53 protein-coding genes (1 of these 53 only partly in view) are annotated in these 57671 nt (G+C 57.3%); 8 read left to right on the forward strand and 45 right to left on the reverse strand.

From position 1 onward, the window contains the following. A protein-coding gene (locus tag PuT2_RS12320) for a branched-chain amino acid ABC transporter permease (protein WP_093971283.1) crosses the window boundary here: on the reverse strand, positions 1-191 show its 5' end (the start). It extends 679 nt beyond the left edge of the window; 191 of the gene's 870 nt are visible here — the first part of the coding sequence; its start codon is at positions 189-191; its stop codon lies off the left edge, out of view. A 91-nt stretch (positions 192-282) separates the two neighbouring features. Then, the gene (locus PuT2_RS12325; RefSeq protein WP_093971284.1) at positions 283-1503 is read right to left on the reverse strand and encodes an ABC transporter substrate-binding protein; all 1221 of its coding nucleotides are present in this window, start codon (positions 1501-1503) and stop codon (positions 283-285) included. Between the two features lie 149 nt (positions 1504-1652). Here PuT2_RS12325 and PuT2_RS12330 point away from each other — a divergent pair, with 149 nt between their 5' ends. Next, positions 1653-3185: an MDR family MFS transporter gene (locus PuT2_RS12330; RefSeq protein WP_093971285.1), complete on the forward strand. Its 1533-nt coding sequence runs from the start codon at positions 1653-1655 to the stop codon at positions 3183-3185. Between the two features lie 61 nt (positions 3186-3246). Here PuT2_RS12330 and rpoD read toward each other — a convergent pair whose 3' ends face one another. From rpoD to ndk, 19 genes are all read right to left on the reverse strand, one after another. Further along, entirely contained in the window at positions 3247-5478 is a 2232-nt protein-coding gene (rpoD, locus tag PuT2_RS12335) for an RNA polymerase sigma factor RpoD (RefSeq protein ID WP_093971286.1), read from the reverse strand. 387 nt (positions 5479-5865) lie between these two features. Then, positions 5866-7908: a DNA primase gene (gene dnaG / locus PuT2_RS12340; protein WP_093971287.1), complete on the reverse strand. Its 2043-nt coding sequence runs from the start codon at positions 7906-7908 to the stop codon at positions 5866-5868. Next, positions 7905-8117 carry a 30S ribosomal protein S21 gene (gene rpsU / locus PuT2_RS12345; protein ID WP_093971288.1) on the reverse strand — a complete coding sequence of 71 codons (213 nt, stop codon included), beginning with the start codon at positions 8115-8117 and terminating at the stop codon, positions 7905-7907. The genes dnaG and rpsU overlap by 4 nt, the downstream gene beginning before the upstream one ends. 120 nt (positions 8118-8237) lie before the next feature. Next, positions 8238-8783, reverse strand: a complete 546-nt coding sequence (locus tag PuT2_RS12350; RefSeq protein WP_093971289.1) for a phosphoribosyltransferase — start codon at positions 8781-8783, stop codon at positions 8238-8240. 93 nt (positions 8784-8876) lie between these two features. Beyond that, the gene (locus tag PuT2_RS12355) at positions 8877-10172 is read right to left on the reverse strand and encodes an adenylosuccinate synthase (protein WP_093971290.1); all 1296 of its coding nucleotides are present in this window, start codon (positions 10170-10172) and stop codon (positions 8877-8879) included. A gap of 64 nt (positions 10173-10236) precedes the next feature. Continuing rightward, positions 10237-11409, reverse strand: coding sequence for an ATP phosphoribosyltransferase regulatory subunit (locus PuT2_RS12360; RefSeq protein WP_093971291.1), 1173 nt, complete (start codon positions 11407-11409; stop codon positions 10237-10239). Positions 11410-11498: 89 nt separating this feature from the next. Then, on the reverse strand, positions 11499-12389 hold the full coding sequence (gene hflC / locus PuT2_RS12365; protein WP_093971292.1) for a protease modulator HflC: 891 nt from the start codon (positions 12387-12389) through the stop codon (positions 11499-11501). Between the two features lie 15 nt (positions 12390-12404). Further along, on the reverse strand, positions 12405-13724 hold the full coding sequence (gene hflK, locus PuT2_RS12370; RefSeq protein ID WP_093971293.1) for an FtsH protease activity modulator HflK: 1320 nt from the start codon (positions 13722-13724) through the stop codon (positions 12405-12407). Then, positions 13699-14796, reverse strand: coding sequence for a GTPase HflX (hflX, locus tag PuT2_RS12375; protein WP_093971294.1), 1098 nt, complete (start codon positions 14794-14796; stop codon positions 13699-13701). The genes hflK and hflX overlap by 26 nt, the downstream gene beginning before the upstream one ends. A gap of 75 nt (positions 14797-14871) precedes the next feature. Beyond that, on the reverse strand, positions 14872-15111 hold the full coding sequence (hfq, locus tag PuT2_RS12380) for an RNA chaperone Hfq (protein WP_093971295.1): 240 nt from the start codon (positions 15109-15111) through the stop codon (positions 14872-14874). Positions 15112-15202: 91 nt separating this feature from the next. After that, positions 15203-16291: a histidinol-phosphate transaminase gene (gene hisC / locus PuT2_RS12385; protein ID WP_093971296.1), complete on the reverse strand. Its 1089-nt coding sequence runs from the start codon at positions 16289-16291 to the stop codon at positions 15203-15205. Next, positions 16292-17758 carry a ribosome biogenesis GTPase Der gene (der, locus tag PuT2_RS12390; protein ID WP_093971297.1) on the reverse strand — a complete coding sequence of 489 codons (1467 nt, stop codon included), beginning with the start codon at positions 17756-17758 and terminating at the stop codon, positions 16292-16294. Beyond that, positions 17755-18909 carry an outer membrane protein assembly factor BamB gene (gene bamB / locus PuT2_RS12395; protein ID WP_093971298.1) on the reverse strand — a complete coding sequence of 385 codons (1155 nt, stop codon included), beginning with the start codon at positions 18907-18909 and terminating at the stop codon, positions 17755-17757. Before bamB ends, der begins: the two co-directional genes overlap by 4 nt. Before the next feature lie 4 nt (positions 18910-18913). Beyond that, complete coding sequence (locus PuT2_RS12400) at positions 18914-19546, reverse strand: tetratricopeptide repeat protein (RefSeq protein ID WP_093971299.1); 633 nt, start codon at positions 19544-19546, stop codon at positions 18914-18916. A 7-nt stretch (positions 19547-19553) separates the two neighbouring features. Then, complete coding sequence (gene hisS / locus PuT2_RS12405; protein WP_093971300.1) at positions 19554-20843, reverse strand: histidine--tRNA ligase; 1290 nt, start codon at positions 20841-20843, stop codon at positions 19554-19556. 23 nt (positions 20844-20866) lie between these two features. Beyond that, positions 20867-22159 carry a flavodoxin-dependent (E)-4-hydroxy-3-methylbut-2-enyl-diphosphate synthase gene (gene ispG, locus PuT2_RS12410; protein ID WP_093971301.1) on the reverse strand — a complete coding sequence of 431 codons (1293 nt, stop codon included), beginning with the start codon at positions 22157-22159 and terminating at the stop codon, positions 20867-20869. A 26-nt stretch (positions 22160-22185) separates the two neighbouring features. Then, entirely contained in the window at positions 22186-22689 is a 504-nt protein-coding gene (locus PuT2_RS12415; RefSeq protein WP_093971302.1) for a RodZ family helix-turn-helix domain-containing protein, read from the reverse strand. After that, the gene (gene rlmN, locus PuT2_RS12420; RefSeq protein ID WP_093971303.1) at positions 22686-23843 is read right to left on the reverse strand and encodes a 23S rRNA (adenine(2503)-C(2))-methyltransferase RlmN; all 1158 of its coding nucleotides are present in this window, start codon (positions 23841-23843) and stop codon (positions 22686-22688) included. Before rlmN ends, PuT2_RS12415 begins: the two co-directional genes overlap by 4 nt. 27 nt (positions 23844-23870) lie before the next feature. Beyond that, positions 23871-24296, reverse strand: a complete 426-nt coding sequence (gene ndk / locus PuT2_RS12425; protein WP_093971304.1) for a nucleoside-diphosphate kinase — start codon at positions 24294-24296, stop codon at positions 23871-23873. A gap of 193 nt (positions 24297-24489) precedes the next feature. On the opposite strand from ndk, the gene PuT2_RS12430 reads away from it, so the two are divergent. After that, the gene (locus PuT2_RS12430; protein WP_093971305.1) at positions 24490-27339 is read left to right on the forward strand and encodes a valine--tRNA ligase; all 2850 of its coding nucleotides are present in this window, start codon (positions 24490-24492) and stop codon (positions 27337-27339) included. Between the two features lie 73 nt (positions 27340-27412). On the opposite strand, the gene trmD is transcribed toward PuT2_RS12430, so the two are convergent. From trmD to PuT2_RS12495, 13 genes are all read right to left on the reverse strand, one after another. After that, the gene (gene trmD / locus PuT2_RS12435; protein ID WP_093971306.1) at positions 27413-28165 is read right to left on the reverse strand and encodes a tRNA (guanosine(37)-N1)-methyltransferase TrmD; all 753 of its coding nucleotides are present in this window, start codon (positions 28163-28165) and stop codon (positions 27413-27415) included. A 9-nt stretch (positions 28166-28174) separates the two neighbouring features. Beyond that, the gene (rimM, locus tag PuT2_RS12440; protein ID WP_093971307.1) at positions 28175-28810 is read right to left on the reverse strand and encodes a ribosome maturation factor RimM; all 636 of its coding nucleotides are present in this window, start codon (positions 28808-28810) and stop codon (positions 28175-28177) included. 32 nt (positions 28811-28842) lie between these two features. Further along, the gene (gene rpsP / locus PuT2_RS12445) at positions 28843-29097 is read right to left on the reverse strand and encodes a 30S ribosomal protein S16 (protein ID WP_093971308.1); all 255 of its coding nucleotides are present in this window, start codon (positions 29095-29097) and stop codon (positions 28843-28845) included. A 181-nt stretch (positions 29098-29278) separates the two neighbouring features. Then, a complete protein-coding gene (locus PuT2_RS12450) occupies positions 29279-29530 on the reverse strand; it encodes a sulfurtransferase TusA family protein (RefSeq protein WP_093971365.1) in 252 nt (83 codons plus the stop codon). 18 nt (positions 29531-29548) lie between these two features. Continuing rightward, a complete protein-coding gene (alaS, locus tag PuT2_RS12455; RefSeq protein ID WP_093971309.1) occupies positions 29549-32173 on the reverse strand; it encodes an alanine--tRNA ligase in 2625 nt (874 codons plus the stop codon). Positions 32174-32237: 64 nt separating this feature from the next. After that, a complete protein-coding gene (xdhC, locus tag PuT2_RS12460) occupies positions 32238-33191 on the reverse strand; it encodes a xanthine dehydrogenase accessory protein XdhC (RefSeq protein ID WP_093971310.1) in 954 nt (317 codons plus the stop codon). Beyond that, a complete protein-coding gene (gene xdhB / locus PuT2_RS12465; protein ID WP_093971311.1) occupies positions 33184-35523 on the reverse strand; it encodes a xanthine dehydrogenase molybdopterin binding subunit in 2340 nt (779 codons plus the stop codon). The genes xdhC and xdhB overlap by 8 nt, the downstream gene beginning before the upstream one ends. Positions 35524-35534: 11 nt before the next feature. Continuing rightward, complete coding sequence (xdhA, locus tag PuT2_RS12470) at positions 35535-36980, reverse strand: xanthine dehydrogenase small subunit (protein ID WP_093971312.1); 1446 nt, start codon at positions 36978-36980, stop codon at positions 35535-35537. 63 nt (positions 36981-37043) lie between these two features. Next, positions 37044-37562, reverse strand: a complete 519-nt coding sequence (locus tag PuT2_RS12475; protein WP_093971313.1) for an ureidoglycolate lyase — start codon at positions 37560-37562, stop codon at positions 37044-37046. A gap of 12 nt (positions 37563-37574) precedes the next feature. Next, positions 37575-38579 carry an allantoicase gene (gene alc / locus PuT2_RS12480; protein ID WP_093971366.1) on the reverse strand — a complete coding sequence of 335 codons (1005 nt, stop codon included), beginning with the start codon at positions 38577-38579 and terminating at the stop codon, positions 37575-37577. A 93-nt stretch (positions 38580-38672) separates the two neighbouring features. Next, a complete protein-coding gene (gene uraD, locus PuT2_RS12485; protein WP_093971314.1) occupies positions 38673-39194 on the reverse strand; it encodes a 2-oxo-4-hydroxy-4-carboxy-5-ureidoimidazoline decarboxylase in 522 nt (173 codons plus the stop codon). Positions 39195-39247: 53 nt separating this feature from the next. Then, a complete protein-coding gene (gene puuE, locus PuT2_RS12490; protein ID WP_093971315.1) occupies positions 39248-40174 on the reverse strand; it encodes an allantoinase PuuE in 927 nt (308 codons plus the stop codon). 16 nt (positions 40175-40190) lie between these two features. After that, positions 40191-40943, reverse strand: coding sequence for a GntR family transcriptional regulator (locus PuT2_RS12495; RefSeq protein ID WP_093971316.1), 753 nt, complete (start codon positions 40941-40943; stop codon positions 40191-40193). A 108-nt stretch (positions 40944-41051) separates the two neighbouring features. On the opposite strand from PuT2_RS12495, the gene uraH reads away from it, so the two are divergent. Then, a complete protein-coding gene (gene uraH, locus PuT2_RS12500) occupies positions 41052-41405 on the forward strand; it encodes a hydroxyisourate hydrolase (protein WP_093971317.1) in 354 nt (117 codons plus the stop codon). Between the two features lie 65 nt (positions 41406-41470). Beyond that, complete coding sequence (locus PuT2_RS12505; RefSeq protein WP_093971318.1) at positions 41471-42715, forward strand: urate hydroxylase PuuD; 1245 nt, start codon at positions 41471-41473, stop codon at positions 42713-42715. 13 nt (positions 42716-42728) lie between these two features. On the opposite strand, the gene PuT2_RS12510 is transcribed toward PuT2_RS12505, so the two are convergent. The 8 genes from PuT2_RS12510 to PuT2_RS15855 are packed head-to-tail and all read right to left on the reverse strand — an operon-like array spanning position 42729 to position 51588. After that, entirely contained in the window at positions 42729-43748 is a 1020-nt protein-coding gene (locus PuT2_RS12510) for a hypothetical protein (protein WP_093971319.1), read from the reverse strand. Positions 43749-43753: 5 nt separating this feature from the next. Further along, positions 43754-44326, reverse strand: a complete 573-nt coding sequence (locus tag PuT2_RS12515; protein ID WP_093971320.1) for a type 4 pilus major pilin — start codon at positions 44324-44326, stop codon at positions 43754-43756. Between the two features lie 26 nt (positions 44327-44352). Further along, positions 44353-45480, reverse strand: a complete 1128-nt coding sequence (locus PuT2_RS12520; RefSeq protein ID WP_093971321.1) for a hypothetical protein — start codon at positions 45478-45480, stop codon at positions 44353-44355. Continuing rightward, a complete protein-coding gene (locus PuT2_RS12525; protein WP_093971322.1) occupies positions 45477-47222 on the reverse strand; it encodes a GspE/PulE family protein in 1746 nt (581 codons plus the stop codon). The genes PuT2_RS12520 and PuT2_RS12525 overlap by 4 nt, the downstream gene beginning before the upstream one ends. Further along, positions 47222-47788, reverse strand: a complete 567-nt coding sequence (locus PuT2_RS12530) for a hypothetical protein (protein ID WP_093971323.1) — start codon at positions 47786-47788, stop codon at positions 47222-47224. The genes PuT2_RS12525 and PuT2_RS12530 overlap by 1 nt, the downstream gene beginning before the upstream one ends. Continuing rightward, the gene (locus PuT2_RS12535; RefSeq protein ID WP_093971324.1) at positions 47772-49085 is read right to left on the reverse strand and encodes a type 4b pilus protein PilO2; all 1314 of its coding nucleotides are present in this window, start codon (positions 49083-49085) and stop codon (positions 47772-47774) included. The genes PuT2_RS12530 and PuT2_RS12535 overlap by 17 nt, the downstream gene beginning before the upstream one ends. Before the next feature lie 2 nt (positions 49086-49087). Continuing rightward, complete coding sequence (locus PuT2_RS12540) at positions 49088-50683, reverse strand: hypothetical protein (protein ID WP_093971325.1); 1596 nt, start codon at positions 50681-50683, stop codon at positions 49088-49090. Continuing rightward, on the reverse strand, positions 50680-51588 hold the full coding sequence (locus PuT2_RS15855) for a TcpQ domain-containing protein (protein ID WP_093971326.1): 909 nt from the start codon (positions 51586-51588) through the stop codon (positions 50680-50682). Before PuT2_RS15855 ends, PuT2_RS12540 begins: the two co-directional genes overlap by 4 nt. A gap of 439 nt (positions 51589-52027) precedes the next feature. On the opposite strand from PuT2_RS15855, the gene PuT2_RS12550 reads away from it, so the two are divergent. From PuT2_RS12550 to PuT2_RS12560, 3 genes are all read left to right on the forward strand, one after another. Beyond that, the gene (locus PuT2_RS12550) at positions 52028-52309 is read left to right on the forward strand and encodes a hypothetical protein (protein WP_093971327.1); all 282 of its coding nucleotides are present in this window, start codon (positions 52028-52030) and stop codon (positions 52307-52309) included. 76 nt (positions 52310-52385) lie between these two features. Then, entirely contained in the window at positions 52386-52583 is a 198-nt protein-coding gene (locus tag PuT2_RS12555) for a hypothetical protein (RefSeq protein ID WP_093971328.1), read from the forward strand. A 66-nt stretch (positions 52584-52649) separates the two neighbouring features. Beyond that, positions 52650-53015: a hypothetical protein gene (locus tag PuT2_RS12560; protein WP_093971367.1), complete on the forward strand. Its 366-nt coding sequence runs from the start codon at positions 52650-52652 to the stop codon at positions 53013-53015. A gap of 49 nt (positions 53016-53064) precedes the next feature. Here the strand turns inward: PuT2_RS12560 and purB are convergent, their stop codons facing one another. Beyond that, positions 53065-54441 (reverse strand): adenylosuccinate lyase, encoded by a 1377-nt coding sequence (gene purB / locus PuT2_RS12565; protein ID WP_093971329.1) that lies wholly within the window; start codon positions 54439-54441, stop codon positions 53065-53067. Positions 54442-54615: 174 nt separating this feature from the next. On the opposite strand from purB, the gene PuT2_RS12570 reads away from it, so the two are divergent. Beyond that, positions 54616-55230: a glutathione S-transferase gene (locus tag PuT2_RS12570; RefSeq protein ID WP_093971330.1), complete on the forward strand. Its 615-nt coding sequence runs from the start codon at positions 54616-54618 to the stop codon at positions 55228-55230. A gap of 132 nt (positions 55231-55362) precedes the next feature. Here PuT2_RS12570 and mnmA read toward each other — a convergent pair whose 3' ends face one another. Further along, the gene (gene mnmA / locus PuT2_RS12575) at positions 55363-56481 is read right to left on the reverse strand and encodes a tRNA 2-thiouridine(34) synthase MnmA (RefSeq protein ID WP_093971331.1); all 1119 of its coding nucleotides are present in this window, start codon (positions 56479-56481) and stop codon (positions 55363-55365) included. Between the two features lie 16 nt (positions 56482-56497). Further along, a complete protein-coding gene (aroG, locus tag PuT2_RS12580) occupies positions 56498-57574 on the reverse strand; it encodes a 3-deoxy-7-phosphoheptulonate synthase AroG (protein WP_093971332.1) in 1077 nt (358 codons plus the stop codon). Between the last annotated feature and the right edge of the window lie 97 nt (positions 57575-57671).

The following is a 57671-nucleotide window of genomic DNA, read 5'->3' on the forward strand; positions in this document are numbered from 1 at the left end:
ATCACCGGCGTAATATCCAGCACCGACCAAATCAGGTAGCCCAGATACATGCCCAGCACCACCAGTTCCCCGTGAGCAAAATTCACGACACGCATCACGCCGAACATGATCGTCAGCCCTAATGCGATGAGCGCATAGATAATGCCGATGAGAACGCCGCCTGCAACCACATTGGCGTATAAAGAAAGCATAAAAAAACCTTAAGGATTGATCATCAAACCCATAGTCACGACGGGCCCGGGGTATTAGGCCGGGCCCGCCATGCGAACCGTACCGACCCGATCAACGATCGTCGAAGGGGCGCATCGGGTAAATCGGCTCGGCAACCGCCAGGTCTTTAGGCCCGACCACTGTTGGTGTGCCCCGCTTGTTTTGCAACAGGGCCACACCAATATTCGGGTTCTGACCCTTTTCGTTGAACTGGATGGGGCCGCCGAACATGACGTGATCGGTGATATTGGTGGCTTTTAGCGCCGCATGAATGGCCGCGGGATCGCTTGACTTGGCGCGGCTTAACGCATTGGCCACGATTTCAACCGCCTCGTACGAGAACCCGACATTCAGCTCGAACCGACTGCCCTTGACCTGACGCTCAAACCGCTCGGCCAGCGCGACAGCACGAGGATTCTTGACGTTCAACCAAGGCACACACACCATGTAATCGTCACCATACTTGCCCAGCGCGTCGGTAAACGATTTCTCGTAAGGCCCTGGGCTGCCCGGACCAATAATGGCCATGGGGTTGTAATCTTGCTTGACCATTTCGCGCACAATCATGATGGCGTCGTTGACACGGGTGATAGGCAACAACAGCTCAGCGCCAGTGGCCTTGGCCTTGGCCACCTCGACCGACAGGTCTTTGGCCCGAACGTCGTAGCCGATGGTGTCCAGAATTTCAATCGGCATGTTCGTACGTGCCCATTCGGCCTGCATGGCTTTAAGTGCCGACTGGCCAAAGGTGTCGTTGACGTACAAAACCACCGCATTCTTGGGCGGCTTGCCGGTCGACGCGGTCAGCTCGCGGATACGCTCGACCGCATTGGAAACCAGCTGTGTAGCCGGGGTGAAATTACGGAAAATCTGGGTGAAGCCTTGCTCGGTAATTTGAGGAGCAGAGGCCACATTGATGACCAGCGGCACTTTAGCTGCTTCAACAGCCTGCGCGGCCGAAATCGTGGCGGCCGCATCCCAGGCTCCAATCAGCACGGTGCATCCGTCACGAATCAGCTTCTCGGCCGCCACACGGCCGTTTTCAGGCTTTGACTCGGTGTCGGCATAAATAAACTCCATCGGCGGGCCGTTACGCTCTTTATTAATTTGGTCGCCGAATTCAACGCCACGACGCGATGCCTGCCCCGGAAACGCATATACGCCGCTGGTAGGCAAAATGACCCCAACTTTGGTCGGGGCGTTTGCCCAACTGAACCGCATGGGCATAGCACCCAAACCAACCGCAACACCGGCCGACTTGATCAAGGACCGGCGTGAAATTTTCATGTTCATACATTGCTCCCGTGGTGGATAAATTTGAACCGCTAAAATTTTGTTGATAGATCAACTTGTTTTATAAGTGAAACGGCAATTTAATTATGGAATTGTGGGATGATATTATCCGAGTTGCCTGATCAACTCTACCGGGGGAAACCCTAGAAATGTCCGTAACACCCAGCTCAACGCCTGCCGCAAGCCAACCCACAACCCTGACCGACCGCGAAATACGTAAGGTCGTGGCCGGACTCATGGTCGCCATCATTCTGGGGGGGCTGGAGCAAACCATTGTCGCCGTCGCCCTGCCCCGCATGGCGGCCGACTTGCAAGGTGTTCAGTGGCTGGCCTGGGTCGTCTCGGCATACCTGATCGCCGTCGCTGTCTCGACCCCTATCTATGGCAAACTGGGTGACCTTTACGGCCGACGTGCCATGCTTTCCAGCGCCATCATTATCTTTCTGGGCGCATCGGTTCTATGCGCAATGGCCAGCTCCATGCCCATGATGATAGGCGCTCGCATCCTCCAAGGCATCGGCGGCGGCGGACTGCTGTCGGTCTCGCAAGCCATCATCGCCGACATTGTCTCGCCGCGCGAGCGCGGCCGGTATCAGGGCTACATCAGTGTCAGCTTTGCCATTGCCAGCGTGGCCGGGCCGATTGCGGGCGGACTGCTCACCGAGTACCTGTCATGGCACTGGATTTTCTGGGTCAACCTGCCTATTGGCCTGGCGGCCTACATGATTTCTCAACGCACCCTGGTGCGCCTGTCTCGACCCAGCATCAAGCGCTCCGTCGATGTGGGTGGTGCGTTATTGCTGACGGCTGGGCTGACCACACTCCTGATCGCTATCAGTCGGGTCGGCCACGGCACTCACATACTCGACAGCTACAACGTAACGCTGGCTGCGATAGCCGTCGTATTCATGGCAGCGTTTGTCTGGCAAGAAAAGCGCGCTGCCGAGCCGATCATCCCCCTCGTACTATTGGCTAACCCCATCGTCGCGGCGTCATGCGTCTTGCTGTTTATTGCGTTTATCGAACTCATTGCGCTGACCATCCTGATACCCCTGCGTTTGCAGATGCTCACTGCCGCAGGCGCAGACCGTGCCGCCCTGCAACTTGTCCCTTTGTCTGTCGCGATTCCGGCGGGCGCCTATATTGGCGGCACTTTGATGGCGCGGTTGGGACAATACCGAAATATCCAGCTTGTCGGCGCCTCGATGGTGCCTGTTAGCATGGCGCTTACTGCGTACACTGACCCCACCGCAACCGGCTGGGTGATTCTGTTCACTACCTTGGCCGGCATCGGCATCGGTCTGCAATTGCCCACTTCGACGGTTGCTGCGCAAAATGCCGTAGCCCAGCGTCATATCGGCGTGACCACCGGTCTTGCCTCTTTCAGTCGCTCGGTGGGTGCTGCGGTAGGTATCGCCATTCTGACCGCCGCCTTGTTCGCTCTGCTTCAGTCTTATATGCCCGCTACCCTGACCGAACTCTCGAGTGCGGAAACCGTACGACAAATGATTGAAGGGCAACTCCCCCCACTCAGCGATGCCGCACGCGCCGTATTGATGAGCTCGGGCGAAAAGGCTTTTCGTCACACCTTTCTGATCAGCGCCCTGATTGCCGCGATCTCAGTCATCCTCTGTTTGCGCATCCCTGAACGCGCACTCAGCGAAAAGCGCCCCTCGGCCTGACCCAGGTTACCGTCGCCTTCGCGCATAAAAAAAGCCCCGCTGCTTGGCGGGGCTTTTTTACTTACTGGCTTTCGAGGAAACTTTTCAGCTTGTCAGCACGGCTGGGGTGACGCAACTTGCGCAGGGCCTTGGCTTCAATCTGACGAATACGCTCACGCGTGACATCGAACTGTTTGCCCACCTCTTCAAGGGTTTGATCGGTGCTCATTTCGATACCGAAACGCATGCGCAGGACCTTGGCTTCGCGCGGTGTCAGGGAATCGAGGACCTCTTTGACCACGTCGCGCATCGAACCCTGCAACGCCGACTCGGATGGTGACAAGTTAGCCAAGTCTTCGATGAAATCACCCAAGTGAGAATCGTCATCGTCACCGATAGGCGTTTCCATGGAAATCGGCTCTTTGGCGATTTTCAGGATCTTGCGCACCTTATCTTCAGGCATATCCATTTTTTGCGCTAACGTTGCCGGATCGGGCTCGGCACCCGTTTCCTGAAGAATTTGGCGGTTGATCCGGTTCATTTTGTTGATGGTTTCAATCATGTGAACCGGAATACGAATGGTGCGGGCCTGGTCGGCAATAGAACGCGTAATGGCCTGACGAATCCACCACGTGGCATACGTTGAAAACTTGTAGCCACGACGGTACTCGAACTTATCGACGGCCTTCATCAGGCCAATATTGCCTTCCTGGATAAGATCAAGGAACTGCAAACCGCGGTTGGTGTATTTTTTGGCGATAGAAATAACCAGACGCAGGTTGGCCTCGGTCATTTCGCGCTTGGCCTTGCGTGCCTTAGCTTCGCCCGTTGCCATGCGCTTGTTGACATCTTTAAGGTCTTTAAGCGGCAAAACAACGCTGGACTGCAAATCGATGAGCTTTTGCTGAGTTTCTTGCACCGCAGGCACGTGACGCTCGAGCGTTTCGGAATACTCGTGCCCAGCGGCGACTTCACCCAGTACCCATTCGAGGTTGGTTTCGTTACCTGGGAACACTTTAATGAAATAGGCGCGCGGCATACCGGCGCGCTCGACGCAGATCGACAGGATTTCGCGTTCGAGCTTACGCACCTGAGCAACCTGATCGCGCAGAGTGTCGGCCAGTTTTTCGACCATTTTTGCCGTAAAGCGAATGCCCATCAGCTCAGTCAGAATAGCTTCTTGCGCTTCTTTGTAGCTTTCGGCGTGGTAGCCCTCGGATTCGAAGGCGCGGCGCATTTTTTCGAACCATTGTGCGACCGCATCGAATTTCTTCATTGACTTGGTGCGAAGGTGCTCGAGCTGTTTGCTGCTCATGCCGCCGGCCGGACCGTCGTCTTCATCGGAGTCAACCGATACACCGGCGCCAGCATACTCCTCGCCCTCTTCATCGATCAGACCGTCGACAACTTCGTCGATTTGAGCCTGGCCGTCGCGCACGCGCTGCACGTGGTTGAGGATTTCGTTGACGGTGGTGGGACACGCCGCAATGGCCATGACCATGTGTTTGAGGCCATCTTCGATACGCTTGGCGATCTCGATTTCGCCTTCACGTGTCAGGAGCTCGACGGTTCCCATTTCGCGCATGTACATACGCACCGGGTCGGTGGTACGACCAAAATCGGAATCAACCGTCGTCAGGGCAGCTTCGGCTTCGTCTTCGACATCGTCATCGCTGGAAGCGACCGGTGCGTTGTCGTTGAGCAGCAGTGATTCGGCGTCAGGCGCCTGGTCGTAGACCGAAATGCCCATGTCGCTGAACGTGCTGATGATACCGTCAATGGCTTCGGCATCGACCAGGTCGTCAGGCAAGTGATCGTTGATCTCGCCGTACGTAAGGTAACCACGCTCTTTACCGAGCTTGATAAGGACCTTGAGGCGATTACGACGGGCTTCCTGTTCTTCGGGGGTCAGCTGGCTGCGTGCAGGCACATCTTTGTCGCCCTTGCCGCGCTTGCCACCGCGCTTGGCAATGGGCTTGAGCTCAGGGATGACCTCGGCTTCGATATCGATGTCGCCATCGTCGAACGGCGAGCTGTCGTTGTTGGCAGCTTTGGCCGGACGACCAGGACGACGCCCGGTAGGGGTACGCGCCTTGCGCTTTTTAGGCTCGGCCGACACTTCGAAATCGTCGTCAATGTCGATGTCTGCCGCTTTGGCCGCTGTTTTGCGGGCTGCGGTTTTTTTGGCCGCCTTCTTGACAGCCCCTGGCGTTACGGCTGTTTTGCTTGCGCTTTTGGTGGCCGCCAACGTTTTGGTTTTGCCGGCAGTTTCCAGCTCTGCCGCTTTAGGGGTCGTATCAGTCGCTTTGGTCATGGTCGCTTCCGTAAGTGCAAAAACCCGCGGGCAAAGGCCGGCGAGTAATGCAAGGGCAAACTAGTGTCTTTACTGCCGTGATGCAGCGTTGTTGACTGCGGGTTGCAGACGCCGGTGCCTTAAGATAAATGCCCTGACCAGCTTATGGGTTACAGGGTGCAATGGCCACCAGCCGCCAACCAGCCTGACAACAAACCGCCCCGCATTTTGCGTGGGCCGCAAGGCTTAGGTTAAAGGACGAACTTTGCTGCTTTGCCGGCGTAAAAACACTCGGCACGCAAAAAACCGCCCCACCCTTTGCCTTGTCTGTATCAAACCAATAAAGACGATATAAAACCTTTTATTTTACAGCAGTTAAGTCTTTTTACACAGTAAATTTTCTGCCTATCAAGCTTGGGTCAACTGCGCCAAGCGGCGCGCCAACAACTGGTAGCGCTCGCGGGCTGAATCATCTTTCAGCCCTGCCGCCACCAGCTGCAATTGCTCGGTCTTGATAACATCGAGTTCAACTTTGTGCATGGCGTCGTGCCACTCCGCTACCGGGTCGGGCAAATCGTCGTGCCCCAACACATCGGTAGTCAAATCTGACAAAACCGCTGCCAGATCAGAATCGGGGTCGGCCGCCTCAAGCAGCGCACCCACATGCCGGGCACCGGTCGCACTGATTAAAGCAATCAGGTCTCTTACAAGACTTAGATGAGGGCCGCGCGCCAAAGTTTCAAGCTGCTGGTCGCCCAGCGTGTCGGCAAGCTCGGGGTGAGCAAGCAACAAGCGCAACAGACGCTTGGCCATCGAGGTAACGCTACGGTTACCCCCTCCGGCAATGCCAGGCCGCTGACGCTTGAGCGGCGAACGGCCCTGCTGCCCGAATGACTGACGCTTTGAGCCGGCAAACGGAGCGCGTTGCGACGGCTTGCCTGCATCGGTCTGCCTTGCGCTACCCGACTGCGCTACCGTAAAGGCCGGTGCGTCATCAAACGCCCAACCCGGCGGCTCGCCGTAGCCGGCAGGCTCGAAATCGGGAACCCAGCCATCCTCGGACAATGGCACAGACCCAAAATCATTGTCACCACCCTGCCTGACGACACCAGAGGGCGCAACGGCAGCCTGAACCCCCGGCTCGACGACATCTGGACGCGCGGCATCAAGCAAGGCCGTTAATTCTTCCGGCGTCATTAATACGCGACGCGCAAACTCACGCTCGATCTGCAAGCGCACAGTAGTACCTGCAGGCAGTTGCCCAAGCAAAGGCTTGGCCTCGTGCACACACGCGGCCCGGCCTTCGGGCTCGGTCATGTTGTGTCGAGACGCCAGCTCGTCGAGCATGAAGCTGGACAAGGCCGGCGCGCTTGCCATCAACTCGCGAAACGCTTCAGCGCCATTGGCACGCACGAACGAGTCGGGGTCGTGATCATCGGGTAAGAACAAGAAACGAATGGAGATGTCGTCGCGCAGCAGCGGCAAACAGTTCTGCAGGGCACGCCATGCAGCACGACGCCCGGCCTTGTCGCCATCAAAGCTGAAAATGACGCGATCACTGGCACGCAACAGCTTTTGCACATGCTGAGGCGTAGTGGATGTACCCAGTGTAGCCACGGCATTTTCGAGCCCCAACTGCGCCAGACCCACGACATCCATATACCCCTCGACCACGAGCACGCAACCCTCTGCCCGAATGCCTGTACGCCCCTCCCACAACCCATAGAGCTCTTGCCCCTTGGAAAAAATGGGCGTGTCGGGCGAGTTGAGGTACTTGGGCTCGCCCTTACCGATGACGCGACCGCCAAAACCGATAAGATTGCCCCGCGCATTACGAATGGGGAACATGACCCTTTCGCGAAAACGATCGTAACGACGGCCGTCTTCGGCCTCGATAACCAAGCCGGCTTCAACCAGCAACGGGTCCTCATAATGGGAAAAGACCTGGGCCAAACCACGCCGATCGGTACCTGACCAGCCCAACCCGAAGCGCGCGGCAATTTCGCCGGTAAGCCCCCGCTTTTTCAGGTAATCGGTGGCTGCAGGCGTGGCTTTAAGCAGCTTCAGATAATGCTGTTGTGCCGTATCAAGCAACTGCTGATGTCGTGAAACCTCTTCTTTGCGACGACGCGACGCGGCTTGCGCCTGAGGTGAGCGCTGGGCTTCAGGCACCACCAGCCCGACGTTTGCCGCCAACGAACGCACGGCTTCAGGGAAGCTGGCCCCGGTATGCTCGATAAGAAAGGAAATGGCTGTGCCGTGCGCGCCGCACCCAAAGCAATGATAAAACTGCTTGGTGGGGCTGACGGTAAAAGATGGGGATTTTTCGTTGTGAAAAGGACAGAGGCCAAGCAAGTTGGCCCCACCTTTACGCAACTGCACATACCGCCCGACAACGTCGACTATATCAACCCGGGCGAGTAAGTCTTGTACAAAAGACTCGGGGATCAATACAGACGGGGAGGCAGTTGCTGGCTGCGAATACGCTTGTAGTGGCGCTTGACAGCGGCGGCGTGCTTACGCTTGCGCTCGGCTGTAGGCTTTTCATAGAATTCGCGCGAACGCAGTTCGGTCAAAAGACCGTTTTTTTCAATAGTGCGCTTGAAGCGACGCAGAGCGGCTTCAAAGGGCTCGTTTTCTTTAAGACGAACGGTAGGCATGTATTTCGGTAGCCTTCTGGTTGGTTAGGTTAAATAAAGTGGGCTAAATCAGCCAAAAAACTGTAATTTTAAGCTGCAACTAATTAAAGCCGTATGGTTAGCCTAAGATTCTAGCATGAATCAGATATTTCTGACACCCTTTCGTACCCAGGCCTCGAGTTGGTGGGGACGCAGGCTGTCGTAGTCTTCGAAAGGTTGGTGAATCCAGGGGTTGGTAGGCAATTTTTCGACGAAGTAGTCGGGGGTTGCCTGGGCGTGGCCCTTCCACCACAACACGGCGCTACGCAATTCGGTAATGGCAGGAAACTGCTGACGAAGATGCTCGCCCACACGAATAAAAGTCATGCCGGTATCGACCATGTCGTCTACCAGCAACACCTTACCATCGAGAGTACCACGCGTAATGGTAATGAACTGGGCGATATCGAGGGAGCCTTGCTGGGTACCTGCGGCTTCGCGATAACTGCTGGTGGCCAGAATACCCAAGGGCACATCGAAAATACGCGACAGAACGTCGCCCACCCGCATGCCCCCACGAGCCAGACAGATGATTTTCTCGAATTCCCAGCCAGACTCGTGGATGCTCAGGGCAAGACGCTCGATAAGCGAATGATACTGATCCCAGGAGATCCAGAGGTCGCGGTCGGTGCTTGGGGGCAAGTTCATGAAGAGTCCTTGGAACAAAGAACGTAATAATAAACCGATCGCGCCGCAACGGAAAGCTGCGGCGCGATGGTAAAAGGTTGAAGAGGTTTGGCGTTAACCTTTGAAGGGATGGCGCAAAACGATAGTTTCGAGGCGATCGGGGCCCGTTGACACCATGTCGATACCGACGTCACAAACCTGAGCGATGCGCTCGAGGTAACGGCGGGCATTGACAGGCAGCTTGTCGTATTCGGTGATGCCCACTGTGGACTCCGTCCAGCCGGGCATTTCCTCGAGGACGGGCTCGGCTTCGGCTGCAGCGTGTGCACCGTAGGGCAGCGCATCGAGGAATTGACCCTTATAACGATACCCTACGCCAATACGAATGGTCTCGATGCCATCGAGCACGTCGAGCTTGGTAATACACAGACCCGAAATGCCGTTAATCATGACCGAGCGCTTCATTGCCGCACCGTCGAACCAGCCGCAACGACGCGGACGGCCAGTGACCGAACCGAACTCTTTACCTACTTTGGCCAGATGCGCACCGGTTTCGTCATGAAGCTCGGTCGGGAACGGGCCAGAACCCACACGTGTGGTGTAGGCTTTGGCAATACCCAAAACATACTGCAAGGCTTGCGGGCCAACGCCCGCACCTGCCGCAGCTGCACCTGAAACGCAATTGCTGCTGGTGACGAACGGATACGTGCCGTGGTCGATATCAAGCAATGCGCCTTGTGCGCCTTCAAACAAAAGACTTTGACCAGCCTTTTGCGCCAAATGCAAATTGTTGGATACGTCGGCAACCATGGGTTCGATCTGGCCGGCCAAAGACATGGCTTGTTCGCGCACCTCGTCGGCGGAGACCGCTTCAGCGCCCAGATACTGGGTAAGCACAAAATTGTGGTAGTCGAGCGCCTCGGCGAGCTTTTCGTCGAACACAGCGGGGTTGTACAGATCTTGGACACGAATGGCGCGACGGGCGACCTTGTCTTCGTAGGCCGGACCAATACCACGACCGGTGGTGCCGATTTTGCCATCACCCTTGCGACGTTCGCGCGCTTGATCGACCGCAATGTGGTACGGCAAGATAAGCGGACATGCCGGCGAAATCTGCAGGCGCGAACGGACGTCGAGACCGGCTTGTTCGAGTTCGACGATTTCTTTCAGCAAGGCTTCGGGAGAAAGCACCACCCCGTTACCGATATAGCAAGTGACGCCCGGGTGCATGATGCCCGATGGAATGAGACGCAAAATAGTCTTGGTGCCATTAATCCAGAGGGTATGGCCTGCATTATGGCCACCCTGGAAACGAACGACGCCCTGGGCCGACTCTGCCAGCCAGTCGACGATTTTGCCCTTGCCTTCGTCACCCCACTGGGTGCCGATAACCACGATATTCTTGCTCATGTTGCGATATAGAAAAAGCTAGTCTTTACAACAACTAATTGATTGAACCCTGCGACCCGACGCACTATTGCGCGCCCGGAATCGCCCGTATGACCCATTGCCCATCTTCCTGCACCAGCTCGCGATCGACCTGGAACTCGTCAAGGGAATGGGGTTGCCCTGGTAATACCTGAACCACAATTTCGCCCGCTTCACGCAGACTGCGAATAGCTTGCACCAAGGCCGATTGAGTACCCCAGGGGGCCTGAATGGCGCGCGCCAGCGGCGGCGCACCCAAACCTGCCGACAGCTTGCGCAAGTCGAGGCTGAACCCTGTCGCCGGACGTGACCGGCCAAAAACTTTGCCCACACCATCGTAGCGCCCACCACGCACCAGGGCGTCGTGCCAGCCTTGCGCGTAGATAGAAAACACGACGCCAGAGTGGTAAGCGTAACCTGCACCCGCGTCAGCCAGATCGATGCTGAATTCGTAGTCGGGCAAGGCGGCAACCAACGCTTTGAGGTCGTTGACCGCTTTTAGTACGGCCGGCAAGCGCGGCAAAACCTGTAAAGCCTGATCGAGCATGGCGACACCGCCATAAAGTCGCGGCAGGGCCACCAGCGCCTGGACAGTATCGGGACGTACGTCACTGAGTGTGGCACACAGGCGACTGATTCCCGACACATCTTTTGAGGCCAGCATCTCGGAGAGCTCGGCATCAACTTCGGCCAGGGCCGGGTCGGCATTGACCAGCGCACGGAACACACCCGGATGATTCAGGTCGATACGGGCATTTCGGACCCCGGCGCGCTGTACGCTTTCGAGGGCCAGCTGAATGATTTGAATGTCGGCTTCGACGCCGTCGTGACCAAAGACTTCGGCACCGATTTGCAACAGCTCGCGATCAGAGAGTAAGTCGGCCGGACGTGCGTGCAACACGGTGCCGCAATAACACAACCGCGTCACCCCAGGGCGATTAAGCAGGTGGGCATCGATACGAGACACCTGAGGCGTGATGTCGGCTCGAACGCCTAGCGTGCGGCCCGAGAGCTGATCGACAAGCTTGCAGGTACGCAAGTTGAGATCGCTGCCGGTACCCGACAACAAAGAGTCGAGGTACTCGACCAACGGCGGCGCCACGAGTTCGAACCCGTGGGTGCGGTACAGATCAAGCAGGTCGCGCCGGAGTTCTTCGATGCGACGCGCTTCTGCGGGCAGGATATCGGCCAGATGCTCTGGCAATAACCACTTGGACATTCAAGAAACCTGAAAACGCTTGAGAAGCAACCAAACAAAAAGCGACTTGGGGCGTAAGCCCGCCAAGTCGCTTGCGGAAGTATTTCAACTTACGGCGTATTGTAGCGCGTTTTGCCCGAAGCATCAGACCAGAACTTGAAGAAGTCTGACTTTGGACTTAACACCAGCGTGTCGTCTGAACCCGAGAAAGCCGACTGATAGCTTTCTAGGCTTTTGTAGAAGCTGTAGAAATCGGGATTCCGGCCATAAGCACGTGCGTAGATATCGGCAGCCTGGGCATCGCCCTGACCTTTGATTTCTTGCGCGTCGGCATACGCTTTGGAGAGGATTTCTTGACGTTCGCGGTCGGCCTGAGCACGAATACGTTCGCCGTCGGCTGCGCCGGTAGCCCGTAAACGGTTGGCCTCTTCCTTGCGCTCGGCTTCCATGCGGCGATAGACCGACTCGGAAATTTCGGGGGCAAAGTCGATGCGAATAAGACGAACGTCTACAACCTCGACACCCAAAGGTTTGGCCCGACGATCGACGTTAGCCAACACTTCGCGCATGATGTCGCCGCGCTCGCTGGACACCACCTGCTTCACGGTACGCACGTTGACGGCGGCATTAAGCGCATCGCGAATTTGCGCGCTGAGGCGCTCTTCGGCGGCACGCCGATTCAAACCGAAAGTCACGTAGTACAAACGCGGATCGACAATGCGCCATTTAACGTAGGAGTCGATCAGAAGGTTTTTCTTCTCGGCGGTTTGAATACGCTCGGGGTCGCGCGACTCGATGGTCTGCAGACGACGATCGAGGGTGACGATATTCTCGAAGGGAGGCGGCAGCTTGAAGTACAGCCCGGGTTCGGTGATGGTTTCGCGCACTTCACCCAAGGCAAATACCAAGGCAGCATCACGCTCGCGCACAACAAACACACAAGAAGAGGCTACGGCCAGCAAAATGACCAGACCAACTAGATAGGGAAAGAAACGTTGCATAGTGTGAGGCCTCCGTTAGCGCGAATAAGGGCTCGTCATGAGCGAGCTTGACGACCCGCCGCTATACGGATTGCTACTGCCCGACCGGGCAGCACCCGGTGCATTGGTGGCAGACTTGTCGGCTGCGGCCGGCGTGGACGCAGAGGAAGCACTGGCAGACTGGGTCGCGGCATCGGGGTTGCGCGCGGCTTGCTGCATGATTTTATCGAGTGGCAAATACAGCATGTTGTTGCTCGATTCGCTGTCAATGAACACCTTGGACGATTTCTCGAGGATGGACTGCATCGTCGAGAGATACATACGTTCGCGGGTGACCTCGGGTGCCTTGGCGTACTCGGCTTCGATGCTGCTAAAACGCGCCCCGTCACCTTCAGCACGACTGACCACAGAAACGCGGTAACCTTCGGCCTCTTGAACAAGTCGGGCGGCCTGCCCCTGCGCTTCGGGGATGACGCGGCTGGCGTAGGCGTTACCCTCGTTGATCTGACGTTCGCGGTCTTGACCTGCCTTGACGGCATCATCAAACGCGGCCTGAACCTGCTCGGGCGGCTGCACGTTCTGGATAGCTACCGTGCTGACCTGAATGCCGGTCTGGTAACGATCAAGGATTTCCTGGGCAAGGCGCTGCACATCAGCGGCAATTTGCGTACGGGCCGAATACAACACGGAGTCCATGGGCTGACGGCCGACCACATCGCGCATGGCGGTTTCGGCTGCCTGGCGGACGGATTCGTCTGGATCGACGGTTTTGAAAAGATAATCGGGCGCACCGTTGGGCATCAGACGATATTGCACCACGTACTGCACATCGACGATGTTCTCGTCAGTAGTCAGCATGAGGGATTCGGGCAACACCTTGTTGCGCGCCGACCCGCGGAAACCGACTTCAAACGTACGCAATTGCGAAATATTGACGGTTTGATGCTCTTCGATGGGGTATGGCATATGCCATTGCAAACCCGGATTAAGGGTTTTGACATACTTACCGAATTTGGTGACCACCGCGACCTGCCCTTCTTGGACAACCACGAAGCCGCTGGCCAGCCACAAGCCCACCAAGACGACCAGCCCACCAACTACCAGCTTGGGGGAACCCTTGGGCAACTGTACGGGGTTACCGCCGCCACCTTGGTAACCACCGCCGCCGCCACGACGGCCTTTACGCCCGAACAATGAACCGACGCGGTTGTTGAAATCGCGCCAGACCTCGTCGAGGTCGGGCGGACCGCCGTTATTGCCCTGGTTGTTATCGGGTTTACGGGGCGGCTCGTTGCCGCCTTTTCCGCGACCCCAGCCGGGATCATTCAAGTTAAATATTTTCGACATTAAACGCATTATTTCCTGCGACTTGACCTGATTCGACGATGGCCTGACGAAGGCCGTCAAGGCCCGCCCGCGTCAGGGCACTAACAAATACGCGCACAATGGTACCATGTTCGTCGCGCTCTACCCGCGGCTCGTAGCCTGCGGCATCTATTTTGTTGTACACCATAATTCGCGGGATATCACCAGCCCCGATATCTGCGAGCACTTTGTGCACCTCGGCGATTTGCTCGTCACGCTGATGACTTGAGGCATCGACCACGTGCAGCAATAAGTCGGCCTGCACGGTTTCTTCAAGCGTCGCCCTGAACGCCGCGATAAGCGTAGGCGGCAAATCGCGAATGAACCCCACGGTGTCAGACACCACCACTTGCCCCGTGCCTTCTATCCAGAGCTTGCGCGTGGTGGTATCAAGCGTGGCAAACAATTGATCGGCCGCATAGGCGCCCGCCCGGGTCAATGCATTGAACAGGGTTGACTTGCCCGCGTTGGTATACCCTACCAACGAAATCGACATGATGCCACCGCGCATGCGAGAACGCCGTTGTGTACTGCGCTGACGCTGGGCACGGTCTAGCCGTTCGCGCAACAGCTTGACTTTGGCGCCAATCATGCGGCGGTCCATTTCGAGCTGGGACTCGCCTGGCCCACGCATACCGATACCGCCACGCTGACGTTCAAGGTGAGTCCACAAACGCGTCAAACGTGTCGACAAGTGCTGCAATTGCGCCAGCTCGACCTGAAGCTTACCCTCATGACTTTTGGCGCGTAACGCAAAAATATCCAGGATAAGCGCCACGCGATCGACCACCCGCCGGTTCAGGCCACGTTCGAGGTTGCGTTGCTGGGCCGGCGAAAGCGGCTGGTCGAACAAGATGATGTCGGCCTCGTTCTCGTCGGCCATTAACTTGGCTTCTTCGAGCTTGCCTGTACCGATGAAATAGGCGGCGTCGGGCCGCTGTCTTCGGGCTACCAAATGACCGACAATGTCGGCGCCAGCACCTTCGGCCAGCATGATGAACTCTTCGGTATGGGCAGGGAAATCGGGATTGCCCAGATCGACGCTAATAACTAAAGCTTTCATGTAGTGCACAAAAACGAAACGCCCGCCTGCGCGACGCGCATGGCGGGCTGTTCGTAGAGAGGGGCGACTGCAGCGTTATTCAGCGGCAGCGTCATCGAGCTGGAGATTGACCGGACGAGCAGGCACGACCGTAGAAATAGCATGCTTGTACACCATTTGGGTAACGGTATTACGCAGCAAAACGACGTACTGGTCGAAAGATTCGATTTGGCCCTGCAGCTTGATACCGTTAACCAGATAAATGGATACAGGCACGTGCTCTTTGCGCAGTGCGTTCAGGAACGGGTCTTGTAATGTTTGCCCTTTGTTGCTCATTGGCTTAACTCCAATTGTGTTGTTATGGATAAATACCGCAAACGTCTACTGTACAGGGTTTCCCCGTAATTCGCCACGATTGCCTGACAAATTACTGTAATTTTTGGTCGCCCAGCAAAACGGCTAACACCTGACACAAGCGTTGGCATTCGTCGGGCGTACCCACCGTAATACGCAAGAACTGATCGATGCGAGGCTGAGCAAAATGACGCACCAGAATACGATTCTCGCGCAGCCCTCGCGCCAGTCCGGCAGCATCGTGCTTTGGATGACGCGCGAATACAAAATTGGCGGCGCTGGGCAATACCTGAAAACCCAATGCAACCAGGTCAGCCGTCAGCGCGTCGCGCGCATCGATAATAGCCTGACATGCACGCCTGAAGTAATCGCGGTCTTGAATGGACGCGATGGCGCCCGCCTGCGCAATGCTGTCGAGTGGGTATGAGTTAAAGCTGTCTTTTACCCGCACCAGCGCTTCGATAATAGCCGGACTACCCACGGCATAACCCACGCGCAAGCCTGCCAAAGAGCGCGATTTTGAAAGCGTATGCACCACCGCAATGTTGTCAAATTCTGACAACAGGGCAACAGCGGACTCGGCACCGAAGTCGACATAAGCCTCGTCGACGATAACGGCGACGTCGGGATTGGCCCGCGCGATGCGACGGATATCGTCAAGCCCAAGCGCCATGCTGGTCGGCGCATTAGGGTTGGCAAAAATAATGCCCGCCGGAGTTACCGCACGCGTCTGCGTGTAATCGTCGACATTGATTGAAAAGTCGTCAGCCAGCGGTTGAAGCTCGGCGGGAACGTCGAACAAACGGCAATACGTTTTATAAAAGCTATAGCTGATGTCGGGCATGAGCAAAGGCCGCCCGGCGTGCCGGAACAAGCCGTTGAACACATGGGCCAGCACTTCGTCGGAACCGTTACCGACAAAAACCTGAGCGGGCGACACGCCGTGATGCTCGGCAATTGCTTGACACAGCGCGGTGGATTGCGGATCGGGGTACAACCGCAGCCGCTCGTTTGCCGCTTCCTGCATGGCCTTGATGGCCAACGGCGATGGCCCCCACGGATGCTCGTTGGTATTGAGCTTGAGCAGGTCGAGAATTTTCGGCTGCTCGCCAGGCACGTAAGGCGAAAGCCCAGCAACGTGATCACTCCAGAAACGGCTCAATCAGGCCCCCTTCTGAATATACGGATTATTTGATGACTTGAATTCGATACGCAACGGTGTGCCCTCGAGCTTGAACGCCGCCCTGAACCGGGCCTCAAGGTAGCGACGATAAGCATCGGGGATGGCATCGAGCGCGTTACCGTGAATAACGATGAGCGGCGGGTTCTGCCCGCCCTGGTGTGCGTAGCGCATTTTGGGGCGGAAAATACCTTTTCGAGGTGGTGGCTGCTGCTCGACGGCCGCCAGCAACACGCGCGTGAGCTTGGGCGTTGACAACTTCGAAAACGCGGCCGCATGTGCCGACCTGATCGACTTGAGCAAAGGCTGAATACCCTTGTCTTTAAGTGCCGAGATGGTGTGCATACGCGCAAACGATAAAAACCGTAGTTTGCGTTCGAACTCGTGCTTGATGCGGTCTCGCTCTTCGGCGTTGAGGCCGTCCCACTTATTTATCGCCACAACCAGGGCGCGCCCTGTTTCGACAATAAACCCGGCAATGTGAGCGTCTTGATCGGAAATTTCGGCGTGGGCATCGAGCATGAGCACAACCACGTTGCAAGCCTCGATGGCCTGCAAGGTTTTAATGACCGAAAACTTTTCAATGGCCTCGAAGACCTTGCCGCGACGACGCAAGCCCGCCGTGTCGATCAGGGTAAACGACGTACCTTCGTGTTCGAAGTCGATCTCGATGGCGTCGCGGGTCGTGCCTGGCATGTCGAATGCAATGACGCGCTCTTCGCCCAGCAACGTGTTGATAAGCGTCGACTTGCCGACGTTGGGCCGCCCCACGATCGCCAGCTTTATGCGATGGCGCTTGTTCTCGTCGGCTTGCTGGTCGTCGGCTGATTCGTCTGCCTCGGCATCCAAATCAGGCAAACCGCCTTCAGCGTCGATGTCCAATACATCGCCGTACGTATCTTCGTCGGCTGAGATATCGGCGCGATCGTCGTCGGCCCCCTCGTCGAGAAACGATAAGGCGTGCTCGATGAGGTCGACGACGCCGTCGCCGTGCGAAGCTGAGATGGGGTAAGGTTCACCCAAACCCAGTTCGTGGAATTCGGCGATGGCACCAGCATTGCGCATGCCTTCGGCCTTGTTCACTGCCAGAAACACCCGTTGACCCGAGCGACGCAATAAGCGCGCGATTTCGTGGTCGTGGGCATTAACACCTGCACGAGCATCGACCAGAAAAATGACAACATCGGATTCGGCAATGGCTTGCTGGGTTTGGCGCGCCATTTCGGCCACAATGCCGCTTTTGGCAACAGGCTCGAAACCACCGGTATCGACAGCCAGGAAAGGATACTTTCCGACCCGGCCTTCGCCGTAATGGCGGTCGCGCGTCAACCCGGAAAAATCGGCCACCAGAGCAGCACGCGAACGGGTAAGACGGTTGAACAACGTGGATTTACCCACGTTGGCCCGACCGACCAAAGCCACTACCGGCTTGAATAAAACCTTTTTCAATTGACACCAACCAAAACTAAACTGCCATTACCCGTCTGGACCAGCACGCCACGCGGCGTGGAGACCAACGGTGAGACCACTGCCCCACCGCCAACCTGCAGACGGCCAAGCAAACGGCCGTCGGAAGACGAGAGAAAGTGGACGTATCCATCGTAATCACCAAAGGCAACCGCCGAACCAACCACAGCCGGACCGGACAAGCGGCGGTTGCGCAAAGCATCTTGTCGCCATTGCTCGCCACCGTCGGTCAGGCTGAAGGCGTAAACCGTATCACGCCCGGCTGCACCGTATACCTGACGACTATCGGAGGCAATGCCCGTGGTCGTGGAGAACGCCTGTTCCCAAACCGGGATCCCACCCTGAGCGATATCGAAACACACGATACGCCCTTGATAAGAGGCGCCGCACAGCAACGACCCCTGAGTTTGCGGCGCGCCCACAACGTCATTGATGCGTTCCAGGTCGGTGGCGCCGCGCGGTGTCGATACTGTGCCTTCCCATTGCACCGCGCCGTCTTGGGCAGAAATGACAATAAGACGACCATTGGGCAAACCGGAAATGACCACCCCTTCGATGATCAGCATTTGCATATTGGTTTTTAGCGCCAGCGCCGGACCTGGGCGCTGCACAGACCACAGTCGGTCGCCCGTGGCAGCGTCGAATGCCTGGATGCGGTAGTCGCTGCTACGCACCACGACAACGCCTGCGCCCACGACGGGCGGCACAAAAACTTCGCTGGAGGCCTGGGCGCGCCATTTTTCCTGGCCCTGGTCGTCGAATGCCACTACCGTACCATCAGGGCCTGCAACTGCAGTTGTGATGCCATCGGAACCTACCCCTGCAGACAAGTCGACGCCTGCGTCGGCCCGCCATTGCATACCGCCGCCCGACAAGCTGGCCTTGACGACATTACCATTGGGGGTCGCCGCGTAAACGCTGTCCCCCACAACAACGGGTACGAAACCGGAACCGCCGCCGCTACCGATATTGACCGACCAGGCCATGCTGGCCGAAACGCCTGCCGGATATTCGGTAAGCGGGGCCGGCTCGAAGCGTGGGTCTTTGGGCGTAAACCAGGAGCAGCCTGCCAACACAGAAAGGCTGAGCGCCGCAACGGCACACTTCAGACGACGAGACATAACAGCATGCATAAGGTCAGACTCCGAGGGCGTCAATTTTGAGTTGAATAATTTGGGTCATGGGGTCGGCGCCCAAGGCTTCGATAGCATTCAGCCAGGCAGACTTGGCGTCTTCTTTCTTGCCTTGTGCGGCCAGAACATCGCCCTGACGGTCGGAGAACAAGGCCTCGAAGGCTTCAGGCCCGTTGGCGACCAGCGCCAACGCGGCGTCGTACTCTTTCTGTTCGAGCAAAACACCGGCAAGACGCAACTGGGCCAAAGGCACCAGTGCGGGGTCTTTACTGTTGTCGATAACCCACTGCAATTGTTCTTTGGCGCCTGCGTAATCTTGCTGTTGTGCCAACACCTGGGCAGCCACCAAGGCGCCGCGCGTGGTGTAACCCGACGCCGGGAAGTCGGCACGCAGGGTCTGGCTCGCCGCCTTGACCCGCTCGAGGGAGTCATCACCCGGCTTGGTGGCCGCAGATTCGAGGGCTTCGAAGTAACCCATGGCCTGACGGGCCTGATTACCTTCGTACCACTGCCAACCGCGCCAACCGGCGAAGGCCAGCGCAACAACCGCAACTACTGTCACGATCAACGTGCCGTAACGGTCCCACCACTGCCGGATTGCGTCTAGTTTTTCCTGTTCTTCGAGATCGTATGCCATGCTGTTTTTATACCTTTTGTTTCAGGACTTCTACCAGACGGGTCATTGGAACCGTCTCTTGTTGCTGGCCATCGGAGATGGCATCGGCGCGCAGCCATTTTATGCTGACCGTGTTTTCGCGCAACTCATCTTCGCCAATAATGACTGCCGCCTGTGCGCCACTGGCATCGGCACGCTTGAACTGCGACTTGAAACCAGACGATCCGGCATGAACAATGACACGCACGCCAGCGTCGCGCAATGATTCGGCCAGTGTGGCCGCAGCGCGTTGCGCCGCATCAGACTGGTGAATCATGTAAACCTGACACTCGGGTACGGCCAGCGGTGCCTGAGACTGGCTCCAGAGATCGAGCAAACGCTCCATACCAATGGCAAAACCAACCGCCGGGGCGCTTTTGCCACCCAGAAGCTCGATGAGGCCGTCGTAGCGCCCACCGCCGCAGACCGTGCCCTGCGCGCCCAACTGGTCGGTAATCCATTCGAAAACCGTACCGTTGTAGTAATCGAGACCACGCACCAGACGAGGGTTAAGGGTGTACGAAATTCCGGCGTCGGCCAACCGGGCGCACACGCCGTCGAAGTGTGCGCGCGACTCGTCGCCCAGGAAGTCGAAAAGACTGGGGGCCGCATTAGCCATGTCTTGCATGGCAGGGTTTTTGGTGTCGAGCACACGCAGCGGATTGGTGTGCATGCGACGTCGGGCCTCTTCGTCGAGTACGTCGATGTGGGCTTCGAGATGCCGCACCAGCGCCTCGCGGTGCGCGGCCCTTTCGTGGGGCTGACCCAACGAATTCAGCTCGAGGCGCACATGCTGAAGCCCCAACGTCTTCCAGAGACGAGACAGCATCACGATCAATTCGGCGTCGATATCGGGGCCGGCGAACCCAAGCGCCTCGACGTCGATTTGATGAAACTGGCGATACCGGCCGCGCTGAGGCTTTTCGTGACGAAATACCGGACCCAACGAATACACACGTTGCGGACGGTCGTACAACAAGTTGTGTTCGATGGTGGCGCGAACAATGCCCGCAGTGAACTCGGGGCGCAGGGTAAGGTGTTCATCGTTCAACGCATCGGTGAACGAATACATTTCTTTTTCGACGATGTCGGTAACTTCGCCAATACCTCGCGTAAACAAACGTGTGTGCTCGAGCACAGGCGCGCGCATGTTGCGGTACCCGTAGGCGGCCAGCCACTGCCGGACTATTTCTTCGAGTTGCTCCCAGTGCGCGCTGGATTCTGGCAAGACATCTTTCATGCCGGTAATGGCATGCACTTTTTTAAACGACTGCGACATAAATGCTCTTTTTGCGTAACCGGTTAGCGGGAGTGACCACCAACCCCATATTTTTCTTCGACGTAACGCTCGACAATGGCCTGGAACTCGCTGGCGATGCTATCACCTTTAAGCGTAACCGTGCGGCGGCCGTCGACGTAGACTGGCGCCGAGGGCACCTCGCCCGTACCCGGCAGGCTGATACCGATGTCGGCGTGCTGGCTTTCGCCTGGGCCGTTCACCACGCACCCCATCACGGCAACATTCATGGTTTCGACACCCGGATAACGCGTTTTCCAGACCGGCATTTGCTGACGCAAATAGGTTTGAATGCTATCGGCCAGTTCTTGAAACACCGTGCTGCTGGTACGCCCGCAACCCGGACACGCAACCACCATGGGCGTGAACGCACGCAACCCCATAGTTTGCAAAATTTCTTGCGCCACAACGACTTCGCGCGTGCGGTCTCCGCCCGGCTCGGGCGTGAGCGAGATGCGAATAGTATCGCCAATACCCTGTTGCAGCAAAACCGCGAGCGCAGCCGTCGAGGCAACGATGCCCTTGCTGCCCATGCCGGCTTCGGTCAGGCCCAAATGCAAGGGATAGTCGCAACGCGAAGCCAGGTCTTGGTAAACCGCGATAAGGTCTTGCACATGGCTGACCTTGCACGACAACACGATGGCATTGCCTGGCAACCCGAGGGCCTCGGCACGCTGTGCGTTGCTGATGGCCGATACGACAAGCGCTTCGCGCATGACTGCCTGTGCGGCCCATGGCTGCGCCCGGCGACTATTTTCATCCATCATTTTGGCCATGAGGCTACTGTCGAGACTGCCCCAATTAACGCCAATACGCACCGGCTTGTTGTAACGACAGGCCACTTCAATCATTTGAGCAAAGTTGTCGTCGCGTTTGTTACCCGCGCCCATATTGCCCGGGTTGATACGATACTTGGACAATGCCTGGGCACAATCAGGAAACTGGGTAAGCAGCTTGTGGCCGTTGTAATGAAAGTCGCCCACCAGGGGGACGTTAACGCCCATGCGGTCAAGCTGCTCACGAATGGCGGGCACTTGCGCTGCGGCTTCGGGCGTGTTGACGGTAATACGCACGACTTCGGAGCCGGCCATAGCCAGATCTTTGACCTGAATGGCGGTTGCGATGGGGTCGGCCGTATCGGTATTGGTCATGGACTGCACGACAACCGGCGCACCTCCACCGACACGCACCGTGTGATCGTTCCAGGAAAGAACGACCTGACGGGTGTCGCGGCGGGACGCGGGGCCCACGGAAACATTTGGCCGGTCTTGACCGGCCGGGGAGTCAATATGCGTCATTGCTGCTGTAACAGACTAATGTAAAGTCAGGACTGAGCCGACCGGAACCATTCGAGGGTCAGCCAGGCTTCAGGCACCCAGCCACGGTCGACAGCATAAAAACCGGCAGCCGCCAACACCAACAAAATCACCACAAACCAAACCCACGAGAAACCGCGGGATTCGTGCTGAACAGGAAGATCGGATGGCGTAAAGGCGGCCCCGCCCTCGATGGGCGCAATACCAGCTTTGGGCACGGCTGCATTGCCGGTTTGATTGCCGAGCATCACCATAATGGCATCGACATCGGCCTCGAGGAAACGCGCATAATTTTTAACCATGCCGCGTAAAGGCAAGCCCACCGGAAGGTCGGCCCATTGCTCGGCTTCGAGCGCTTGCAACTGCCGTGTAGAAAACTTCAATCGGGCGGAGGCTTCAGACAGTGTGACGCGCCGCGCCTGTCTCAGGGTTTTCAGCGTTGCGCCGACACCGTCTCGTAAGTTGACGACGGAACCGGACTGCGCCTCTTCTTTGAGCAGGGGTTGGTTCATGCATGCTCCTCTTTGATGAGTATGGTGGCACGATCGGGCAACCTTTCGTTGATGCGCGTGCGGTCTTTGACATCGCCGGCCAGTTGACCACAAGCAGCAGCGATGTCGTCGCCGCGTGTTTTACGCACTGTAGTGACGACACCGGCATCGGTCAGCCGCTGCGCGAAAATACGAACCCGGGCAGCTGGGGAGCGCTTCAACCCCGACTGAGGAAAAGGGTTAAACGGGATCAGGTTGAACTTGCAACGTACCTGCCGCGCGATATCAATGAGTTCGCGGGCGTGCTGATCGGTGTCATTGACACCGTCAAGCATTATGTATTCGAAAGTGATGAAATCGCGCGGTGCATGCTGCAAATAACGATTGCAGGCGTCGAGCAGTTCGCGCAACGAATGTTTGCGATTAAGGGGTACCAGGCGATCGCGCAGGGCATCGTTGGGGGCATGCAGCGATACCGCCAGAGCCACGGGACAATCTTGGGCAAGACGGTCGATGAAAGGCACGACGCCCGATGTACTGACCGTTACCCGGCGACGCGACAACCCATAGGCGTTGTCGTCGAGCATGAGGCGCAAGGCCCCCAGGACGTTGTCGTAATTGAGCAAGGGTTCGCCCATGCCCATCATGACGACGTTGGTGATCACGCGCTGCGGCGGCGCTACCGAGCCGGGGCCATCGATGCGCGCACTGCCCAAGTCGGCCTCGAGGGTGCGTTTCGCATGCCACAGCTGCCCGATGATTTCGGCGGTGGTGAGGTTTCGGTTGAAACCCTGATAACCCGTAGAGCAAAACGGGCACGCAACCGTGCAGCCGGCCTGGCTGGAAATGCATAAGGTGCCGCGATCATCTTCAGGAATGAAGACGGTTTCGACGGCGTTGTTGTTGCCGACATCGAACAGCCACTTGCGTGTACCATCGGACGAGCGCTGTTCGGTTTGTACGCTCGGCGCAACAATGCAGCAATGCTGGTCGAGCTGGCCGCGAAACTCGCGGGCCAGATCGGACATGACCTCGAACGAACCCGCGCTTCGCTGATGCACCCAGCGCATAAGCTGACGTGCACGAAACGGCTTGCCACCCCACTGCGCAACCAGATCGGTCAGTTCGGTGGCGCCCAGGCCAAGTACGTTGGTTCGTTCGGTAGTATCGGTCATGAGTTTGGGCGGTATCGCCCCGAGAAATTAACGGCTGTGAATGTTGCTTTCGGGGAAGAAGAAAGCAATTTCAACTGCGGCGGTTTCAGGAGCGTCGGAACCGTGAACTGCGTTGGCGTCGATGCTGTCGGCGAAGTCGGCGCGGATGGTACCGGCTTCAGCTTTTTTAGGATCTGTTGCGCCCATCAGGTCGCGGTTTTTCTGGATGGCGCTTTCGCCTTCGAGAACCTGAACGAACACAGGACCGGAAACCATGAAATCAACCAGATCTTTGAAAAACGGACGTGCTGCATGAACGGCGTAAAAGCGTTCAGCTTCGGCGCGCGACAACTGTTTGAGCTGAGCGGCGACGACTTTCAGGCCGGCCTGCTCGAAGCGGGCAACGATCTGGCCAATGACGTTCTTGGCGACTGCATCGGGTTTGATAATGGAAAGGGTGCGTTCGATTGCCATAAAATATCCAAATTGAAAGAAAAGATTTTCTTAGTAAAAACAATAACTTTGCTAAAGTTTTTGTCAACCGCTCATTTTAACATGCCTATTTGCCCGTTCTGCATCATAAAATGGCGGGTTTCGCCCTGAACCGTTCAGAAAGACCGCATTTCAGTGGCATTTTTATCGATTACACGCATTAACAAGCTAATTTATGACATCTAACGCCGCAACCCCCGACGACAACGCCTTGCCTAAAAGTTTTGAGCCCGATGCGCTCGAATCGCGCTGGTACGCCAAATGGGAACAACAAGGGTATTTCAGGGGCGGCCAACACGTACAACCTGCCGCAGGCCATGCCAGCGAACCGTTCGTCGTTCAATTCCCGCCGCCTAACGTGACCGGAACACTACACATGGGTCACGCGTTCAACCAAACCGTCATGGACGGCTTGGTGCGCTACCATCGCATGCGCGGTGACGACACCGTGTTCATCCCAGGCACCGACCACGCCGGCATCGCTACGCAAATCGTGGTCGAGCGCCAGCTCGATGCCCAGAATATCAGCCGTCACGACCTGGGGCGCGAACAGTTCCTGGAAAAAGTCTGGACCTGGAAGAACAAATCGGGCAGCGCCATTACCGAGCAATTCCGCCGCCTGGGCTCCTCGGCCGACTGGGACCGCGAATACTTCACCATGGACGACAACCTGTCACGCGGCGTTGTCGAGACCTTTGTCCGCCTGTTCGAACAAGGCCTGATCTACCGAGGCAAACGTCTGGTGAACTGGGATCCCGTCTTGGGCACAGCGGTTTCCGATCTTGAAGTGGTCAGCGAGGAAGAAGACGGCTCGATGTGGGAAATTGCCTACCCGCTGACCGAGCCCCAAGGGGGGCTGACTCATTTAGTCGTGGCCACCACCCGCCCGGAAACCATGCTGGGCGACGTTGCCGTTATGGTGCACCCTGAAGACGAACGTTACGCCCACCTGATTGGCAAAACAGTCGAGCTGCCACTGTGCGGCCGTCAAATTCCGGTCATTGCCGACGACTACGTCGACCGCGAGTTCGGTACCGGCGTTGTCAAGGTCACTCCGGCGCACGATTTCAACGACTACGCTGTCGGCCAACGTCACCAGCTTCCCCAGATCAGTATTCTCACACTCGAAGCGAAAATCAACGAGAACGCGCCCGCGGCATACCAGGGGCTCGATCGCTTCGAGGCTCGCAAGCAAATTGTGGCCGACCTCGACGCCCAGGGCTTGCTTAAAAACATCAAACCCCACAAATTAATGGTGCCGCGCGGCGACCGCACGCAAACTGTCATCGAGCCCATGCTGACCGACCAGTGGTTTGTCGCCATGAGCAAACCCGCCCCCCAAGACAGCCTGCACCCAGGCAAAAGCATCACTCAGGTCGCCTTAGAAGTCGTGGCCGACGGCCGCGTCAAGTTTTGCCCCGAAAACTGGACAACCACCTATAACCAGTGGCTGGAAAAAATCCAGGATTGGTGTATTTCCCGACAATTGTGGTGGGGGCACCAGATCCCGGCATGGTATAGCGAAGACGGGCAGATTTTCGTGGCGCGCAACGAAGCCGAAGCGCTTGAGAAAGCCCGAGCAGCCGGCGTTAACGGCCCGCTCACCCGCGACAACGACGTCCTCGATACCTGGTTTTCGTCGGCACTGGTCCCGTTCACCGATCTGGGCTGGCCTGAACAAACCCGCGATCTGGCCCGCTACTTGCCGTCCAGCGTTCTGGTGACCGGTTTCGACATCATTTTCTTCTGGGTTGCGCGCATGGTCATGATGAGCATGCACATGACCGGCCAGGTTCCATTCAAAACCGTCTATGTCCACGGCCTCGTCTGCGACATGGAAGGTAAAAAAATGAGCAAGTCCAAGGGCAATACCATCGACCCGGTCGACCTGATCGACGGTATCGACCTGGAGTCTCTGGTAACCAAGCGCACCAGCGGGCTGATGAATCCGCGCCAGGCCGCATCCATCGAGAAGAAAACACGCAAAGACTACCCGGAAGGCTTCCCTGCCTACGGCACCGATGCCCTACGCTTCACGATGGCAGCTTATGCCACACTGGGTCGAAACATCAACTTCGATCTGAAGCGCTGCGAAGGCTACCGCAACTTCTGCAACAAACTCTGGAACGCGACGCGTTTCGTGCTGATGAACACCGAAGGGCACGACCTGTCGGGCGAAGGTAATGACGAACTGTCGTTTGTCGACCAATGGATCATCAGCCAGCTTCAGCGCCTCGAGGCCGACGTTGAACGCGGATTCGCCGATTATCGTTTCGACTTTATCGCCAATGCTCTGTATCACTTCATTTGGGACGAGTACTGCGACTGGTACCTAGAGCTGGCCAAAGTGCAAATTCAAAATGGCACACCAGCCCAGCAGTTAGGCACGCGCCGCACCCTGATTCGCGTGCTTGAAACCCTGCTGCGTCTTGCTCACCCCATTATTCCGTTCATCACCGAAGAACTTTGGCAAAAGGTATCAATCGTGGCTGGCAAACGCCTGGCCAACGAAGACACCAGCATCAGCGTACGCCCCTACCCTGTCGCCGAACCCGCCAAAATCAACGATACGGCAGAAGCCCAGGTCGCTGAGCTCAAAGCCCAGGTCGAAGCGGTTCGGGCGCTACGAGGCGAGATGAATCTATCACCCGCACAACGGGTGCCTCTGGTTGCACGCGGCAACCCCGCTGTACTGGCGCGTAACAGCGCCTACCTGGCGGCTATGGCAAAGCTTAGCGAGGTTGACATTGTCGACCAGCTTCCCGACGTCGGCGCTCCGGTGCAAGTGGTTGAAACCACCGAGCTCATGCTTCGGGTCGAAATTGACGTGGTTGCCGAGCGCGCAAGGCTGGGCAAAGAAATCGAACGCCTGATCGGCGAGATTGAAAAGGCCAACGCCAAGCTGTCCAACGACAGGTTTGTGCAAAAAGCACCGCCCGCCGTCGTTGAGCAAGAAAAAGCCCGAGTTGCGCAATTCTCTGAAACCTTGAGCAAGGTGCAGGAGCAGTTCAACAAGCTGAAGTAAGGCTGCGGGGCAAATCCGTGTTTTCCCGGCCGCGCAATGCGGCCGGGGCTATCAGCCCTACCCCACACGGACCCTAAGCAATCAAGCCCGCCAGAAAGGCTTCGTCGGCACGAGTCAAATCACCGCGCGCCCGCGCCTGCTCGATAAGATCGGGACGACGGGAAAACGTCAGAGCAAGCGATTGCTGCCGGCGCCATTTCGCAATATGGGCGTGATGTCCCGACAACAACGCATCGGGCACCGCGACCTCTTGATAGACTTCCGGGCGTGTGTAGTGCGGGCTATCGAGCAAGCCGCCAAGCGAAGCATTGAATGAATCTTGCAGGGCAGAATCGGCCGCATTCAGCACGCCGGGCAAGAGACGGATAGTGGCATCAATGATGGCCAGTGCTGCGATTTCACCGCCAGACAGGACGAAATCACCCAAAGACACTTCATGCGTGACGCGGCGATCAATAAAACGCTGATCGATTCCTTCGTAGCGCCCGCAGACCAAAATGGCACCCGGACTGTCGGCCAGCGTTTGCGCCATGGCCTGATCGAACCTGCGCCCGGTGGGGCTCATGAGGATGACCGGCGCAGCGCTATCATCGCGAGCGGCTTGGGCCGCATCGACGGCGTGTTCCAGGGGTTCGGCCAGCATTACCATACCCGGCCCGCCGCCATACGGACGGTCATCAACTGTTCGGTGGGCGTCGTGGGTGAAATCGCGCGGATTCCATAAACCCAGCGCCCAGCGGGATTGACGGTGAGCCCGCCCGGTAACACCAAGGTCGCGCACCACCGAAAACATATCGGGGAACAAGGAAATAACGTCGAAGCGCATACCCGCCCCTTAGAGGTCGACCGGCCAGTTGCTGTCGAGGCGTTTATTGGGCAAATCGACCGTGTGCACGTGTGCGAGCACAAACGGCACAAGAACTTCGACGGGACGCCCTTTGTCGTTGAGGACAGGCACCAGGCCGCCTTTGCCATCGTCGGTTGCCCGAGCAACATGCAATACGGCATGTGCACCGTTGTCGGTAACCGAGCTGACCTGACCAATTAACACGACGTTACCGTCGTCGTCGACACCATTAAGGCGACAACCGACCAGGTCAACCCAATAATACTCGTCGGGGTCAGCCTTAGGAAAACTGGAGCGCGGCACCAATATGGCGTAACCCTTGTGGGCCTCGGCGCGATCACGATCGGGGATGGCAGCCAAATGCGCCACAACGGTAGCGCCATGACGCTTCGACATTACCACGCGCGATAACTGAGGACGCGAAAAAGCGCCCGTTTTCCCAGGAGGAACGGGCGCTTTGAGCCACCATTGCCGAGCGGCGAGCAATGCATCGGCGTGAGCCGAGTAAGGCAGAACCTTGACCCAGCCTTTAACGCCATAAGCTGCCGCAATGCGGCCGACTTCAACCAGATCGTCGGGCGTTGCGTCGGAAACGGGTGCGGCTTGTGAAGCGCTATCGTTCATGAGCCTAAACCTGTTACGACGCCAAGCCGAAATCAGGCAGCGACTTTGGCCGAGTATTCTTTGACCAGGCGAGCCACTGCGGGCGACAACTGGGCGCCATTGCTGGTCCAGTGCTCGACGCGATCAAGGGCAATACGCAGGTTTTCCTGGCCTTCGCCAGCAACCGGGTTGTAAAAGCCAACGCGTTCGATAAAACGGCCGTCGCGACGGTTACGCGAATCGGCAGCAACAAGGTTGTAAAACGGACGTTTCTTCGAGCCACCACGGGCCAGACGAATCACCACCATAGGTAATCCTTTGAAAATGATGTGGAAAACAAAAGATTCTAGCACTTTTAGCAAGCACCGAGCAAACTAAAACCAGAATCCACCAAAAAAATCACCAGAAAGCCACAAAGGCCCTGACAAATTAAAAAACTTAAACCAGCAGACGCGTAACGGCGCAGTGCGGCAACTACCGGCAGCCAAACTAGCGACGAGTTAAAAAGTGTACCGTCGCGTCAGCCTGGGCAACCTGCGTCACCAGCGCATTACCGGTTTGCCGGCAAAACGCCTGAAAATCTCGAACCGCATTGGTGTCGGTTGTAATGACTTTCAGGGTTTGACCGCTTTGCAGTTGCGCCAGCGCTTTCTTGGCCCGCAAAATAGGCAGCGGGCATTTTAACCCAGAAGCATCGACTTCCAGATCGAATACAGGTAAAGAAGTTGTATCTTTGCTCATGACATCAACCAGCACGCATCAGGCTTGCGTACGCTCGCGCACCCAGGCTTCGACCCCTGCCAGCGCTGCAGGCAACGCAGCTGCCTCGGTACCACCACCCATGGCCATGTCGGGCCGGCCACCGCCCTTGCCCCCAACCTGGCTGGCAACGAACCCAACGAGGTCCCCTGCCTTGACTTTGCCGGTGGTATCGGGCGTTACGCCAGCAACCAGGCTGATTTTGTCATCGGCGGCTGTCGCCAGCAAAACGACGGCAGGCTTAAGGCGCTCTTTAAGGTCGTCGACCATACCGCGCAAGGCTTTGGGATCGACGCCCGCCAACTGCCCCACCAACAGGCGTACCCCACCACCCACATCGACCGCCTTATCGATCAGATCGTTACCCGCCGATGCGGCCAGTTTTTGTTGCAAACGCTGGGACTCGGCCTCGGCGGCCTTGACTTGAGACTGCAGCAACCCTATACGCGCCAGAAGCTCTGCAGGTTGGGTTTTAAGCAACCCTGCAGCCTGTTGCAGCGTGGCATTGGTTTGCTGAACCCAGGCAAGGGCGTTGTCGCCGGTAATCGCTTCGATACGACGCACACCCGCCGCCACACCGCCCTCGGAGACAATTTTGAACAGACCAATATCGCCGGTGCGCGCCACATGGGTGCCGCCACACAACTCGCGAGAAAAACCGATATCGAGCACCCGGACTTCGTCGCCGTATTTTTCGCCGAACAATGCCACCGCCCCACCCTGTACCGCATCATCGTACGACATGAGCTGGGCGCGTACCTGCTGGTTACCCAGAACTTCGGCATTCACAATGTTTTCGATAGCAATAATCTGATCGGGTGTGACCTGCGCGTCGTGCGCGAAGTCGAAACGAGTTTTGTCAGCATCGACCAATGAACCACGCTGCTGCACGTGAGCACCCAACACTTCGCGAAGCGCTTTATGCATGAGGTGAGTCGCCGAGTGATTACGTACCGTGCGCGCCCGGCGCTGAACATCAACCTGTGCAGACACCGTATCACCCACCGACAGCACGCCTTGTTCGAGCGTGCCATGATGCCCAAACACCTGACTTTGAATTTTTTGAGTATCGGCAACGACAAAGCGAGTCGAACCCGATGCCAGAACGCCGGCATCACCCACCTGCCCACCCGACTCGGCGTAAAACGGTGTCACGTCGAGAACGACGACACCCTCTTGGCCAGCCTGAATTTTGTCAACCGAGACGCCATCGAGATAAAGGGCTGTGACGCGCCCTTCGGCCTGCAAATGTTCGTAACCTTCGAAACGGGTTTCGACACCCGAATAGCTGAGCCCTTCGGCGGCTTTGAACTTGCCCGCTGCCCGAGCCTGTTCGCGCTGCCGATTCATGGCCGCTTCGAAACCGGGTAAATCGACATTGACCTTGCGCTCACGACAAATATCGGCGGTCAGGTCGACCGGAAAGCCATAGGTGTCGTACAAGGTAAACAAGGTTTGACCGTCAAGCACACCACCTTCGGGAAGCGATGCCAGCGCGCCATCGAGGATTTTCATGCCATTTTCAAGTGTTTCGCTGAAACGCTCTTCTTCTTGGCGAAGCACCTGTTCGACCCGCGCCTGTTGTGCGGCCAATTCGGGATAGGCGTCGCCCATTTGCGCCACCAGATCGGCCACCAGCCGATGGAAGAACACGCCCGACTGCCCCAGCTTGTGACCATGTCGCAGTGCGCGTCGCACAATACGGCGCAGGACATAGCCGCGACCTTCGTTGCTTGGAATAACGCCATCAACGATAAGGAAACTGCAGGCCCGGATATGGTCGGCAATGACTTTAAGCGAGTTGTTGCCCAAGTCGGAGGTACCTGTTTCGCGCGCGGCGGCCTTGATGAGCGCCTGAAAAAGGTCGATTTCGTAGTTGGAATGCACGTGCTGCAACACCGCCGCAATGCGCTCGAGCCCCATACCGGTATCGACGCAAGGCTTGGGCAATGGCGTCATGTTGCCATCGGCGTCGCGCTCGAATTGCATGAACACCAGGTTCCAGACCTCGATATAACGATCACCGTCTTCTTCGGGCGAGCCCGGAGGACCGCCCCAGACATCGGGACCATGGTCGTAGAAAATTTCGGAACACGGGCCACAAGGGCCGGTATCGCCCATTTGCCAGAAGTTGTCGGAGGCGTAGCGCCCGCCTTTGTTGTCACCAATACGGACGATGCGCTCGGCCGGCACTTTGATTTCTTTTTGCCAGATGTCGTAGGCTTCGTCATCTTCTTGGTAAACCGTTACCCAGAGCTTTTCGGGAGGGAGGTTGTAAACCGTGGTCAGAAGCTCCCAGGCGTGATAAATGGCTTCGCGCTTGAAGTAATCGCCAAAGCTGAAATTACCCAGCATCTCGAAGAACGTGTGATGCCTGGCTGTGTAGCCCACGTTCTCAAGGTCGTTATGCTTGCCCCCGGCGCGCACGCAGCGTTGCGAGCTGACCGCGCGCTGATAGCTGCGCGCCTCTTTACCCGTAAATACGTCTTTGAATTGAACCATGCCGGCGTTCGTGAACAGCAGCGTTGGGTCGTTGCCTGGGATGAGCGACGACGAAGGCACCACGTTGTGACCTTTCGATTCGAAGAACGATAGAAATTTCTGGCGGATCTCGGAGGTTTTCATTGACAAAAAAGGCGCTATTAAACAGATGACCGGTGATTATAGAGGCACCCGGACCAAAAATCTTTCAGGTCAGCGACAGCAATTGCGCAACAACCGAGACGGCGATGACTTCGGGCAACTTGCTGTTGGTTTTGACCAACCCTATAGGGCAGGTCATTTGAGCCACCATCGCCTCGGGGAAGTGTTGACGCAGCCGCGACTCGAAGCGGGCTTTTTTTGTGGCCGAGCCGATAAGCCCCAGGAACCGGAACGTTTTTTGGGCCATGACGGCCTGCACAAGCGCCATATCAAGGGCATGACTGTGCGTCAGCACCAGCCAACATGCATTATCGGGGCAATCGGCGACGTCACCGTCGTCGCCCTGAAGCACCGTAACATTGGCAGGCAAGGCGGCTGGCCAGACGTCGTCGCGCGGGTCGAGCCAGATGACCCTCACCGGCAACGTGCCCAAAATATTAACAATGGCCCGACCGACGTGCCCTGCGCCGCACACCACAACAGTAAGCGAGGCCGCTGAGAGGACGTCGGTCAGGCGACCAGAGTCGGCATCCCAGTAAGCCTGATCGGTATCGAAGTCTTGCGCAGGCTCGGGTGAAGACTGGAGACTTACCGGCGCAGCAAGATCAGTAAAGCTGACGATACGACGGACCGACAGCCCTTTGCTCAAATAACCTGCAACACGATCAAACCAAGGCAGATCCTCGGGCCCAAGGCGTTCGAAGCCCAGCCAGACGACCCCGCCGCAACACTGCCCCAGGCTTGGCCCAAGCGCATAACGTTCGATATGCCGGGCCGGCAGGGAAGGGTCGGATAACTGACTGCGGGCGAAATCTATTGCCTTGAACTCGAGGTGGCCGCCACCGATGGTGCCAAGCACCTCGTTGTCGAGCACCCATAGTTTTGCACCACCGCCCCGCGGCGCCGAGCCTGCCGACTGGACGACCGTGACCAGAACAAGCGAGCGCCCAGCCTGCAAGGCCTGGCGCGCCGCTAAAGACCAGCCCCCTGCGTCAGCCATGGGCAGTGGCCGGCTCCGGCTGCTTCAAACCGGGAGCAACGGCATGTACGGCACGCAAGATTTGCTCGGCTGTCGCCGGCGCATCGAGCGGAGCCAGTACACCGGGCTGATCGCCCGCGGCATGCACCGCATCGCGAATGGCAAAAAACACCGATAAGGCCAACGGCAACGGCGGCTCGCCCACGGCCTTGGACTGATAGACGCTGTTCTCGACATTACCATTGCTAAAGAACGCTACGTTAAGGGCTTCGGGGCAATCTGAAATAGAAGGAATTTTGTAGGTAGAAGGCGCGTGCGTCATGAGGCGCCCTTCTTTGTTCCACCAAAGCTCTTCGGTGGTGAGCCACCCCATACCCTGAATGAAGCCACCCTCGATCTGGCCGATGTCGACCGCCGGGTTGATTGGGCGGCCCGCATCGTAAAGCACGTCGGCACGCAGCAGTCGGTTTTCACCGGTTAAGGTGTCGATAATCACTTCGGCGCAGGCGGCACCATACACAAAATAATAGAAGGGACGCCCCGTCAGCGTTTTAAAGTCGTAGTGAATCTTGGGTGTGCGGTAAAACCCGGACGACCACAGCGGCACACGCGCGTTGTAAGCCTCTTGTACAAATTTGGCAAAAGGCAATGTAACGCGTTCGCCGCAGTGCACCTGATTGCTGCGAAAGACAACATCGGCCGTATCGCAGCCGTAATGGTCGGCGGCATAGGCCACCAGCACGGCCTTGATTTTACGAGCAGCATCTTGTGCTGCCTTGCCGTTCAGGTCGGTGCCCGACGATGCCGCGGTAGCCGATGTATTTGACACTTTGGACGTATCGGTCGCCGAAACCCGCACGTGCTCAATACCAATACCCAGCTCTTCGGCAACCACCTGAGCTACTTTGGTATTTAACCCCTGCCCCATTTCGGTACCACCATGATTAATCAATACCGAACCGTCGGTGTAGATATGCAGCAACGCGCCGGCCTGATTCAGATGTGTGGCGGTAAACGAAATGCCGAACTTCACGGGCACTAACGCCAACCCTTTTTTAAGCACCTGATTTTGGGCATTGAAACGCGAAACTTCTTCGCGACGACGGCGGTATTCGGAGGTTTGCTCGAGTTGATCAATCAGTTCGTGAATAACGTTGTCTTCCACCGTCATTTGATACGGCGTGACGTTGCGCTCGGCTTTGCCATAGAAATTGCGCCGACGTACGTCTAGGGGGTCTTTACCCAGGCGGCGAGCAATGTCTTCGATGACGTACTCGATAGCCATAATGCCCTGCGGGCCGCCGAACCCGCGGAATGCAGTATTAGACTGCGTATTGGTTTTGACCCGTAACGACAAAATGTCGAAGGTCTCGAGGTAATAGGTATTGTCGGTATGAAAGACCTGACGGTCGGCCACGGCACCCGACAAATCGGCCGAGTAGCCACAACGTAATTGCTGCTCGAACTGAATGGCCTTGATCAGGCCGTCGTCGTCGTAGGCAACGTCGTACTCCACCCGAAAGTCGTGCCGCTTGCCGGTCATCATGAAATCGTCGTCGCGATCGGCGCGCAACTTTACCGGCCGCCCGGTATGGTGGGCCAACAAGGCCGCAACGGTAGCAAATGGCCAGGACTGGCTTTCTTTACCACCAAACCCGCCCCCCATACGGCGGCACTGCACTTTGACGGTGTGGGCGGGCTGATGCAAGGCATGCGCAATGATGAACTGCATTTCGGACGGGTGCTGAGTAGAGCAAAACACTTGCATCTCGGCGTTTTCGCCGGGCAAAGCGTAGGCTATTTGCCCTTCAAGGTAAAACTGCTCTTGCCCGCCGCAATAAAAACTGCCCTGATGGCGATGAGGCCCTTGCGCGAGTGTTTCGGGCACATTACCTTTAGAGATACGCGCGGGCGGCAAAACGTAAGACTGCCTGTCGGCGGCCGTTTTTATGTCGAGCAAAGGCTCTAGGTTTTCGTATTCGACCTTGGCCAAGCGTGCAGCACGGCGCGCCAGGTCGTGCGAAGTGGCCGCCACCGCAAACAGCGGCTGCCCTACATACTCGACCTTACCATCGGCGAAGACAGGCTCGTCGGCAACCACAGGCCCAACGTATTTTTCTCCCGGCACATCGTCCAGTGTAATAACCGCCACCACACCCGGTGCAGCACGCACAGCGGTGAGGTCCAAAGAAAGAATACGCGCATGGGCCCGTTCAGACAGACCGAACGCGGCATGCAGCGTACCCTGGACCTCGGGAATGTCGTCGGTGTATTGCGCACGACCGGTGACATGCAAATGTGCACTTTCGTGTTTAACCGAGGTGCCGACCGTTTGATATTTATTCTGTGTCATAGGACCCCCTATTAATTAACGCGCGTCGCCGCAGCGCCGGTGGTTTCCAGATAGAAGCGATACAGCAGGTTTTGTGCTGTTTTCAGTCGATATTCGCTGGTGGCCCGCATATCGGACAGGGGCTGGTAATCTGCGGCCAAGGCTGCCATGGCGGCCGTCACAGCCGATTCATCAAACGGCTTCCCGGTCAGTGCAGCCTCGGCAGCCGCTGCACGCTTTGATGTAGCGGCCATGCCGCCATGCGCGATACGCACCGAGGCAACCTGCCCATCTTCAAGACGCAAGGCATAGGCACTGCATACTGCAGAGATGTCCTGGTCGAAACGTTTCGACAGCTTGTACGTTGCGACTCTGAGGGCCGGATCACGCAAAGGCACCTTGATGGCTTCAACGAACTCACCCGGCTCACGGTCTTGCTTACGGTAATCAAGATACAGGTCTTCGAGGGGGAGTTCGCGACGTGCATTGCCTTTGCGCAACACAACACGTGTTTGCAAGGCAATCAGCAAGGGCGCGCTATCACCAATCGGTGAACCATTGGCGACGTTTCCGACAAGCGTTCCGGAATTGCGAATCGGCATGGACGCAAACCGTTTCCAGAGTTCGTGGGCCTCGGGATACTCGTTCACCAGCGCTTCGTAACCCTCGTTGAGCAACACTGCAGCGCCAATGTGCAAACCCGCCTCGTCGCGACGAATGACATCGAGCTCGGCAACATTGCCCAGATAAATGACTTTGGGAAACACCTTGAGCTGCTTGGTAACCATCAGACCGACGTCGGTGCCGCCGGCCAGCAAAGTAGCATCGGGATGGGCCAACAACAAGTCGGCCAATTGGTCGGCGCTACGCGGTGCCCAATAATTGTGACCGTTTTGATTGATGACTAACGGTACAGTTGACGCATCACGCAGGGCCTTGAGCCAACCTTGCACCTGGGCTGCGGTCACGCCTTCAGCGACCGGGTAATTGCCCATGTCGAGCGCGGCATCGATGATGGGCCGGTAGCCGGTGCAACGACACAAATTACCCGACAGGTGATCCAGCACCTCTTCGCGTACCGGGCGAACCTTGCCACTGCAATACATGGTGTACAACGACATGACGAAACCCGGCGTGCAAAAACCACACTGCGACCCGTGGTGGTCAACCATGGCCTGCTGAACCGGATGCAGAGTCTGACCGTCGGCCGATAAGCCTTCAACTGTCCAGATGGCCCGACCATCCAGAGTGGGCAAAAACCGGATACAAGCGTTGATGGCTCGAAAGCTGACATTATCTTGCGGGTCGAGCGCAGCTTCGGTGACCGTACACGCGCCGCAGTCCCCTTCGGCACACCCTTCTTTGGTCCCTACCAAGCCGGCCTGTTCGCGTAAATACTGAAGAACCGTTTGCGTCGGTGAGACGGGTACGACGTGTTGAAGTACGCCATTGAGATAAAAACTGACGGCTTGTCGCATTGAATTATGTCTCCGTTTTTTGTAGTTTTGGTCAGTGGCTGCGCCTGCAATCAGGCGCGCCTATCAGTCGTCATCGGCATAGCTACCATCGATAACAAACTGTTGATGCAGGTCGTACTCGTCGCAGTTCGGGGTAGTGCCGATGCGATCAACGACAATGAAATTGCCCTGCTGCGCCAACGTCAGCAAGGGGTGATGCCAGGTACCCGCGTGATAATTGACGCCCTGATGGCCCTCGGCATAAAAAGCCCGTATGTTGGCTTCGTCGGGCCTATCGTCGCTGCCATTAGGTGCAACAACCACGATAAAAGGCGTGTTGCCCGTGGGAATCCAGGCCTGGCTGCCCAAGGGGTGCCGTTCGAGCATGGACACTGAAATGGGGAAATGAAACGCCCCGCCCCGGGCCAGACTGATGCCGGCCTGACCATCGTCGCCGCGAATTTGTACTTTACCGACATGATGATAGCGCTGCGTTGTCCCGTTGTTAATGGGAAACCAGTCGTTATCAGCCATGGCAATGACATCGCCAAAAGGCGCAAATGCAGCTTTGGTCAGACGCTCGAGTTTGATCAGGTTCGGCATGAGTCTTCCTTGTCAGGCCAGACGGCCCCAGACACGCAGACGGCTCACGCCGCCATCGGGGTGCATGTTCAGCTTGACGTGCGTGACCGGTCCAACGTCGTTGAAATGCTCGGTCGTGTAATAGTGTTGCGTGTCGGGCTGGGCTTTTTGCTCGGGCAACAACACGGGCCAGAACATGGCCTGGGTAATGATGGACTGGTCGGTACCGTAAGTAACGTTTGCCGCCTGGATAGATACCCGATCGGGATAATTGCCTTTGAAGTGAGCGGTATCGACTTCAATTTTTTCGACATGTACCGGATGCGCAAGTTCAACGACGCACCAGTCATAGCCCGGTTCGCGACGACGGCGGGTTTCCCAGCCATCGCCCATATTTACGCCGCGACCCGGCATAATCAGGCGGAACGGCACGCCGAAGTGGGCGTCGTTGTAGCCGACAATACGACCACCGGCCGCAAGAGCAGACACTTCATGCAGGGCGTTAGGGTCTTTTGAGGACCAGTCGGCCGCCGGTTGGCCAAATACGCGGAAACGGGCAACGCCCCCGTCCGGATAGATATTCAGACGACAATGCGTCCAGCGACGTTCATCGTCAAGCGCAATAAAGTGATGCGAACTGCTGGACAGGGTTCTTGAGGGCACGATTTCAGTCCAGACTGTGTTCTCGTCCGGGTCGCCTTCGCAATAACAGGCTTGCACCGAGGCCGCCGGAGGGAAATTGCCGGTGAAATGACTGGTGTCAATGTCGATGCCCTTGATGACACCCGAAACCCCCAGACGAATCACCGCGTGGTCGTAACCACCATCACGGCGACGGCGGGTTTCCCAGCCATCCATCCATTTGCCGTGGTCATCGAACTTGCCCACAACAAACACCGGCTCAGCCGGCTGAAGCATACGTTCAGCGGGCCCGAACCATTCGTTTGAGCAAGAAACAACCTTTGCGCCGAAGTCGGCCAATGCAAGATTTGCGTAACGCGTCGCAAACTCGGGAAAATCGACGCTGGGCGCATTGATGACGGTGCCGGCGGGTAAAGGTGGGGTTGCCATGACATGGACTCCTGACAAGAAACAATAAAAAAACCGGAAAAATGACCTTGGCTAAAAGGTTCAGTTTTCTTCGACAAGGGCTTCCAGACGGAAGCGACCAATTTTGAAAATTTGCTGCAAGCTTTCCTGCACTTCCTGAGCTGGGGTCAGCCCCAAACGACGCTCAAATTGACCAATAATGCCGGCACGGTCGTACCCTTTGACCGCCAAAATAAACGGAAAACCGAATTTTTCTCGGTAGGCCTGATTAAGCTGCGTCAGACGGGAGAACTCTTCGGGAGAACACTGATCCAGACCAGCCCCGGCTTGTTCCGACGTAGACTCGGGTGTCAGCTCGCCGCGAACTGCGGCTTTGCCCGCGAGCTCGGGGTGCGCGCAAATCAGTTTCATTTTCAGGTCGTGGTCGGCGCCTTCTATCTGGCGGACCATTTCGGTGTGCAGTGCATGCACGCCGGTAAACGGCCGATGTGCCGCGGCGCGCTCTGCCACCCAAGGTGAGTGCTCGAAGACACCGCCCAATACCCGGACAAATTCCTCAACGGGCATGGCGTTAAGTGTCGCCATGGAAATCTTTGTGGTCATGTCTACCTCTGTCGGTTTTATTTATGTTCTGGCGCTTATCGTCTGCTGCGTGGTCAGACACCCTGAAAGGGGTGGTGCTTGATCCAATGCCGGGCGATATCAACCCGACGACAGACCCAGACCTTGTCATGCCCCTGGATATAGTCCAGGAAACGCTGCAGCGCCACGAAGCGCGCCGGGCGGCCGATAAGCCTGCAATGCAACCCTATGGACAACATCTTGGGATGAGTTTCACCCTCTGCGTACAAGACATCGAACGCATCTTTAAGGTAATTAAAAAAGTGTTCGGCCGTGTTAAAGCCCTGCGGCGTGGCAAAACGCATGTCATTGGTATCGAGGGTGTAAGGCACGATAAGATGCGGCCGTGTCGTGCCGTCGGAAAGCTCGACCTGAGACCAGAACGGCAAATCGTCGCCGTAATAGTCGGCGTCGTAAAGAAACCCGCCCTCTTCGACCACCAGGCGACGGGTATTCGGGCTGTCGCGCCCGGTATACCAACCAGCAGGGTGCTCGCCAGTGAGCTCTTTAATGACTTGGACACAACGCTGCATGTGCTCACGCTCGAGTGATTCGGGGGCCGACTGATAGTGGATCCACCGATAGCCGTGGCACGCAATTTCGTGGCCCAGCTCGACAAACGCGCGGGCCAGCTCGGGGTGGCGTTCGAGCGCCATCCCGACCCCGAAAACCGTCAGCGGCAAGCCGCGGCGCTCGAATTCGCGCAAAATACGCCAAACTCCCGCCCGCGAACCGTACTCGTAGATTGACTCCATAGACATATGGCGATCGGGATAGGCCTGGGCACCGACGATCTCTGACAAAAACTGCTCGGATGCCGGGTCGCCGTGCAACACGCAGTTCTCGCCGCCCTCTTCATAATTGAGCACAAACTGCACCGCAATTTTTGCCTGCCCGGGCCACACAACTTTGGGCAGATGACGACCGTAACCAACGAGATCACGCGGATAATTCGGGGACATAAAGGTTCCTTGGGGCCTAACGTTTAACGCTGAATGCAGACCATGGGTCGGGGCGTCGGGCATGAGGTTCGCCGACGCGGTGTTCGCAATCTTGCAGGTGGTGGCACATTGCTGCGATGGCCCCGTCGCGATTGCCCGCCAGAATGAGGTCAAGAATCTGGTCATGCTCTTCGTATGAGCAGGTGCTTGAGCTCGGGATGTCGTGAAACGCGATGATGAGCGTGCTGCGACAGCACAAGGCATGCATGAATTCGGTCAGCACGTGGTTTTCGACCAGCCGAGCCATTTTGACGTGAAACGCATTAGACAACCTGAGCCAACTGATCCGGTCGCCGCGCTCGAACGCCTCGCGCTCTTGGCGCACCATGTCGCGTAGCGGCTGCAAGCGTTGCGGCAAGTCGGGAAACTGCAGTAATTTGTCGATCAGGACGCACTCAAGCGTGCGCCGGGCCTCGAAAACGTCACGGGTTTCTTCGGGGCTGGGCTTCCAGACATAGGCCCCCCGATTCGGTTGCAAAACCACGATTTTGTCGTGCCCGAGCTGAGCCAGCGCCGCGCGCACCGTGGCACGAGAGCAATTAAAAATTTCGCACAGGGTCGATTCTGTAAGTTTGGCGCCAGGCAACAGTCGGCGGTCCATGACTGCATCGAAAATTTCGGCATACACACGGTCAACCTCGGAGACATGGCCGGTCGGGCCCAAAAGCGAAGACGCGCTAGGGGCTGTACTTTCAGCAGGAAAATCAGAGCGTTGATCGAGATACAGCATAGGAGGTCACCTGCACAAACCGTGGAGACTTTACGAAATCACTGATTGACAATTATTGGCTGGTAAAACAAAATCGTCAACATAAATTGTTAACAATCCGGAGGCCCCATGGGAAAACTTTCAACTCACGTGCTCGACACCATGCACGGCCGGCCCGCCCAAGGGGTTTGCGTCGAGCTATACCGCATTGATGGTGCATCGCGCACCTATTTGAAAACCGTCAAGACCAACGCGGACGGCCGTTGCGATGCCCCGCTGCTTGACGCCGACAACATCAAGTCAGGCACCTACGAGTTGGTTTTTCATGCCGGCGACTACTTTGCGGCGCAAGGGGTCAACGTACCCGAACCACGCTTTGTCGACCAGGTCGTGATCCGCTTTGGTATCGCCAACCCTCTTGAAAACTATCACGTGCCGCTGGTTGTCACCCCCTGGACTTACGCCACCTATCGCGGCAGCTAAACGCCTGTTACGCGCTTTTACGCTGGTAATGCGCTTATTTCATATTTAATAAGAACGGAAAAATCATGGAAGCTTATTTGCTCGAGTTTGGCAACCTGTTGCTGCGCTGGCTGCACGTTATTGCCGCCATCGCCTGGATCGGCGAGTCGATCTACTTTGTCATGATGGACAACAGCCTGCGCCCGCCCGCCGCTGAAGCCGCAAAAAAACGCGGTGTGCTAGGCGAAATCTGGGAAGTGCACGGCGGCGGCTTCTATCACAACCAAAAATACATTACGGCCCCGCCCGAAATGCCCCAAGAACTACATTGGGCGTTCCTCAAGGCCTACACTACGTGGATCAGCGGCTTTGCCCTGTTCATTATTCTGTACATGGCCAACCCATCGTTTTACTTGGCCAACCCCAACAGCCCCTGGGAATGGGTGCGTGAACTCAGCGGATGGCAGGTCAACGTCGTTGCACTGTTGTTTCTTGCTGGCGGCTGGGTGGTCTACGATCAGCTCTGCCGACGAATCAGTCCGAACATGGAGCGCGATGGCCTGTTAAGTGTTGCTGTTGCCATCATGATGGTTGTCGTCGCCTACCTTAGCGTGCACATTTTCCAGGGTCGTGCCGCTTTCTTGCTGACAGGCGCAGTCATGGCCACAGCCATGTCGGCCAACGTGTTCTTCTGGATCATCCCTGGGCAGCGACGCATGGTTAAAGCCCTCCAAACCGGCGGCACGCCTAATCCGCTAGATGGCAAACGCGGCAAACAGCGTTCGGTGCATAACACCTACTTCACGCTACCCGTCGTATTTTTGATGCTCAGCAACCACTACTCGTTCACCTATACCAGCCCGTACGCCTGGGTCATCATGGTGCTGTTCATTTTCTCGGGCGCAATCATCAGGCAATATTTTGTGCTGCGTCATCTGGGGCAAAACAAAATTGCGTACCCAATTATTGGCATCTTGTTACTGGTTGCCATCGCCGTCATTGCCGCGCCAGCGTCGCGGCCCAAGCCACAAGCCGCCGCCACCACGACAACAGCAACAGCGGCCGCGCCCGCCGCCAATGGTCAGGCGGGTAACGACATGGCCCGGGTACTCGAAATCATGCAAGCCCGTTGCGTACAGTGCCATGCCGCGCAACCCACCCAGGCGGGCTTTGCATCAGCGCCCGCCGGTATCGTCCTTGAAACCGAGGCCGATGTCCTGGCCAACCCCGCGCTGCTCAAGCAAGTGATTGCAAGCAAATACATGCCGCTGGCCAACATCACCCAGATGACCGACGAAGAACGGGCGTTCATCGCCAACTGGACACCTTGAGGTCGCGGCCCGATTAACCTGCACACAAATAACCCCGGGTCCGACCTTCCGCGTCGGCCTTGGGGCCGCTATCAGCAATCAGCACGACGGTATACCCTGCAGGGCAACTGCACTGACCGGTCACCGGGTTCGCGGCCATGGCCATGCAACCCGATACTGTATTCACCGAATAACCACCCCCGCCCCGCCCACCCGCAGACATCCACTGATAGCTGCGACACACCAACAAGCCGCCATAGTGCTCTCGTACGATCAGGCCATTTTCCGGGCACGCGGCGCCCGCGTAGGCCCTCTCGCCCAACCACAACGACCCCTGAGCTCGAAAAGCTGCGTCAGAAACAACATTTCCTGCCGCCGACACATCAGCCTTGAAATCCGGATCGCGCGTATCGCCAACCCTGAGCCACGGAAATGAAAATGCGCTATCAAGACCGACCGTCAGTGCGACCGTGCCGGCGGCGAGCGCCGCCATGGCGGGTAGCGGCGGGTTGGGTAATGCAAAAGCAGCGCCTTTAATTTGCAGGGGATCGGCGTGGGAGACCATTCCACCTTTACCGCCCGCGGCCATAAGCCAATAGGCCAGTAACCCTTCATGCGACCGACCCGCCAAAGCCGTATCGAGCGCGCGTGTCGTATGAATCAGGGCCTCGATCCGGCATTCGTCACCAGGGCACACGCCACTACGCAGAATGCGGACGGCCACCCGAAGGTCGCGTCCATAGGTCTCCGGGAAGCCAGCTTCAAGCATCCCTTGCTGTTTCAGCTCGGCCAATGTGGGAGCCGCACTATCGACAACACCATCGATACTGACATCGGCTGGCCGCGTTGCCTGACGCAAGCTATCGGCATAACGGATGACATACCGCTCGGCCGACACCCTGACAGCCAGCATCCAGGCCGCCGCAGCCTCGGCCGAGGCTTCCTGGGTGCGCCGCACCCAGGTCTCGGAGGCCCAAACAGCAAGCAAGGTCGCCATCAAAGCAGCAATCATAAGCTCGGTCAATGCAAAGCCACGCTGCGACGCTGTCTTCATTGGACTCAGCTTGCGGTGAACACAAAGGTGTTGACGTCGCCGGGCGTGCAAAGCGCCTCGGTCGACAAGGCGCTGTAAGGCGTTGACGTATCTTTTATTGTGGTGCCAGCAACGGTCATTGTGTCGCTGACGCGCTGCATGACCGAGGCAATAGCCGGACAAGCCACATGGTTCACATTGGTCAGGGTAATGGCAAAGCCGGCGCCCAGATCAGCCGCTGCAACAGTGACCTCCCCCGCGCTCCCCAACCCGTGCAGCACCTTGGTGGTGGCATCAGTGCCGGAAACAGAGAATATGCTCGATTGCCGCACCAGATTAGCAAAATTGGTCGTGGCAATGCCGGTGTAGGGCTCAGTAGAACCGTTTGGCGCATTGACTTTGGTTTGCAGCACAAACCGGGCGAGCTCCTCGCCGACTTTGGGCACTTTATTCTCTATGACATAACTGCCCACCGCCGGAATACCAATGATTGCCAGCAACAACACTATCGCCGTCACGATCGACACTTCGATTAAAGAAAAGCCCCGTTGCCGACGAAATGGTCGATACACCTGCGACGTTATTTTCTGAATACCCATGGATCACCCCTTTAAAATGCCGCCCGCTATTGGCCGGCGTAAAAAATCATCAAGCCGCGACGCAATTCGTCGATAGCCACGTAATGCCAAATACCTAAGCCCAGCATTGCGCCGACACACCACAACAGCATGACCCAACGGGCCAGCGCCGCTTGCCGGAATACAACTTGCAGTATTTGCGTACTCATTCGCTCTTTGGTGATGTACAGGCCCTCTACCAAGCCGCGAACCAGGATCATGTCCTGCAAATACCAATAAAGCGGCCTATCGAACAAGCCGGTATCGAATGTTCTGGCGCCCACCCAGCCTTGATCGATATGCCTGATCATCTGGTCCAGATGCCAGGCTTGCCAACGATTGGCCCCGCGGCGCAACATGATGAGTGCGCTGCGCAACTGTGTGGACTCCCCCTCGTGACGGGCCAGAACCACATGAAGTACGGACAACATGCGCACCGTCGCCACGCAACGGTATAGACGCCAGATCAGGAAACGATCCAGCCAATGCCTGAGAGGCCCCACGAGATTAGAGAATGACCAGCCCATCCAGATAACCGCGCCCAGAACACCAGCCATGACCCAGCCCCACCACCGCCCACTGAAACTGGAGAAAGCAAACAGCTGTCGCGTTACCGAGCCGTAATACTCAAACGGCAACATGCCGAACACACTGGCCAGCCTGGGTACCGTAAATAGCGGAACGAGCAACATCATGACGACCCAGACCAGCAAGGCAATGACAGCCACGCTGACGGTGCTGACCAAAACCTCACGCGCTTTAGCGACCAGCCGCTGGACCGCTGCCAAGTCGCGCAGGGTGTCAATAAGGGCAACGTTACCGGCCAGCTGGGCCACGCGCACAATCACCAGCTCATCGTCGGGCAGCACACCCCGCCAGGTGGCATGCAAATCGCCGCCGGACATCGGATAAGCCACTGCCCATTGCGCCGAGAGACGCCCGCGCGTGGTTTTCATGCCATAGCGCTGCGCATCGTGACTAAATATGTCTTTAAGTGTGCGCGCACCGCCAACCGACCTCATGAAACCGGATAGATAGTCGTAGTAGTCGGCCCGCTGACGACGGAAGCGCCAGCCGTCAAAGGCGTGAACGGCGACGCTGCGCCAGGATATGAGCCAGCGAGGAGAATGATTCATGGCGTACCCTTATTCAAGGGCCAATGAGGGCTTTGAGTACGACGCGAGAAGACTTGGTACCTGACTTGCGCATCAAAAGGATCGATTTCACCTCGTGCCGCTTTTTGCGCAGCACAAACGAAAAACGATACAAAGCCCACCGACGAATCGGCCCCGGCCAAGTTCGAATATAGAAACTCCCCAACTGTATTTCGGCGTACGGCGGCCAGATAACCTGGAAACTGTTCCGGAATAAAACATTCGGCCACCACCGTGCGCCCCGCGTACCCCGATAGCGCAGAATTTCCCAGCCCGCGGCAGTCAGGACAGCCTTCCGGGTTACGAAACCTGACCCCCCTAATATCAATACCGGGCAGCTCGCAAAGTTGCGCAAGCAAACCCTCGGTCGTGAGCGCACCGTTGAGTCGCCGACATACCGCCTGGGCCGGCACGGCGCATCGGCTGCACAACTTGGGCATCAGCACCTGGTGCACGACCAACTTGAGCATGCCCGGCGTGGCTAGAAAATCGCGTGCAACGCCAATAACACTTGAAGCCAGCCGATCAGAAACCAGGAATGCCGAAGGTGCGTGCGTTGTCGTATAAACGCTTACCCCGGAACTGGCCAGATCCATAAAAGCTTCACCCGTTTCTCGATCGCGCACTTCGCCAAGCAGTACATCGTTCATGGCGGAGCGCTTAAGCGCACGCAACTTGGCCGCAAATCCATCGTGTCGCTCGCGGGCAGGATCGCGACTGATCGTATTCTGCACCGCCCCCGGAATGAGATACTCCACCGGATCCTCCAGCGTCATGACTTTTCGGTCAGGCGGCAAGGCAGCAATCTGGGCCGCCATCGAAGTTGACTTACCCGACCCCACCGTGCCGGCGAAAACAACGGCCCCGCCCTCCGTTTCTACCGCCTGGCGAATCAAACCCGCCTGCACAGGCAAATAGCCCAGCTGCTCGAGGTCTTGCTGCTCGTGCGCCCGAGACCGATCGAGTAAACGCAGACAAACGCTGGGCCCGCGCTCGGCCGCCAGAGACGCCCAGCGCAGCAAAATACCTCGACCATCAACCTGACGGACCAAAGCACCTTGCTGCTCACTGGTGGGGTCGAATACAGCGCCATTGCCGCCACGAATATCCATCCAGATCACGGCGAGCATTTCGTTTAACGTAGCCGTTGGGATTCGTCGAAACCGGTCGGGTGCAACATAGCGACCCTGTATGGTGAAACGCACCTCGGAATCGGGCTGGTCGTAGTGAACATTTAGATGAATATCGCTTGCGCCATGTCTTACACCCCACTCGACCATGTCTTGAAAAGCCGCAGCCAGCGCCGACCCCGATGAACTCGCGTCAAGCAAGACCAGACCGCCGGAACCGGCAAGTTGATGACGCGCGATGGACAACAACAGAGGCGCGGCAAGAACATAACGTTGCGGCGACGCCATCCGGAAGCCGCGGCCGCGCAATTGCCTGGCCAACTCGTCGGCCTGATCCCCGCCGACGTGCTCAGCCAACGCCAGTATGGCAACACTTTCATCAGTGAGCTGAACCGGACACAGCCTTGCAGCCAGGGCCTCAACACCCAACTCATTGCTCAGCGAACGGCGGATAGGCGGCTGGATCACATGAAGTTCATCGGCAGAAGACACCACGACAGCATCGGCGTAATCAAAACGCTCGTCGTCCGGCAAGACATCACTGACACGATGACGAGGAAAGCGTAGATCGAGACGCCAGGAAGATCGCTTCATCAGCCTTTCTCCGCCCCGTCTTGATCGAGACACAGCGTGAGCTGGGAATCGCCCCGGACCAACTGCACGCAACGCGACTGAATCCCTTGAAGCAAGTAGCCATTGGGGTCAGCCACACGCCCGAGCGGCAATGCGCGTCCGTTCAAGTAAACGTAAGTGTGGCCCTGCCATTGAACTTCGGCCAGCAAGCGCTTGCCGACACCGTAAATGCCTTTCAACACCGGCCGGGCCATCGAGGGCGGCGTTAGGTCGGGGTCAAGTGGTCGGCCTTGCGGGGCCCGACGCGAGGCGAGCCGCTCGTCAGACATTGCGCTCAGTGCCTTCACAGCTTCAGCCCGCATCAACTCGCGCACCAACATCTGGTCGTCCGCAAGGTGATCAAGATCTGCCGCAGAGGATGACGGTTCGTCGGATAGTGCTGGTTGGATAGACGATGACGGTGCAGCGACCGTCGGCACGGCAATAAACATCAGCCCGCACAGACTGCGTATTAACACGCGTAACGGCCGGCGAACTACAACAAACACATAGGGACGACGCAAAACGCGCTCAACTCTGCCACTCATAGCGCTCCCCTTTTGCCGACAGATGAAGCCGACTTTGCCGTAACGTCGACAGCTCAGATGATTTGAAAGTCAGTACCACCTGCTGCCATCGGACGCCGGTAAGATTGGGCAAAAGCAAGCTATAAGATCGAAGAGGCCCCTCAACCAGCAGCGATCGCACCTGATAACCCCGAAACGCCTCTGGCCTGGGTACAGGCACACCTTGCGCATCGACGGGCCCAGCAAACTTGTGAACCACTGCGGGCGAGGCCTTCAGAGTGACGAAAGCCCGGCTGATGTGCTGCAGACTGCTCAGCCAATATTTATCTCCCCATAGGCCGTCGTTCAAAACAGCGTCTGCAAGCGGTATCGCGGCATCGACGACAACCCACTCTGCCTCGACATCGTCCACCGACAAAAAACGCAATGCCCAACCGGTGGGGGCCGAAGCCATCAACCGCTGGTTACTGGCATGATCACTGCCGCGACGCAATGACGCTGTGCAGCGCCAGGTGCTGGAGAGCGGCTTGCACAGGACGTTGACGAGGTGCCAGCCACTGACCTGTACAGGCACGCGATACAAAGAGGACAACAACTGCCGCATGCCGTCGACACCATGCACCCGCACCAAGGCGGTGGCTGCTGACCTGGCCGACACCCAGGCATGCATGGCCGCCTGTGCAGACACAGGGCCAGGCACAGGTTGGCCAGACAACCAGCGACCTGCCGCGCTGGCGGCAAAGGCAACACCAACCGCCACGACGCTAACGGCAACGGCCAAGGCAGAAAGACTTTTTGGCACCCAACGGGCAGAAATACGCCACAGCAAAGCCCTATCATCGGCAGCGACGGCCAAGGCCTCCAGATCCGGCGCCCCCGATTTTTCGCCGGATGGATCGAAATGCCGGATATGTGCGTAGGCCAGACGCAACTCATCAAGCAAACCAATGACCTGTTGGGACGACCCCAGCAATATGTCGGTACGCGCTATGACAGCGCCCTCGTGCACCGCCACAAGCCAGTACCGGCCAGGCTGTAGGGCAATGGACACCGCTACCGTTCCAGAGGGATACATACCGGCGACTATCTGGGCCGCGGAGTAATGCGGTTCGCGATGAGGCGCCTCAGTACGCGAGAACTGAATCAACCCCATAGCTGCCGCGTGCTCGGACGGCGTCACGCAATGAGTCGCACGATATCTCCTGGCCTTTGCCATAACCTGCTTACGGGTATGCACCCCAAGCAACGGCAGCCAATCCAGGCCAAACACCAGATTTTTTCCATCCCAGCGCTCACACCACACTGTGTCGTCAGCCATGGCTAGAACCCCTCCTCGACTTGCGCCGTAATGACTATGACCGTTTTGATCTGCTGTTGCGCGGCACGGTCGCTACCCCCAAGCAACATCGGCATACCCGGATTAAGTCGACGTGTATCGAGCTCGTGCTGCCCCCGATCAAAACCCGACACCAGCAAAGGCTGCCCTGGCTGCAAAACAAGTTGCTGAACCGTACCGTTTCCATCAATGGTGACCTGCTGCAGCTGCAAGGGATTGCGTGCGTCGCCGAACGTGACGGACTTGATGGGTTGCGCCACAGTGTTGTCGTAGGCCAATGACAATAAAATCTGACCGTTTTCCTGCGCATCAGGGATCAAGGTCAATAACGAACCCACCGTTTCTTCTTTCTGACTGACCGACACCGTGGGTAAACTGCTTTCTAACCCCTGCCCCAAGGCCGTGGTTTGAACTTTGTCGATATAAGAGAACGTCGTACGCACCGCATGCGTGACCGGACGTCGATTCAGTGTCAACACCGGAACGCTGCTGCGTCTGACTACCTGCCCCACCTGACCAAGCGCCCTGATCATGGCCTCGGAACCTTTGAACGGCCCTTCGGCAAGCGACACCCCCAGGCTGGCCGCGTCGGTCACAACAGAGCCAGCAGAAGCGACTGTCGCCGCCATTCGGGCACTCGTAAAGACCAGATCCCAGTCCATCCCGGCTTCTGCCGTCTCTTTGGTGACCAGCGTTATCTCTTCAAAGACCAATCTGATACGACGGGTCAGCGCCAGATTCTCCTGATCAAGATAAGCGGCAATGCGCTGCAATACTTCGGGTGTATCGGTGACCACCACCAGCGCGCTGGCGCCCTCTTGTGCTACAGCAACGCCGGCACGGCTCAAAAAGGGCTCGAGACGCGCCTTCACGACGTCCATCACACCAATTTGCTCGCTTTGCAGCCGTGTGCTTGAAGTGCTGGAAAAGCCCTGATCCTGACCACTTCGGTTGGCCCCCAAAGACGCCTCGGACTGAGCCGCCTGCGTCAACGCGCGGATGTTGAATACCCGCGTCTCGGTTCGATAAAACTCAATACGGCCCTGCGCATAGCGCCAATACACCCCGAGTGTGGCGGCAACGCTGTCAAGAATGGCTGACAACGGCTGTGCCTCGCCATCCAGACGCATTGAGGACTCAGGGAGCACCACGACCGACTGACCCGCTGCATCGCTACCGGCCAAACGCGGTGAAAACCGGTCAAGCGACCAGAGCGCTTCGGGTCGTACATGCACAGGAATCCCGGTCGCGGCGGTGATCCGACGCGCGATCACCGGCAAAGGTCGCGGCTCGGCGGTGAAGATAAGCGTGGTTTTAACGTTGGCCCGCAATGCCACCGGCAAGGTTAACTCGCGGGAAAGCGGCAGCGGTTTACCCACCAACCACGGACGATCGACATGCTGAGCCGAGCGGCGCACATCGGCGTCGCTCAGTTGCGCGGCAAACGCGCGTTGTCGCTGGTCGATGCTGTCGCCCGCCTCTACAACACGCTGTGATATCTCGCGTAACCTTTCTTGCAGCGCGCATCCGGCAAGCAGCGCCCCGAAGGCCAACACCGCAGCAAACTTGAGCCAGATCATGATTGCCCTGCCGCCGCACGGGTACGATCACAGGCCTGCGCGTAAGGCACGATGCGCAGTACACGATTGGAGTAGAAGCACGGCTGCAACGGCTTAACCGCTAGTTCTGTGCTGCCAACCAAAGCCTGCACCGCTTCGACAAACGGCACATCAAAACTTGCCGAGCCAGTAATCGGTATATCGACATCTACCATCCAGTGCTCTGGGGCGAAGTCCCAACCCGCCTGCGCAGCCCAACGCGCCAGGGCCTGGCGCAGCGTGCCGTCGGATCGCCCCACGACAAACGCCGGGGAAAACGAGGTTGCCGGGCCCGACCCTGGTTCGAGCTGAGACGCCACGGGCGGTTGCTGGGGCGGCTTGGGCGGCGGCGATACAGGAGGCGTAAGCGGCAATGGCGGGGGTATAGGCATAGGCGGCGGTAATGGCGCACCATGCGCAACCGAATGACCCGCGTCGTCGCCATCGACGATCGCTTCGACACCTGCCGACGTTGCCCTATCGTCATCTCGACGAGCAAAAGCTTGCAAATGCCCGCCACGAATCACCAACAACGCCGGCACTTCGTCAATGACGAGGTAATCGCCCTGGCGCCGGGGTGTTAACAAACGATCGCCGACGACGCCGTGTTGCAGTGCCTGTTTAAGAGAGCGAGCAAACAATGCAGGTACCGGGCTCCCGGCACCAAACTGCAGCCAGACATTGCTGCCGTTATCGAATACCTGCAAGGGCGCAATATTGCGGTCCCCCGACAACGCCCAACCAAAATGAAACTGCCCCCTGGCCACGACGGCAGTATCCTGTGCACCGGTCGGCTCAAGCGACTTAAATGCCGTTTGCAGGTCAGGAAACTGGGCGCACCCAGCCAGCAGCAGCATCGGCAAATACAAGGTTCGCTTCTTTCCCATTCAGGCTACTCCTACCCGGGGAACACCCCCATTGAACATAGGCGTATGCTGCCGCCTGGGCGAGGTCTCAAAAAGCCCGGGTTGTACGCATGGCTTGATTCGACCCGCGTCGGCACAACTAAAAAATAATAAAAAATTGTTATTTTTCAGTTACTTAATTTTTATCAGCCATACAAAATCAACGTCGGAATGGCCCGTAATACGAGGCAAAAGTATCCGCCACGAAACATTACATTTGGCAACACACAAGCAAGAACGATTTTGCTACCCTTCAGTTGCCTGACCAGAAGTCGTTTCATCCGCTGCGACCCACGTGCCACCGGCTACCCATAATCAATATCCAAAAGCCTGCACTTCCTGGTCGTCCAAAAGCCTTTAAGTTGCACACGGCGATTTGCCGATCGGCATACCGTCGTGCCAACTGCACAGGAGACAAACCATGAATGAAACTCTCGACCTGTTCTGGGGGCGTGCCCTTAAAATTGCGCGCCACTACGACACCGACGGCCTGATCTTTGCCGACTTGACCGGCATGGCCGATGATTTTTCGGCCAGCTTCCACGAAGCGATTGCCGATACCCCCGAAGACAAACGTCAGCACGCAATTGCGGCGCTTCAAACCAAGCTGAACGATGCCGGTAGCAGCGACCGCTATCCCGGCCGTTGCAACGAAGCATTTACAGAGCTGGCCGCCAGCCTGAATCGCATTCCCATTTACTGACAACACCGGGTGTGGCAGCCTTTGTGGCTGCCACACAACTTGACCACCACAATCCCCCCGCGACTAGAATAGCGGTATGAAAATCGCAATTATTCTGGTCAGTATTCTTTCAATGGCCCTAACCATTGGCTGGCACTTAAGAAAACAGAACAGCAGCCCAGGCCGCCTTTCTTTCAGACAAAAACTCAATATTGTCATGACCAGTCTGGTCATCGGCATTGTCGTGTATTTCGGGCTGTTGCTTGCCGCCCTGGCCTGGATGGCCCTGCGCTGACAAGGCGCTCCCTCGTACCAACCGCTACAATGAGCGTTGGCAATCTTTACTACAGCGTGTGCAATTTTGAATCAGACACAAACCGAGAACTGGGGTTTTTTGCACCCCGAATGCTTTGGCGACAAGGCCTTGCTGTTTTTCAGCTGGGATCTGGCCAAGACCATCGAACAACAATTCCGTCTGCATGCAGAATCAAGCCTTGGTATTCAACTGACCGAGGCACAAAAGGCCGTCGATCGTCTGCTCAAGCAATATGTGCAAATACAGGCCAACCCGGCTGCATTCGAAGGCCAAAGCATTACGTTAGAACTTGAACAAGACGACAGTGACGGCGAATCAACGCCCATGCTTGCGTTAAAAACATCGCCCGAGCTAGAGGAAAAAATCCTGGCGGCACAGGCCCAAATGCAAAGTTCGCAAAGCGTGAACTAAAAATAAAAATGCCCCCAAGCGGGGGCATTGCGCACTACTGAAGCCAAACTTAAATTTTGCGCGCCAATTCGGCAGCCAGGCCCACGTATGAACGCGGTGTCATGGCCAGCAAACGGGCCTTGGGCTCGGCAGGTAAATCAAGGCCCTGAATAAATTCGGTCAGCCCCTGCTGGTTAATACCCTTGCCGCGAGTAAGCGCCTTCAATTGCTCGTAGGGCTGAGGCAGACCGTAGCGGCGCATCACCGTTTGGACCGGTTCGGCCAAAACTTCCCAGCAATTATCAATATCAGCGTCGATGGCCGCAGCGTTGAGCTCGAGCTTATTCAGCCCACGCAGGCAGGCATCCCAGGCCACAGCGCAGTAACCAAAACCCACCCCAAGATTGCGCAACACAGTCGAGTCGGTCAGGTCGCGTTGCCAACGCGAAACCGGCAGCTTTTCGGACAAATGGCGTAACACGGCGTTGGCTAACCCGATATTGCCCTCGGAATTTTCGAAGTCGATGGGATTAACCTTATGCGGCATGGTCGAAGATCCGACCTCGCCCTCTTTGAGACGCTGCTTGAAATACCCTAGCGAGATATACCCCCAGATGTCGCGATTGAGGTCGAGAATGATGGTGTTGGCCCGAGCGACGGCATCGAACAGCGCCGCCATCCAGTCGTGCGGCTCGATCTGGATGGAGTACGGATTTTGCTCAAGGCCGAGCCCACTCAGTACGCCGGCACTGAAAGCCGGCCAGTCGATTTCGGGGTACGCCGAAATGTGTGCGTTGTAGTTACCGGTAGCACCATTAAGTTTAGCCAGCGGCTGAACAGCAGCGACTGCAGCAATGGCGCGATCGAGACGGGCTACAACGTTTGCGAATTCTTTGCCCATGGTGCTGGGGCTGGCTGGCTGCCCGTGGGTGCGCGACAATAAAGGCTGATCGGCATAGGTATGGGCAAGCTCGCGCAACTTCGCAGCAAGCTCGGTAAGCCGAGGCAACAAGAAACCATCGCGCGCACGTGACAGCATCAGGGCATGCGATGTGTTGTTGATGTCTTCAGACGTGCAGGCAAAATGGATGAACTCGGCGGCTTTGGCCAACTCGGCATCGCCCTCTACTTGCTCTTTCATCCAGTACTCAACGGCTTTGACGTCGTGGTTGGTGACCCTTTCAATGTCCTTGATACGTGCAGCGTCGGCTTCAGAAAAGTTGTCAACCAACGCCTTGAGCTGCGCGCGGGCCGCTTCGCTAAACTTGGGTAGCTCGGGCAAACCGGCGTCTGACAAGCCAATCAGCCAGGCCACCTCGACCTCGACCCGATGCGCCATAAAGCCGGCCTCGGACAGGGTGGCGCGCAACGGGTTACCTTTGGCGGCATAGCGGCCATCAAGCGGCGACAGCGCATTCAATTGACTAAGTTGATCGGCGATTTGCATTACGACTCACGAAGAAAAAAACAAGCCGGGATTTTACCACCCACCCTTTATTGTGGGATATAAGGCACAGAATCTGTCACGAAGCGCCGTCGTCCCGGCATCCGGCCTTTGCAGGGGCTGACATCAGCCCCATCCCTGATATACTTTTTGCACCTTCCACTTCAAGATTGCGCCATGAAACTTATCGGTTCGCTGACCAGCCCATACGTACGCAAAGTTCGCATTGTCATGGCCGAGAAAAAGCTCGACTACGAGCTTGTGCTGGAAGATGTCTGGGCGGCCGACACCAAAATCAAAGAATTCAACCCGCTGGGCAAAGTGCCCTGTTTAGTCACCGACGACGGCGGCAGCATTTTCGATTCTCGCGTCATTGTCGAATACCTCGATACGCTTTCGCCGGTGGGACGCTTGCTACCGCAAGCCGGGCGCGATCGCACGGCCACCAAGTGCTGGGAAGCCATCGCCGACGGCCTGCTCGATGCGGGCGTCACCATTGTGGCCGAGGGGCGTCGCCCCGAGCACCTGCGCAGCGAAGACTGGATACAGCGCCAGCGCGGCAAGATCACATCGGCGCTGGCCTCTATGGAGCGCAGCCTGGGCCCAAATAGTTATTGCATGGGGGTCAATCTCAGCTTGGCCGACGTTGCAGTAGGCTGTGCCCTGGGTTTTCTCGACTTCCGTATGCCCGACCTTAACTGGCGCGACACCTACCCGCATCTGGCTGCACTTTACGCAAAACTCCTGACGCGGCCGTCATTTTCAACGACTATCCCCAAATTACCTTCGTAGGTTTCACGCTCGGTGTAAGCTGAACACCGCTCGACTCAAACGCAAAAGGCCCGGTATTACCCGGGCCTTTTGCGTTTCTAACGTTCGGCACTTTACATACGGCACGACACACAGACCACGCCAACATCGGCGTCAGAGGATGATCCCGCCCCCCAGACACACATCGCCATCGTACAAAACCGCCGACTGCCCCGGCGTAATCGCCCATTGCGCATCGTCAAAATGCAGCTCAAAACGACCGTCGTCGGTTGCCGAATTGAGCACGCAGGCGGCATCGGCCTGCCGGTAGCGCGTTTTGGCCCCATAAGCACCGGCTACGGGTGCATGGCCCGCAACCCAACTGGCATCTTGCGCCTGCAAGGTGCTCTGCAGCAACCAGGGGTGATCATGCCCCTGAACCACATACAACACATTGTTTTCAAGGTCTTTGCGTGCGGTGTACCAGGCCTGCGCCGTACCATCGTCGCTCTGGTGCCCCTTAACACCGCCAATGCCCAAGCCCTTGCGTTGCCCCAGCGTATAAAACGCCAGCCCCTGATGGCGTCCGATGGTTTTAGCATCGGGTGTTTTGATAGGGCCCGGCTGTGTTGGCAAATATCGGTTAAGAAACTCGCGAAATGGACGCTCACCTATAAAGCATATGCCGGTGGAGTCTTTTTTGGCTGCGTTAGGCAGGCCCAACTGCTGTGCGATTTCACGCACTTGAGTTTTAGGGATCTCGCCCAACGGAAACAAAGTTTTCGACAACTGGGCCTGATTCAGACGATGCAGGAAATAGCTTTGATCTTTGGTGTGATCGAGCGCCTTAAGCAGCTGCCACTGCGGGCCGCCGGCACCCTGCACCTCGCGAACGCGCGCGTAGTGCCCCGTGGCAATACGTTCAGCCCCCAACGACATGGCATGATCGAGGAACGCCTTGAACTTGATTTCGGCGTTGCACAAGACATCGGGGTTAGGCGTGCGCCCGGCAGAGTACTCGCGCAAGAACTCGGCAAACACCCTATCTTTGTACTCGGCGGCGAAGTTGACGGCCTCGATTTCAATACCCAGCAAATCGGCCACACTGGCGGCGTCGATCCAGTCTTGCCGCGACGAGCAATATTCGGAGTCGTCGTCATCTTCCCAGTTTTTCATGAATAGACCGACGACTTCGTAGCCTTGCTGCTTAAGCAACCAGGCAGATACCGAGGAGTCAACCCCACCTGACATACCGATGACAACACGCCCCTTCGAGGCAGACTGTTCTGACATGCAATAAAACCTTTGATTAGCTGTCGAGTGAGCTAGCGACAGCCTCGCGACGTTTTTTTACCGCCATAGCGAGGCGCTCGAGCATGCGCACGGAGGAGTCCCAATCGACACAGCCGTCGGTAATACTCTGGCCATAGACCAGGGGCTGCCCGGCCACCAGATCTTGCCGTCCCTCGACCAGATGGCTTTCGATCATCACACCAAACAGGCGCTCGTCGCCGGCTTCCATTTGACGAGCGACGTCGTCGATGACCGCCGGTTGATTGCGGTAATCTTTATTGCTGTTGGCGTGGCTGGCGTCAATCATGATGCGCGGACGCAAGCCCGACTTGGCCAGTACGGCAGACGTCTCTTCAACGCTGGCCGCATCGTAGTTGGGCTGCTTGCCGCCGCGCAAAATGACGTGGCAGTCTTCGTTGCCCGCCGTAGACACAATAGCCGAATGCCCACCTTTGGTGACCGACAAGAAATGATGAGATTGCGAGGCTGCCTTGATAGCATCAACAGCAATCTTGATGTTGCCGTCCGTCCCGTTCTTGAAACCTACCGGGCACGACAGCCCCGACGCCAACTCGCGGTGAACCTGACTTTCGGTGGTACGGGCGCCAATCGCGCCCCAAGAAACCAGGTCGGCAATATATTGCGGCGTAATCATGTCAAGGAACTCGCAGCCAGCAGGCAAACCCAGGCTATTGACCTGCAACAGCAATTCGCGTGCCGTACGCAAACCCAGGTTGATGTTGAAACTGCCATCCAAGCCCGGATCGTTGATCAACCCTTTCCAGCCCACCGTCGTGCGAGGCTTCTCGAAATATACGCGCATGATGATTTCGAGCTCGCTGCTGAAACGATCGCGCTGCGCCTTCAAGCGCCCCGCGTATTCCAGGGCGGCATCTACATTGTGAATCGAGCAGGGCCCAATCACCACGACCAGGCGGTCATCGGTGCCATGCAAGACATTATGGATAGCCGTCCGTGCAGCGAAAACGGTCGACGAGACTGCTTCGGTGGCAGCAAACTCGCGCATGATGTGCGCGGGCGGGCTGAGCTCCTTGATTTCTCGGATACGTAGATCATCGGTGTTGTAAGGCACTTGCGACTCCTGAATGGTACAAAAAAAGCCGCCTAGCGACGCTGGCGGCTTTTTGGGAATTTTGTTTGCTACGAGGTAATACGTTTCTTCCCTTCCC

This window comes from Pusillimonas sp. T2, from assembly GCF_002236805.1.
Classification (GTDB): Bacteria; Pseudomonadota; Gammaproteobacteria; order Burkholderiales; family Burkholderiaceae_B; genus Neopusillimonas.

Coding starts and splice junctions, on each gene's coding strand:
- PuT2_RS12325 (WP_093971284.1), bottom strand. CDS start 1,503: ATGAACATGAAAATTTCACGCCGGTCCTTGATCAAGTCGGCCGGTGTT.
- PuT2_RS12330 (WP_093971285.1), top strand. CDS start 1,653: ATGTCCGTAACACCCAGCTCAACGCCTGCCGCAAGCCAACCCACAACC.
- rpoD (WP_093971286.1), bottom strand. CDS start 5,478: ATGACCAAAGCGACTGATACGACCCCTAAAGCGGCAGAGCTGGAAACT.
- rpsU (WP_093971288.1), bottom strand. CDS start 8,117: ATGCCTACCGTTCGTCTTAAAGAAAACGAGCCCTTTGAAGCCGCTCTG.
- PuT2_RS12350 (WP_093971289.1), bottom strand. CDS start 8,783: ATGAACTTGCCCCCAAGCACCGACCGCGACCTCTGGATCTCCTGGGAT.
- PuT2_RS12355 (WP_093971290.1), bottom strand. CDS start 10,172: ATGAGCAAGAATATCGTGGTTATCGGCACCCAGTGGGGTGACGAAGGC.
- PuT2_RS12360 (WP_093971291.1), bottom strand. CDS start 11,409: ATGTCCAAGTGGTTATTGCCAGAGCATCTGGCCGATATCCTGCCCGCA.
- hflC (WP_093971292.1), bottom strand. CDS start 12,389: ATGCAACGTTTCTTTCCCTATCTAGTTGGTCTGGTCATTTTGCTGGCC.
- hflK (WP_093971293.1), bottom strand. CDS start 13,724: ATGCGTTTAATGTCGAAAATATTTAACTTGAATGATCCCGGCTGGGGT.
- hflX (WP_093971294.1), bottom strand. CDS start 14,796: ATGAAAGCTTTAGTTATTAGCGTCGATCTGGGCAATCCCGATTTCCCT.
- hfq (WP_093971295.1), bottom strand. CDS start 15,111: ATGAGCAACAAAGGGCAAACATTACAAGACCCGTTCCTGAACGCACTG.
- bamB (WP_093971298.1), bottom strand. CDS start 18,909: ATGCATGCTGTTATGTCTCGTCGTCTGAAGTGTGCCGTTGCGGCGCTC.
- PuT2_RS12400 (WP_093971299.1), bottom strand. CDS start 19,546: ATGGCATACGATCTCGAAGAACAGGAAAAACTAGACGCAATCCGGCAG.
- hisS (WP_093971300.1), bottom strand. CDS start 20,843: ATGTCGCAGTCGTTTAAAAAAGTGCATGCCATTACCGGCATGAAAGAT.
- ispG (WP_093971301.1), bottom strand. CDS start 22,159: ATGACGCATATTGACTCCCCGGCCGGTCAAGACCGGCCAAATGTTTCC.
- PuT2_RS12415 (WP_093971302.1), bottom strand. CDS start 22,689: ATGAACCAACCCCTGCTCAAAGAAGAGGCGCAGTCCGGTTCCGTCGTC.
- rlmN (WP_093971303.1), bottom strand. CDS start 23,843: ATGACCGATACTACCGAACGAACCAACGTACTTGGCCTGGGCGCCACC.
- ndk (WP_093971304.1), bottom strand. CDS start 24,296: ATGGCAATCGAACGCACCCTTTCCATTATCAAACCCGATGCAGTCGCC.
- PuT2_RS12430 (WP_093971305.1), top strand. CDS start 24,490: ATGACATCTAACGCCGCAACCCCCGACGACAACGCCTTGCCTAAAAGT.
- trmD (WP_093971306.1), bottom strand. CDS start 28,165: ATGCGCTTCGACGTTATTTCCTTGTTCCCCGATATGTTTTCGGTGGTG.
- rimM (WP_093971307.1), bottom strand. CDS start 28,810: ATGAACGATAGCGCTTCACAAGCCGCACCCGTTTCCGACGCAACGCCC.
- rpsP (WP_093971308.1), bottom strand. CDS start 29,097: ATGGTGGTGATTCGTCTGGCCCGTGGTGGCTCGAAGAAACGTCCGTTT.
- PuT2_RS12450 (WP_093971365.1), bottom strand. CDS start 29,530: ATGAGCAAAGATACAACTTCTTTACCTGTATTCGATCTGGAAGTCGAT.
- alaS (WP_093971309.1), bottom strand. CDS start 32,173: ATGAAAACCTCCGAGATCCGCCAGAAATTTCTATCGTTCTTCGAATCG.
- xdhC (WP_093971310.1), bottom strand. CDS start 33,191: ATGGCTGACGCAGGGGGCTGGTCTTTAGCGGCGCGCCAGGCCTTGCAG.
- xdhB (WP_093971311.1), bottom strand. CDS start 35,523: ATGACACAGAATAAATATCAAACGGTCGGCACCTCGGTTAAACACGAA.
- xdhA (WP_093971312.1), bottom strand. CDS start 36,980: ATGCGACAAGCCGTCAGTTTTTATCTCAATGGCGTACTTCAACACGTC.
- PuT2_RS12475 (WP_093971313.1), bottom strand. CDS start 37,562: ATGCCGAACCTGATCAAACTCGAGCGTCTGACCAAAGCTGCATTTGCG.
- uraD (WP_093971314.1), bottom strand. CDS start 39,194: ATGACCACAAAGATTTCCATGGCGACACTTAACGCCATGCCCGTTGAG.
- puuE (WP_093971315.1), bottom strand. CDS start 40,174: ATGTCCCCGAATTATCCGCGTGATCTCGTTGGTTACGGTCGTCATCTG.
- PuT2_RS12495 (WP_093971316.1), bottom strand. CDS start 40,943: ATGCTGTATCTCGATCAACGCTCTGATTTTCCTGCTGAAAGTACAGCC.
- uraH (WP_093971317.1), top strand. CDS start 41,052: ATGGGAAAACTTTCAACTCACGTGCTCGACACCATGCACGGCCGGCCC.
- PuT2_RS12505 (WP_093971318.1), top strand. CDS start 41,471: ATGGAAGCTTATTTGCTCGAGTTTGGCAACCTGTTGCTGCGCTGGCTG.
- PuT2_RS12510 (WP_093971319.1), bottom strand. CDS start 43,748: ATGAAGACAGCGTCGCAGCGTGGCTTTGCATTGACCGAGCTTATGATT.
- PuT2_RS12515 (WP_093971320.1), bottom strand. CDS start 44,326: ATGGGTATTCAGAAAATAACGTCGCAGGTGTATCGACCATTTCGTCGG.
- PuT2_RS12520 (WP_093971321.1), bottom strand. CDS start 45,480: ATGAATCATTCTCCTCGCTGGCTCATATCCTGGCGCAGCGTCGCCGTT.
- PuT2_RS12525 (WP_093971322.1), bottom strand. CDS start 47,222: ATGAAGCGATCTTCCTGGCGTCTCGATCTACGCTTTCCTCGTCATCGT.
- PuT2_RS12530 (WP_093971323.1), bottom strand. CDS start 47,788: ATGAGTGGCAGAGTTGAGCGCGTTTTGCGTCGTCCCTATGTGTTTGTT.
- PuT2_RS12535 (WP_093971324.1), bottom strand. CDS start 49,085: ATGGCTGACGACACAGTGTGGTGTGAGCGCTGGGATGGAAAAAATCTG.
- PuT2_RS12540 (WP_093971325.1), bottom strand. CDS start 50,683: ATGATCTGGCTCAAGTTTGCTGCGGTGTTGGCCTTCGGGGCGCTGCTT.
- PuT2_RS15855 (WP_093971326.1), bottom strand. CDS start 51,588: ATGGGAAAGAAGCGAACCTTGTATTTGCCGATGCTGCTGCTGGCTGGG.
- PuT2_RS12550 (WP_093971327.1), top strand. CDS start 52,028: ATGAATGAAACTCTCGACCTGTTCTGGGGGCGTGCCCTTAAAATTGCG.
- PuT2_RS12555 (WP_093971328.1), top strand. CDS start 52,386: ATGAAAATCGCAATTATTCTGGTCAGTATTCTTTCAATGGCCCTAACC.
- purB (WP_093971329.1), bottom strand. CDS start 54,441: ATGCAAATCGCCGATCAACTTAGTCAATTGAATGCGCTGTCGCCGCTT.
- PuT2_RS12570 (WP_093971330.1), top strand. CDS start 54,616: ATGAAACTTATCGGTTCGCTGACCAGCCCATACGTACGCAAAGTTCGC.
- mnmA (WP_093971331.1), bottom strand. CDS start 56,481: ATGTCAGAACAGTCTGCCTCGAAGGGGCGTGTTGTCATCGGTATGTCA.